This window comes from Aquimarina agarivorans (assembly GCF_000218485.1).
Taxonomy (GTDB): Bacteria; Bacteroidota; Bacteroidia; order Flavobacteriales; family Flavobacteriaceae; genus Aquimarina; species Aquimarina agarivorans.
This window is the reverse complement of sequence record NZ_AFPB01000180.1, coordinates 1-57,671: the sequence shown is the minus strand read 5'-3', so window position 1 is coordinate 57,671 and position 57,671 is coordinate 1. Positions and strand designations below refer to the sequence as shown.

The 57,671-nt window shown below is 32.9% G+C and carries 48 protein-coding genes (1 of these 48 running past the window's edge); 17 read left to right on the top strand and 31 right to left on the bottom strand.

Features of this window, described 5'->3' with window-relative positions; genetic code table 11:
- A protein-coding gene (locus tag GMC_RS0117690) for a glutaredoxin family protein (RefSeq protein ID WP_010523397.1) crosses the window boundary here: on the top strand, positions 1 to 363 show its 3' portion. Its footprint begins 255 nt before the window's first position; only the last 363 of its 618 coding nucleotides appear in the window; its start codon lies beyond the left edge, outside the window; the stop codon is at positions 361 to 363.
- 74 nt (positions 364 to 437) lie between these two features.
- On the opposite strand, the gene GMC_RS0117685 is transcribed toward GMC_RS0117690, so the two are convergent.
- The 4 genes from GMC_RS0117685 to GMC_RS0117670 form a co-directional block, all read right to left on the bottom strand.
- The gene (locus GMC_RS0117685) at positions 438 to 1,793 is read right to left on the bottom strand and encodes a dihydrolipoamide acetyltransferase family protein (protein ID WP_010523396.1); all 1,356 of its coding nucleotides are present in this window, start codon (positions 1,791 to 1,793) and stop codon (positions 438 to 440) included.
- A gap of 88 nt (positions 1,794 to 1,881) precedes the next feature.
- Positions 1,882 to 3,018, bottom strand: coding sequence for a glycosyltransferase family 2 protein (locus tag GMC_RS0117680; protein WP_010523395.1), 1,137 nt, complete (start codon positions 3,016 to 3,018; stop codon positions 1,882 to 1,884).
- A gap of 3 nt (positions 3,019 to 3,021) precedes the next feature.
- Complete coding sequence (gene recR, locus GMC_RS0117675; protein ID WP_010523394.1) at positions 3,022 to 3,639, bottom strand: recombination mediator RecR; 618 nt, start codon at positions 3,637 to 3,639, stop codon at positions 3,022 to 3,024.
- A gap of 136 nt (positions 3,640 to 3,775) precedes the next feature.
- On the bottom strand, positions 3,776 to 4,597 hold the full coding sequence (locus GMC_RS0117670; protein ID WP_010523393.1) for a dolichyl-phosphate beta-glucosyltransferase: 822 nt from the start codon (positions 4,595 to 4,597) through the stop codon (positions 3,776 to 3,778).
- A 154-nt stretch (positions 4,598 to 4,751) separates the two neighbouring features.
- Here GMC_RS0117670 and GMC_RS0117665 point away from each other — a divergent pair, with 154 nt between their 5' ends.
- The 4 genes from GMC_RS0117665 to GMC_RS22830 are packed head-to-tail and all read left to right on the top strand — an operon-like array spanning position 4,752 to position 10,618.
- A complete protein-coding gene (locus tag GMC_RS0117665) occupies positions 4,752 to 7,841 on the top strand; it encodes a membrane protein (protein ID WP_010523392.1) in 3,090 nt (1,029 codons plus the stop codon).
- A gap of 10 nt (positions 7,842 to 7,851) precedes the next feature.
- Positions 7,852 to 9,078, top strand: a complete 1,227-nt coding sequence (locus GMC_RS0117660) for a hypothetical protein (RefSeq protein WP_238528038.1) — start codon at positions 7,852 to 7,854, stop codon at positions 9,076 to 9,078.
- Entirely contained in the window at positions 9,075 to 10,349 is a 1,275-nt protein-coding gene (locus GMC_RS20265; protein WP_316928989.1) for a cellulase family glycosylhydrolase, read from the top strand. The genes GMC_RS0117660 and GMC_RS20265 overlap by 4 nt, the downstream gene beginning before the upstream one ends.
- Complete coding sequence (locus tag GMC_RS22830; RefSeq protein ID WP_316928988.1) at positions 10,322 to 10,618, top strand: glycoside hydrolase 5 family protein; 297 nt, start codon at positions 10,322 to 10,324, stop codon at positions 10,616 to 10,618. The genes GMC_RS20265 and GMC_RS22830 overlap by 28 nt, the downstream gene beginning before the upstream one ends.
- Before the next feature lie 11 nt (positions 10,619 to 10,629).
- Here GMC_RS22830 and GMC_RS0117650 read toward each other — a convergent pair whose 3' ends face one another.
- Positions 10,630 to 11,832 (bottom strand): glycosyltransferase, encoded by a 1,203-nt coding sequence (locus tag GMC_RS0117650; protein ID WP_010523390.1) that lies wholly within the window; start codon positions 11,830 to 11,832, stop codon positions 10,630 to 10,632.
- A 145-nt stretch (positions 11,833 to 11,977) separates the two neighbouring features.
- Complete coding sequence (locus GMC_RS0117645; RefSeq protein ID WP_010523389.1) at positions 11,978 to 13,204, bottom strand: MATE family efflux transporter; 1,227 nt, start codon at positions 13,202 to 13,204, stop codon at positions 11,978 to 11,980.
- Between the two features lie 161 nt (positions 13,205 to 13,365).
- Here GMC_RS0117645 and GMC_RS0117640 point away from each other — a divergent pair, with 161 nt between their 5' ends.
- Positions 13,366 to 15,366: a tetratricopeptide repeat protein gene (locus tag GMC_RS0117640; protein WP_316928987.1), complete on the top strand. Its 2,001-nt coding sequence runs from the start codon at positions 13,366 to 13,368 to the stop codon at positions 15,364 to 15,366.
- An 87-nt stretch (positions 15,367 to 15,453) separates the two neighbouring features.
- Here the strand turns inward: GMC_RS0117640 and GMC_RS0117635 are convergent, their stop codons facing one another.
- From GMC_RS0117635 to GMC_RS0117600, 8 genes are all read right to left on the bottom strand, one after another.
- Entirely contained in the window at positions 15,454 to 19,470 is a 4,017-nt protein-coding gene (locus GMC_RS0117635) for a DUF6923 family protein (RefSeq protein ID WP_010523387.1), read from the bottom strand.
- A gap of 134 nt (positions 19,471 to 19,604) precedes the next feature.
- Positions 19,605 to 20,324 (bottom strand): LytR/AlgR family response regulator transcription factor, encoded by a 720-nt coding sequence (locus tag GMC_RS0117630; protein ID WP_010523386.1) that lies wholly within the window; start codon positions 20,322 to 20,324, stop codon positions 19,605 to 19,607.
- Between the two features lie 12 nt (positions 20,325 to 20,336).
- Positions 20,337 to 20,657, bottom strand: coding sequence for an Hpt domain-containing protein (locus GMC_RS0117625; RefSeq protein ID WP_010523385.1), 321 nt, complete (start codon positions 20,655 to 20,657; stop codon positions 20,337 to 20,339).
- 4 nt (positions 20,658 to 20,661) lie between these two features.
- Entirely contained in the window at positions 20,662 to 21,708 is a 1,047-nt protein-coding gene (locus GMC_RS0117620; RefSeq protein ID WP_010523384.1) for a sensor histidine kinase, read from the bottom strand.
- Positions 21,709 to 21,710: 2 nt separating this feature from the next.
- On the bottom strand, positions 21,711 to 22,844 hold the full coding sequence (locus GMC_RS0117615; protein ID WP_010523383.1) for an FIST signal transduction protein: 1,134 nt from the start codon (positions 22,842 to 22,844) through the stop codon (positions 21,711 to 21,713).
- Positions 22,845 to 22,847: 3 nt separating this feature from the next.
- Positions 22,848 to 24,065 carry a sensor histidine kinase gene (locus GMC_RS0117610; RefSeq protein WP_010523382.1) on the bottom strand — a complete coding sequence of 406 codons (1,218 nt, stop codon included), beginning with the start codon at positions 24,063 to 24,065 and terminating at the stop codon, positions 22,848 to 22,850.
- Positions 24,065 to 24,604: a heme NO-binding domain-containing protein gene (locus tag GMC_RS0117605; RefSeq protein ID WP_010523381.1), complete on the bottom strand. Its 540-nt coding sequence runs from the start codon at positions 24,602 to 24,604 to the stop codon at positions 24,065 to 24,067. Before GMC_RS0117605 ends, GMC_RS0117610 begins: the two co-directional genes overlap by 1 nt.
- Before the next feature lies 1 nt (position 24,605).
- Complete coding sequence (locus GMC_RS0117600; protein WP_010523380.1) at positions 24,606 to 25,016, bottom strand: response regulator; 411 nt, start codon at positions 25,014 to 25,016, stop codon at positions 24,606 to 24,608.
- Positions 25,017 to 25,374: 358 nt separating this feature from the next.
- Between GMC_RS0117600 and GMC_RS0117595 the strand changes: the two genes are divergently transcribed.
- From GMC_RS0117595 to GMC_RS20990, 3 genes are all read left to right on the top strand, one after another.
- Entirely contained in the window at positions 25,375 to 26,397 is a 1,023-nt protein-coding gene (locus GMC_RS0117595; protein ID WP_010523379.1) for a UDP binding domain-containing protein, read from the top strand.
- Positions 26,398 to 26,547: 150 nt separating this feature from the next.
- The gene (locus GMC_RS0117590; RefSeq protein WP_010523378.1) at positions 26,548 to 27,990 is read left to right on the top strand and encodes a sodium:solute symporter; all 1,443 of its coding nucleotides are present in this window, start codon (positions 26,548 to 26,550) and stop codon (positions 27,988 to 27,990) included.
- A 551-nt stretch (positions 27,991 to 28,541) separates the two neighbouring features.
- A complete protein-coding gene (locus GMC_RS20990) occupies positions 28,542 to 31,919 on the top strand; it encodes a CBM96 family carbohydrate-binding protein (protein WP_010523377.1) in 3,378 nt (1,125 codons plus the stop codon).
- A 697-nt stretch (positions 31,920 to 32,616) separates the two neighbouring features.
- Here GMC_RS20990 and GMC_RS0117580 read toward each other — a convergent pair.
- The 8 genes from GMC_RS0117580 to GMC_RS0117540 form a co-directional block, all read right to left on the bottom strand.
- The gene (locus tag GMC_RS0117580) at positions 32,617 to 33,807 is read right to left on the bottom strand and encodes a hypothetical protein (RefSeq protein WP_010523376.1); all 1,191 of its coding nucleotides are present in this window, start codon (positions 33,805 to 33,807) and stop codon (positions 32,617 to 32,619) included.
- 131 nt (positions 33,808 to 33,938) lie between these two features.
- Positions 33,939 to 34,571: a hypothetical protein gene (locus GMC_RS0117570; RefSeq protein WP_010523374.1), complete on the bottom strand. Its 633-nt coding sequence runs from the start codon at positions 34,569 to 34,571 to the stop codon at positions 33,939 to 33,941.
- On the bottom strand, positions 34,555 to 35,046 hold the full coding sequence (locus GMC_RS0117565; protein ID WP_050813332.1) for an RNA polymerase sigma factor: 492 nt from the start codon (positions 35,044 to 35,046) through the stop codon (positions 34,555 to 34,557). Before GMC_RS0117565 ends, GMC_RS0117570 begins: the two co-directional genes overlap by 17 nt.
- A 260-nt stretch (positions 35,047 to 35,306) precedes the next feature.
- Entirely contained in the window at positions 35,307 to 35,732 is a 426-nt protein-coding gene (locus GMC_RS0117560; RefSeq protein WP_010523372.1) for an organic hydroperoxide resistance protein, read from the bottom strand.
- 14 nt (positions 35,733 to 35,746) lie between these two features.
- Positions 35,747 to 35,974, bottom strand: coding sequence for a DUF8828 family protein (locus tag GMC_RS0117555; protein ID WP_010523371.1), 228 nt, complete (start codon positions 35,972 to 35,974; stop codon positions 35,747 to 35,749).
- A 235-nt stretch (positions 35,975 to 36,209) separates the two neighbouring features.
- Positions 36,210 to 38,675, bottom strand: a complete 2,466-nt coding sequence (locus GMC_RS0117550; protein WP_238528037.1) for a TonB-dependent receptor plug domain-containing protein — start codon at positions 38,673 to 38,675, stop codon at positions 36,210 to 36,212.
- Between the two features lie 70 nt (positions 38,676 to 38,745).
- Positions 38,746 to 39,681, bottom strand: a complete 936-nt coding sequence (locus GMC_RS0117545) for a FecR family protein (RefSeq protein ID WP_010523369.1) — start codon at positions 39,679 to 39,681, stop codon at positions 38,746 to 38,748.
- A 122-nt stretch (positions 39,682 to 39,803) separates the two neighbouring features.
- Complete coding sequence (locus tag GMC_RS0117540; RefSeq protein WP_010523368.1) at positions 39,804 to 40,331, bottom strand: RNA polymerase sigma factor; 528 nt, start codon at positions 40,329 to 40,331, stop codon at positions 39,804 to 39,806.
- A 219-nt stretch (positions 40,332 to 40,550) separates the two neighbouring features.
- Between GMC_RS0117540 and GMC_RS0117535 the strand changes: the two genes are divergently transcribed.
- Together GMC_RS0117535 and GMC_RS0117530 are read left to right on the top strand one after the other, a co-directional pair.
- Positions 40,551 to 41,759 carry a hypothetical protein gene (locus GMC_RS0117535; protein ID WP_138940676.1) on the top strand — a complete coding sequence of 403 codons (1,209 nt, stop codon included), beginning with the start codon at positions 40,551 to 40,553 and terminating at the stop codon, positions 41,757 to 41,759.
- A 292-nt stretch (positions 41,760 to 42,051) separates the two neighbouring features.
- Complete coding sequence (locus GMC_RS0117530; protein ID WP_010523366.1) at positions 42,052 to 43,566, top strand: hypothetical protein; 1,515 nt, start codon at positions 42,052 to 42,054, stop codon at positions 43,564 to 43,566.
- A gap of 122 nt (positions 43,567 to 43,688) precedes the next feature.
- Here the strand turns inward: GMC_RS0117530 and GMC_RS0117525 are convergent, their stop codons facing one another.
- The 5 genes from GMC_RS0117525 to GMC_RS0117500 form a co-directional block, all read right to left on the bottom strand.
- Complete coding sequence (locus tag GMC_RS0117525) at positions 43,689 to 44,072, bottom strand: CoA-binding protein (RefSeq protein ID WP_010523365.1); 384 nt, start codon at positions 44,070 to 44,072, stop codon at positions 43,689 to 43,691.
- A 696-nt stretch (positions 44,073 to 44,768) separates the two neighbouring features.
- Positions 44,769 to 45,785, bottom strand: a complete 1,017-nt coding sequence (locus tag GMC_RS0117520; protein ID WP_010523364.1) for a 3-oxoacyl-ACP synthase III family protein — start codon at positions 45,783 to 45,785, stop codon at positions 44,769 to 44,771.
- Between the two features lie 141 nt (positions 45,786 to 45,926).
- Positions 45,927 to 46,391 carry a hypothetical protein gene (locus GMC_RS0117515; protein ID WP_238528036.1) on the bottom strand — a complete coding sequence of 155 codons (465 nt, stop codon included), beginning with the start codon at positions 46,389 to 46,391 and terminating at the stop codon, positions 45,927 to 45,929.
- A 387-nt stretch (positions 46,392 to 46,778) separates the two neighbouring features.
- Positions 46,779 to 47,591: a TlpA family protein disulfide reductase gene (locus GMC_RS0117505; RefSeq protein ID WP_094766319.1), complete on the bottom strand. Its 813-nt coding sequence runs from the start codon at positions 47,589 to 47,591 to the stop codon at positions 46,779 to 46,781.
- A gap of 196 nt (positions 47,592 to 47,787) precedes the next feature.
- Positions 47,788 to 48,303: a hypothetical protein gene (locus tag GMC_RS0117500; RefSeq protein ID WP_010523361.1), complete on the bottom strand. Its 516-nt coding sequence runs from the start codon at positions 48,301 to 48,303 to the stop codon at positions 47,788 to 47,790.
- Positions 48,304 to 48,471: 168 nt separating this feature from the next.
- On the opposite strand from GMC_RS0117500, the gene rpmH reads away from it, so the two are divergent.
- The 5 genes from rpmH to GMC_RS0117475 all read left to right on the top strand — a co-directional run bounded on the left by rpmH (position 48,472) and on the right by GMC_RS0117475 (position 54,021).
- Entirely contained in the window at positions 48,472 to 48,633 is a 162-nt protein-coding gene (gene rpmH, locus GMC_RS0117495; RefSeq protein ID WP_010181082.1) for a 50S ribosomal protein L34, read from the top strand.
- A 99-nt stretch (positions 48,634 to 48,732) separates the two neighbouring features.
- Positions 48,733 to 51,585 carry a carbamoyl-phosphate synthase large subunit gene (carB, locus tag GMC_RS0117490; protein ID WP_010523360.1) on the top strand — a complete coding sequence of 951 codons (2,853 nt, stop codon included), beginning with the start codon at positions 48,733 to 48,735 and terminating at the stop codon, positions 51,583 to 51,585.
- 134 nt (positions 51,586 to 51,719) lie between these two features.
- Positions 51,720 to 52,019: an ankyrin repeat domain-containing protein gene (locus GMC_RS20255; protein WP_010523359.1), complete on the top strand. Its 300-nt coding sequence runs from the start codon at positions 51,720 to 51,722 to the stop codon at positions 52,017 to 52,019.
- Between the two features lie 282 nt (positions 52,020 to 52,301).
- Positions 52,302 to 53,441 (top strand): eCIS core domain-containing protein, encoded by a 1,140-nt coding sequence (locus GMC_RS0117480; protein ID WP_010523358.1) that lies wholly within the window; start codon positions 52,302 to 52,304, stop codon positions 53,439 to 53,441.
- A 1-nt stretch (position 53,442) separates the two neighbouring features.
- On the top strand, positions 53,443 to 54,021 hold the full coding sequence (locus tag GMC_RS0117475) for a DUF6714 family protein (RefSeq protein ID WP_010523357.1): 579 nt from the start codon (positions 53,443 to 53,445) through the stop codon (positions 54,019 to 54,021).
- A 34-nt stretch (positions 54,022 to 54,055) separates the two neighbouring features.
- Here GMC_RS0117475 and GMC_RS0117470 read toward each other — a convergent pair whose 3' ends face one another.
- The 4 genes from GMC_RS0117470 to GMC_RS0117455 all read right to left on the bottom strand — a co-directional run bounded on the left by GMC_RS0117470 (position 54,056) and on the right by GMC_RS0117455 (position 56,382).
- Positions 54,056 to 54,682 carry an RICIN domain-containing protein gene (locus tag GMC_RS0117470; protein WP_010523356.1) on the bottom strand — a complete coding sequence of 209 codons (627 nt, stop codon included), beginning with the start codon at positions 54,680 to 54,682 and terminating at the stop codon, positions 54,056 to 54,058.
- A 255-nt stretch (positions 54,683 to 54,937) separates the two neighbouring features.
- On the bottom strand, positions 54,938 to 55,270 hold the full coding sequence (locus tag GMC_RS0117465; RefSeq protein WP_029489891.1) for a hypothetical protein: 333 nt from the start codon (positions 55,268 to 55,270) through the stop codon (positions 54,938 to 54,940).
- Positions 55,270 to 55,665: a hypothetical protein gene (locus GMC_RS0117460; RefSeq protein ID WP_029489890.1), complete on the bottom strand. Its 396-nt coding sequence runs from the start codon at positions 55,663 to 55,665 to the stop codon at positions 55,270 to 55,272. The genes GMC_RS0117465 and GMC_RS0117460 overlap by 1 nt, the downstream gene beginning before the upstream one ends.
- Before the next feature lie 9 nt (positions 55,666 to 55,674).
- Positions 55,675 to 56,382, bottom strand: coding sequence for a hypothetical protein (locus tag GMC_RS0117455; protein WP_029489888.1), 708 nt, complete (start codon positions 56,380 to 56,382; stop codon positions 55,675 to 55,677).
- A gap of 204 nt (positions 56,383 to 56,586) precedes the next feature.
- Here GMC_RS0117455 and GMC_RS0117445 point away from each other — a divergent pair, with 204 nt between their 5' ends.
- Positions 56,587 to 57,648 carry an IS630 family transposase gene (locus tag GMC_RS0117445; protein WP_010523355.1) on the top strand — a complete coding sequence of 354 codons (1,062 nt, stop codon included), beginning with the start codon at positions 56,587 to 56,589 and terminating at the stop codon, positions 57,646 to 57,648.
- The last annotated feature ends 23 nt before the right edge of the window (positions 57,649 to 57,671 follow it).

Here is a 57,671-nt window from a genome sequence, read left to right as displayed (position 1 = left end):
AATGTGACATCAAGTTATACTTACATTTTTGTTGCTAACAAAACATTTGAAAATATCAATTTAAAAGGAAAAAATGAAAGTAATGCTGATGTTGCTCAATTAATAAAACAAGAAATTGTAGTTTTTACAAACAACTCATGCCCCAAATGTGAACGCTTAACTGAACTACTAAATAGTAAACACATTACCTACCGTACTATTAATATTGACAAACAAGAACGCTTTTATAAATACACATGGCAACTACTTAAAGAAAAGGGCTACCACACTGACACACTCAAACTCCCTTTAGCCAGTGTAAAAGGAAAAATTATTCATCCTATTAAAAACTTGTCTGAATTTGTCGCTAAAAATGTTGAATAACTAACATTTTAAATAAAAAAAACTCTTTTAAATAATACAATTAACTAGAATATCTTTTACGACTATAAAACTACTTACACTAATCGATTTACATCCCAAGCTTCAAGCAATTGTTTGACACGTTGCACAAATTGACCACCAAGAGCTCCGTTAACCACTCGATGATCATACGAATGGGACAAAAACATGCGCTGTCGGATGCCAATAAAATCCCCGTCGGGTGTTTCAATAACCGCAGGTACTTTACGTATAGCCCCCAAAGCCAATATACCCACTTGGGGCTGATTTATAATTGGTGTTCCCATAATGGTACCAAAACTTCCGATATTGGTTACGGTGTAGGTGCCATTCTGAATATCATCGGGATTAAGTTGGTTTTTACGGGCACGGTTCGCTAAATCATTTACAGTTTTAGCCATGCCCACCATGTTTAACTGATCCGCATTTTTAATTACCGGAACTATTAAATTTCCATCTGGTAACGCTGCCGCCATACCAATATTGATATGCTTCATTTTTATGATTTTATCGCCATCAACGGCAATATTCATCATTGGAAATTCTTTTAACGCTTGCGCTATTACTTCCATAAAAATGGGAGTGAATGTCATTTTTTCACCCTCGCGAGCTAAAAATTCATCTTTTACTTTTGCGCGCCATTTCCATATATTAGTCACATCAGCTTCAATAAAAGATTGCACATGGGCTGATGTTTCCAGTGATTTTATCATGTGCTGAGAAATCAATTTTCCCATACGCGACATTTCAATCACCTCATCTTGACCTTTAATTATTTTTACAGGCGTCTCTTTTTCCTCCGTTGATTTTTGAGGCTCTGACTTTATCGAACTTTGAGCCCCCTTATCAATTTCCAATGGAATAACTGGCGTTCTGGTAGCAGTTGCTTTTCCTGTCCTCCGATTAGATATAAAGGTCAAAATATCATTTTTTGTAACCCGCTCCCCTATTCCTGTTCCTTGAATACTATCCAATTCCGCATCTGTTAGCCCTTCTTCATTGGCTATATTACGCACTAAGGGGGTGTAAAATCTGCCCGAAGCATTGGTTACAGGCGTACTAATTTGATTAGTTGCTACCACTTGCTCAATTTGCTGTTCAATAGCAACTGCACTTTTATTTACTTCATTTACTGCCGTTTCCATTTCTGGAGAAGTTTGTTCTGCGGCAGCTTCCGTATCAATAATAGCTATGGTTTGTCCCACTTTAACTACCTCATCTACCTCAAAAAGTTTTTCGCGCAACACGCCTTCGATTTCACAAGGCACCTCAGTATCTACTTTATCCGTAGCAATCTCTAGTACAATATCATCTGCCTCAATGGTATCTCCTACTTCTTTTAACCAAGTCGTTATTGTTGCTTCTGCAACACTTTCTCCCATTTTCGGTAGTTTCAATTCGTACTTTGCCATTTGCTTTTTATGTTATTTCGCGAATTTAATGATTCTTACTATGTTTTAAGCTTTGTCTATACATATTTATAGATGTTTTAACCCATTTTTAGTCCTGAAACTGCAAAACTTCACCACGACCAGTGCTTGTATCACTCCCTGCTGCAAATTGTGTGTGTTTTGGAATAAATCGAAAATACAAATTGGTATCACTATATTGTTTCAAGAGCTGAATGGCATCCGAATATGATAGTTTACACATATCCAAATAAAAACAAGTGGCCTGCGTCTTATTTAAATATAGTGCTATATCATTTGTGCTTTGAATATACTTTAATGTTCCTCTTTCCTTTTTTAGCTGATTATAGAGCTGGGAATTTTCACTCACTAAAACATGGCTTACAAAGTCCACTTTTGATTGTTGTTTTTTAGCAGTTTGTACTAACGCAGAAAATTTGATTCCACTGTAAATAAATAAATTTACAAACGCAAATGACTTAAAATGCTTTTTATAAAAAAGTGTCATTGCACCAAAAAAACGCTTGCGATAGGTAGCGTCTTTCAGGGTACTTTCACCTTTAAAATGAACTACTGCCTGAGTCCCTAAATAATAGTTTTTGAAACCTGCTTTCTGAACTTTATAGGATAAATCGATATCTTCGCCATACATAAAGTACTCTTCATCAAAACCGCCTACTTTATCGTAAACTGATTTTTTGCAACACATGAATGCTCCTACTAAAATAGAAATTTCCCCTTTGCCATCAGGCAAAATACCAGTAGCATAATACGGTGCTACGGATGAAAATCGAGGCCCCACAATTTTAAAAAATGATACTTTTGGCGTAGGTAAATTGCGTTTACTCTCTGGCAAAAATCTTCCTTTTCCATCAATTAATTGCACCCCTAAAAGTCCTAAATTAGTAAACTGCGTTGCTTTTTCAAGTACTGTTGTAAATGTATTTTCAGCAACTACGGTATCTGGATTCAAAATACACACATACTCCCCTTTTGCTATAGCTACAGCCTGATTATTTGCCTTTGCAAATCCTACATTCTCTTTATTTTCAATCAATTTAAAGTTAGGGAAGCGCTGTTTAACCATAGCGCAACTATCATCAGGCGAATTGTTATCCACCACAATAACTTCTGCCGAAAGGCTTGCAATTGCTTGCGCCACACTTTGCAAACACAATTCTAAAAAATAACGTACATTGTAATTTAGTACAATAACTGATAATTGCATAAGCTATAATTTCAAGGAATTTTCTAATGGAATACGGTTCATGATACTTCGTCCTAAGGTAATTTCATCAGCAAATTCAATTTCATCATTTACACCAATCCCCCTGGCAATGGTCGACATTTGAATTTTAGTGTTTTTGAGCTGTTTGTAGATATAAAAATTTGTTGTATCACCCTCCATGGAAGCACTGAGAGCAAAAATTAATTCTTCAATTTCTCCTTTTGCTACGCGATGGACTAGCTGAGTTATTTTTAAATCATGCGGACCAATACCGTCCATTGGACTAATTTTACCCCCCAATACATGATATAAGCCTTTGAACTGACTGGTGTTTTCGATAGCCATAACATCTCTAACATCCTCGACTACACAAACAATTTTACGGTTACGATTATGGCTTGCGCAAATTTCACATAATTCAACATCGCTGATATTATAACATTCTTTGCAATGCTTAATTTTTGATCGCATTTGGTGCAGTGCCTTTGCCAAATGTTCGGTTTGGCTTTCGGGCTGTCGCAACAAATGCATTACCAAACGCAATGCGGTACGTTTTCCTATTCCTGGTAATTGAGACATTTCAGCAACTGCTCTTTCCAATAATTTTGAAGAAAATTCCATTGGTACAAATATAAGGAGGAGAATTGCTTTATTAGAATACTATTTATTCTAATACATAAATTAATTCTCCTTTGTAAACCACAACTTTTCAAAAAGTAAAATTTGTTCCTTTTAACCTGAATCATGTAATTCGAGTTTAAGCTGCCATTAAATTTTCTGGCACATCAATAATATGCATTTGAGGTTCTAAATAATTTTCTGTTGTTGACTCAAATAATGAATCGGTAAGCGTATAATTAAACCATATGGATAACAATCGAAATGGAATTTCAACACTATCTTTTACTCCAAGTTTTGAGTCATCCATATGCACCCACCTGTGTAAAGGCTGCTCTAAAATCATTTGCATTGTTTTTTGCTTTCCAAAATATCTTTTTATTCGAATAAACATTTCAACATCAAATAACCATTTTGTTTTAAATTTTCTTCCAAAAAGTAGCGGTACCAAGTTTATTTCAAATACTTTAGCACCACATTGCGTATCAGCAATTGACAAGCCTAAAATAAATACAATTAAAATATTTATCATTTTTGAAATTATCGCCCTTACTCCATCTTTTTTTATTCCCTCGGAAGCATTTTTAGCACGTGATCCAAATACAAAACTCAATGAATTACTAGTACTTAAGGTATTTACTAAATTTTCAAAATCTTTAAAATCTGTAGAAAGATCCGCGTCCATAAACCCAATATACTTAACAGTACTTTTGGCATAAAAATATTTAGCCCCTGCTCTTACTGCTGCAGCTTTACCACCATTTACTTTCACATCAACAATACTTACTTTATTTGGATTCGTTTTTTGAATACCTTTTAACACATCAATCGTATTGTCCTTACTTCCGTCATTTACAAAACATAAATGATAAGCATTGTTAGTACTGATAAAGTTTTTAAATGCAGTAACATCTAATCTATTTTCTTCATTATAACAAGGTATGATTATTCCAGTTTTCATAATAGTTTGGGTTTTAATTATACCCAAATGTACCTTTGAACACCTGTCTAAATAGGGATATTTCGATGAGTAGAAGTTTGCTATAGTCGAATGGTTTCAATTAAAAGTCAAACAGTTACCACAAAACAAAGCCTTTGTTGTATATTTATTTTAGATGCCAATTAAAACCAATAAATATTTAATTAGTGCCCTAATATTAGGGATCACCTTACATGGGGTCAGTTTATTTTTCACCTTGGAAACCACTTATGATGCACTTATACATTTATGCTTTGCCGAGCATTATGCCAGTCATTGGTTTGAACCCTGGAACTATAAATGGTATACTGGTTTTACCGTAACAGGCTATCCGCCTCTGGTACATCAAAGTATTGCGCTGTTTTCCTTAATTGGAGGTTTAAAATTTGGCTTATTTGCTGTAGCCTTTATTGCCATACTTTTATTTATTACGGGCGTTTATCGGTTTTCATTACTATTTACAGGGGACAGAAAAGTGGCGGGTTATGCCGCAATTGCAGCCGTATTTTCTTCTTCATTTGTCGAAACTTTACATGTTTTTGGGCAACTACCTAGTATTATTGGCATTTCGGTACTTATGCATTGTCTGCCCGAAATTTATTTATGGATTATAACTAAGAAATACAAGCACCTGTTAGCGGCTCTTAGTTTACTTGCTGTTACCATTACATCGCATCATGTGACTCCTATTTTTGGAATGGTATTCTTTATTTTCCCTTTACTGGGAATGGTGCTTATGGACATTGCCCGAGAAAATGTAGGTTCTTATAAAAAAGTACGTTTTACTTTGTTTTTAAAAACTTTTTTTAAACACTTTAAACGCATTTTAAGTTTTGGAATAAATGCTTTAGCATTAATCATATTTTGTATCCTTCCCTATTGGATAAACACTAAAAACAATCCCATTACTCAAGTTCCCATACCTCATGGGTCACGAGATAATTTTATAGAGGTCACCTCATCGGGCTTAGTCTTTTTTATTATTCCTTGGGGTATATTACTCTTTGTATTTCCCTATTTATTTTATCGATCTTATAGCAAACGTTACTTGTTTTTCGGCTTATCCTTTAGTTTCTTAACACTTTTAGGTACTGGAGGCACTACGCCCATTCCTAAATTAATATTAGGTGAAAATGCATTTAACATCCTTACCCTTGATCGATTTACTCTTTGGGCTTCCATTATGGCATTGCCTTTATTTGGCGAATTCCTTTTTCGTTTTATTGAAGGAGATTTAAAAGAAGCTTTACAACGCAAATTTGGAAGTGTTTTCCATCGTTTATTGGGTGGCTTTTTGGTTAGTGGTATTATAGGACTGTTTATTTTTTCGGTCAACCTTAGCTATTTTAAACCTTCGCAACCGCAAAAAATTAACATGCTTCCTATTCTTAATTTTTTAAATCAAGATCAGCATGACCATTGGCGATTTTTACCCTTAGGTTTCGGCGATCAAATGGCATGGCTATCAGCGCAAACTAATGCCATGACGGTCGATGGAAATTACCACTCCGCTCGCAGGTTACCCGAATTAACAACCAGAGCTGTAGAGCGTTTAGAAAATTCGAAATTTAGAGGAATCGAAGGCCTTGGATCCTTACAACAATTCCTTAGCGTACCCGAAAAATATCATTTAAAGTATGTATTTTCTAACGATAAATTTTATGATCCCATCCTTTACTTTTGTGGTTGGCAACGCTTGCGCCAGTTAGAAAACGGCATCATGGTTTGGGAAAAACTAAATGTCAAACCATTAGCCAGTATTTTACCTAAAGATGATATTCCGCTTTTTCAAAAATTACTTTGGGGCATTGTTCCCGTAAGTACGCTAATTATTGTTTTTTTATTACATTTTAAACGCCTTTGGAATCGAGTCCTTAAAATAAGCCCTTTGCCAAAAGCTAACTATCTCAACTTTTCTATTTCGTACATAAAATTTAATCCACAGATTATTTCTTTTTCTTTGGGTTGGATTATGCTCTGCTTATTTTTTTTAGGTTTAGGAAGCTATAAATTTTATATAGTCAACGCTACACAGATTAGTCCTAAAAATGCAATTGCCGCTTATTATGATGCCTTGGATTTTAAAGAATTTGAACGTGCTTATTCCTATTTAAATCCTAAAAGCCATAAAACCAAAGACCAATATATGCTTGAAATTGCGGTAAATGATGGTCTTTTGAGCTCTTATGCCAAACTTGATGCTATTAAAACCAAGCTTATTTCACAAAACGATAGTATTGCAAAAGTAACGGTAAACACTTTTTGGATTACTCCTTTGGAACGTATTGAAAAGGAATACTACCATGAATTATATAAGCTAAATAACAAATGGTTTATTACGCCATCGGATTATGATTTAGACTTACCACCAGATCAATTATTTTCAGTAAACACCACTAAATTTTACAATCACGGACGACGTCGAATTACCTCAGAACAAACACATCACGAAGATGTTTTAAAACAGCCTGTATTAGAAGTACTTTCTTCCAAACTTATTCAATTCAATAATCAATATAGTATTATTGGTCAGTTACAGAATGTAGATGATGTTCCTGCCGATGTTGTTGTTAATGCTTCCTTATACAACCACTCCAATAACAAATTAGCTTCCTATAATGTAATGCATCAAATGAAACATAAACTACTACCTAAAGAAATCACAAGCTTTCGCATAAATTTTGAAGGGATTGCTTGGCAAAAAAATACGGACAAAGGTCCTAAAACTTTTAACCCAAAGGAATTTACACCAGCTTCAATAAAAGAAATACCGGCTACTTTTGATTTACAGTGCGCGGGAAATGTTGCCAATGTAGACCTTTATAAAAGTGTCGCACTCCAAGATGTAACAACAACTAATGAAACCATCAATGGAATAGTATTTAATGCCGGCTTGCAGGAGGTAACTATACCTCAATTACTAGTATCATATTACAATGAAAACAAACAATTAATTTGGGTAACGCATCACTTTTTACCCGAAGGAATTAGACAACAACGCAAACAGTTTTTTTCATTTGAACTGCCAAATATTATTGGCTTAAACGTACTTAAAGATACTACCGAAAACACCTTTGTAAATGGATTACCCAATAAAGCTTTACTTGAAAAAATAGATGTAGGCACAAAGTATAAAAGCAAAAATGATGATTTAATTCCTGTAAAAGGAAAAGGCTTTTCATACCTAAAAATAGCATTGAATAATTACGTAGGAGCACCAAATTAAATATGAAGAATTGAAGTTAAATAATCAACATAATAGCCTTTTAATATCCTTATGCCTTATATGCCTAAGTTGCTATTCGTATGCATTCGTCCAACAGGAAATAACCGCCAAATTAACTACCACACAAACGGTTTTTGAAGCTGGGGAACACATTACTTTGGAATTTGAGTTGAGCGCCCCTTCTGTAGTAAATTTAATATGCCATAGTGCCTACGGGACTACAATTGTTAACCCAAATTATGGCTTAGCCAATGTTTCATTTACACTTCCTGAAAATATAAGTACTAAAAAAGGAATCCTTGATTTTAAATTGGTTTTAAAAGGGACTTCCTTGTATAATGGAAGCATTAGCATTATTGCAAATACCAAAAACAAAACAGTTTTAGAATCCTATATTGGTCCCCCAAGTATTTCAGCAGGAACGCATGATTATACGATGCTGGTTGTTGTACCAACCGATAGCTATGACAACCCTATAGCTAATCATACTCCTGTAAGCATTAAACATCAATTTTTAGATGATCAAAAAGAAGCTTCGATTAAGACCACCGACCTGATCGCCTGGAAAACGATACATTCGGATACCAAATCAGGACGGATATTAGTTTCATCAACACTAAATGATGTTAGTTCAAAAGAATTTTCTATTGAGGTTTTTCCGGCACAACCCACAAATTTTACTATTGATTATCAACGTGAACACATTTATGCCGATGGGAATCAAATCACCACTTTTACCACTTCGGTAATAAGAGATACTTATGGAAATACGATTAGCGATGGTACTTTAGTGAATTTTATAATTAAAAACCAAAACAACAGTTCATTAAAAACACAAGGCATGAGTATTAATGGGGTGGTAACAGCTTATATGCTACATCCCGATCATAAAGCCACTTGGGAAGTTACTTCACAAATAAATGGCATGGCCACTAGTAATACGATTCACATTAACTACAAAGGCGTAACCGAAAAACTACCTGTACGTTTTACCAATGCTAATAGAAGAATTAGCATTGGCCCTTTGCAAAGCTTTATGGAACAATTGATTCCCGATGGGGCTATTGTAAAATTAACAATAACCAAAAATGAACAAATTTTAGAAACAAAACTAAAAACTACCGCTAATGGAATGGTTTCTTTTGATTTAGAAAAAGGCTTTTATTCTCCTGGCACCTATTCTTTTATTATAGAAGCCTTGGGACTTACATCAATTCATTCGAATATTAAATTATGAAGCATCGTAAAAACACATATCGTGCTTTGCTACTTAGCTTATTTATTGGTGTCAATATGCTTATTCTGTTTGGGGTTGGTCAACTGTTTTCTTATTTGAATACAGGAGCAGATCGTTCTTCAATACTTCATGTTACATTACCAGATGCCAATGTGTATTTACCTAAAGTAATTTGGAACAACACGGATAATCCAGGTAGACCTATAGAAAAACAAAGCCTAGCCAGGATACAATCGGATTACCTAAAAGCTTGGCATGTAAAAAACATAGCGTATAAGAACAATGACCTTTATGGAGTTGATGATTATTACACTCAGCATGCTCGTAAAAATATAGTAAACCACATATCGGATCAAAAACAAAAAAATATCAGTATTGAAGCTACCACATTAAACCATAATTTATCCTTAGATTTTTATAGTCTCGACGGCCAATTGGCCGTACTTACTGATAAAAACAGTCGACAATATCAGCGCCTATTTAAACAAGACAGTCTATTGTTAGAAACCCAAACTATTGCTAGCTATAAAGTAGTTTTATTGTTGGAAGATGGTTTTTGGAAAATTCGTCATATAGTAAAACAATCTAATGAGCCCTTAGTTGAAACTACAAAACCTACTCCAATTAGTTCCGTTAAAAACGGGCAAGTATTTTTTGAAAATAGTCCTTTTCAAATCAAAGGCATCAACTACTACCCACAAGCCACTCCATGGGATATGTTTGGAAAGGATTTTAATACCACTATTATTGCTAAAGATTTTAATATCATTAAAAAAGCCCATTTAAACACAATTCGAATATTTGTGAGGTATGCTGATTTTGGCAAAGCCGAAGTGATCCCTGAAAAACTAAACAAACTAGAGCAAGTATTAGACCTAGCTCGGGTAAAAGACCTAAAAGTAATTGTTACACTTTTTGATTTTTATGGAAACTATGATGTGCTTGATTGGACATTGACCCACAGGCATGCCGAACAAGTCATAAGTCGATTTAAAAACCATAAAGCTGTACTGGCCTGGGATATTAAAAATGAACCTGACTTGGATTTTAAAACGCGTAATAAAACCAATGTGTTGGCTTGGTTAAAAGAAATGGCAACACAAATTAAAACATATGATCCTAATCATTTAGTAACCATAGGCTGGTCAACTACTAAAGTAGCCCATTTATTACAGGAAAATGTTGATGTTGTTTCCTTTCATTATTATGAAGATATAAGCAGGTTTGAAAAAAATACACTGATTTGCAGTCTAAAACATCAAAACCTTTAGTGCTACAAGAATTTGGCTTATCATCAAACAAAGGGCTATGGAGTCCTTTTGGTCCTTCCGAAAAAACACAAGCTGAATATTACACTACATTCAAAGAAATTTTAGATCGGCAAAATGTACACTATTTACCCTGGACTTTATATGATTTTACTCAAATTCCGACTTCGGTGGTTGGTAAACTCCCTTGGCGAAAACACAAGCAAAAACATTTTGGTTTTATTGATGCTAATGGGAATCCCAAAAAAGCATTTCAGTTTTTTGAGAAATGATCTATTCTAATTTATACAACATCAAGCACGCCACTAACTTTACGATCTATAATTTCATTAAATTCATCCATATACATGTCTACAATTTTAGACATGGGCAATGCGGTAGCTGCGTTGTAATTTGCTTTTCCTAAAGAAATACGATAAGCGTCGTTTTCCAAAATATTTTGAATGGCTGTAGCTAAACTGTCAACACTTTCGGGAGTAAAAAATTCGCCTCGGTAGCCTTCTTCTTTTACTAAAATACTAAGATCACCTAAATCGGGCATTACCACGGCTTTTCCATAACTTCCTGCTTGGTGTAATACACCCGAGCTTCCGGTAGTTGAGGTATACGGAAAAACTACTACGGCGCTTTCTTCAAACAATCCCGCTACATCCTCCTCTGCCACATAACCTGTAAATGTTAATTGTGGTACATTTTTATAGGTTTCTTGTACCGATTTTAAATACCCAGGCACATTAGGATTATCTGTTCCTGCTACTACAATCTCAATAGCTCTATTTGTTGTTGCTCTTATTTTTTCAATAGCTTCTATTAAAATTTCAACTTTTTTATAGGTACCAAACTTTCCAAAAGTCATTACTTTTAAAGGTCCTCCTGGGACATTATAATTTGGTGTTTTGGGGATTTCAAATGTACCATGCGGAATTAACTTTACATTTGTTGCCTTATACTTTTCATTTAACACCTCAACATATTTACTAATAGTTACCGCTACTGTATCCGATGCCAAAATAAAGCGTGTTAATGTTGTTCCTATAAAATTATAAGCTTTCTGCATTAGTTTATTAGACGTAAAACCGGCACTTTTTAAATCTACTTGCTCTAAAATATTATGTAACAATGTAATGGTAGGTATTCCTTTTAATTTACAAACTCCGGGTAATAACAAGCCTAAAGCTGCTGGTATTTTTTTATCGCCAAACTTCATGAATTGTAAATTAAACAATACCGCATCTGGCTTTACTTGATTAATAGTCTTCATTACCGAAAACAAATTAGTGTAACTATTAAAATCCCAACAATGTCTTACGCTGATTTTACAAGCTTCTTCTTCAAAATGAATATCAGCTTCTTCAGGGCATACATCGGTAAGTAAAATCAATTCACTTACATCTTGGTGTTTTCTAAAGTGCTTTACTAAATAATAAGCATATTCATTTAAAGTCACTTTACTAGGCGGATAGGCAGTTACAATGGCAAGTTTCATACTATAAATTTTTAAGTTATAGTATAAATATGCCTCTATATACGCGCTTTAAAGACTCATTTTAGGCGAGTTACAAATTACTGTCGGCGAGTGGTTTTTGTGTATCGATATTCGAAAAACAAAAAAAGTAAACTACCTCGGAGCATTATATCCTTTGGCGGTGCCAATAAACTAGCTGTACTACTAATAAAACTACCATAGCATAAATTTGCATAAGTACTACATCTAATAATGTATCATGAAAGAGAATAATTAATAACACCTGCGTAATGCCTAGTAAAGCAGATAATATTACTGGTATATAAGTGTCCAAAGATAAAAAGTAATAGGCAAAAATATTAGAGATAGCAAATAATGACGTGGCCACAGCATATTTCCACAACAATGGAGCAATACTCACATAGGCCTTACCAAATAACAATTGTACTACAAAAGTTGGAAATAGATAACAGCTTAAAATAATTCCAAATGATAATATGCCAATATACAATACGTATTTTAACAATACTGGTGCTGTAGGTTTTCCTTCCTTATGTAATTGCACTACTTTGGGTAATAAAAGCATTACAAACATCCAAGCTACAAAATAAACCACCCGCCCTATTAAAGCTAATGAGGCATACAAACCTGCATCGTAAGCTTCAAAATAATGTTTCACTAACAGAATATCGCTGTTATTAATAATAATCTGACTCAGTTCGTAAAAGGCCGTCAGTAAAAAAAACTTTTTGATGCGACTGCTATGTTCCGTGGTTAAAGCCTTGCTTTTTTTTAAAGGAATCTTTTCTTCCGCAAAGGGAAACAATCCAAATATCAATGAAGTTATAATACCAATAGCTACTAAAATAGCGGTTGCTGTGTTTAGTAAAAAAAGCAAACTTATAGTTAAAAATAATCTGCTCAACATTTCGGTTTGGTAAGTGATTGCCAATTTTCCGAAACGTTCTTTCCCTTGTAATACCCCTCGATTTACACTCATTATAAAATATAATGGCACTCCGATACCAAAAAGAACAAACATATAGTGGGTTTGCGTATGAAATATTTCTTGCAAAAATTTAGCTGCTACTACAATTCCAATTCCTAAAACAACCCCTGTCCATAAAGCATACTTATATACTTTACTTAAAAAATTAATGAAGTTTTGATTTTCAAAAAGTACCGAAAATTTAGCGGTAGCTAACTGAAAGGTCATGGCAATAAACGAGAGTACTAATAAAAAAGTGATTAAAATAGCGGCATCGGCAAACTGTTGAGGTCCTAAAATGCGCCCTAAAATTAAATTATAAGCATAATTCCCTGCATTTACAAAAAGTGCACTCAGCATAAACCATTGTTCCAAGGATATTTTTTTGAGTATAGGTATATTCATTCATTATTTTTAACTCATTTAAAATAAGGTATTTATCCCAATATACAAAAGATATGTTTAACTTAGTAACACATTAAAATGTTACTCCATTGCCTATGCTAAAAAAAATACTATTCCTGATTGCGTTTTTTTTTAATCTTTCCTTTTTGTTTGCTCAACAAATGCAAAAAGGCTTTACCTATTTAGAAACTGGAAAGTATGAAAAAGCTGTTCTTTTTTTTGAAGACATCCTTAAAGCCTATCCAACCAATAAAACGGCTCAACTTTGTTATGGTCGTGCTATAGGCTTATCGGGAAACTCCAAAAAAGCAGTGACTATTTTTACTGATTTAAAACAAAACTATCCTTCGGATTTTGAAATTAAATTGAATTATGCCGAATCCTTATTATGGGATAAACAATACGCTAAAGCAGAAGGTTTTTATAAAACACTGATTAAGGAAGATAACACAAGTTTTCCTGCTATATTAGGCTATGCCAACACGCTATCAAACTTAAAAAAGTATGAACAGGCATTAGCACACGTAAACACAGCCTTACAACTTCAAAACGGGAATAAAAACGCCCTAGTTTCTCGAAAATATATACGCCTGGGCTATGCGAATCAATTATCTCAAAATAAAGAATATGAGAAAGCTCTAGACTTATTATCCTTAAACTTAAAAGATTTCCCTAATGATAAAGACACCAAACTTAATCAAGCGACTTTTTACTTGATTACAAATGATCTCTTAAATGCAGAAAAGACATATACTTCATTAGCCACTTCCCCCATTGATAGTATTGTTTCGCTTAATGGTTTGGCTTTAGTAGCGCATAAGGCTTTTAAAGAAAAAAAGGCGCTACAAATTAGTACTGAAGCTGTAGCTAAAGTTGAAAATCACCAATCAAACACTAAGATATACTTATCTACAAAAGAGCGCTATATACAAGCTTTATTATGGAATAGAAAATTTAATTTGGCTGCTGCCGAAATTAAGAAACTAGAAAAACAATATCCCAATAATACCCGAGTACAAAGCTTGCAAGCCACTCATGGAATGTACACAAGTAACTTTAAAAAAAGTATACAAAACTATACCACCATACTCAAAAAGCAACCCAAATCATTTGATGGGAATTTAGGCATTGCTAATGCCTACAGAGCTACCGGGAATGACTTAAAGAGCTACGAATATATTTTTAAAACATTGGATTACTACAAACAACAACCTGATGCCGAAAAATTACTAAAAACCTTAAAACAATCACACACTCCATGGGTACAACAGAAAACCGCCTTTACTTTTGATAATGGAAATAATGAAAGTATAAGTGCCGAATTGCTTACAAAAATCCCACTATCCACTAAAACGACCATTAGTGCTAGCTATATACATCGAACTACCGAAAACACCACCTCTAATGTAAAAGCAGCTACAAATGAACTCACTACTGGTTTTGCATATAAATTTAATGGAATGTTCACTTTAGCTTCTAAAATTGGTGCGAGTAAATCCAATGCCATTACTAATGAGTATACACAATGGACTGGAGAAATAAAACTTAAAACCAAGCCCTATAAACTACAAAATTTGGAAGCTGGATACCAACGCGCCTTACAAAACTTTAATGCCGACCTTATCGACAGAGAAATTGTAATGAACAATTATTTTTTGAATTACAATTTAAACACCAATTTTAATTTAGGTTGGTATACACAATACATGTTTACCAATCAAACAGATAATAACATACGTAACCTGTTATTCACTTCGCTTTACTATAAACTATTCCATAGACCTATTGTAAAAGCAGGTATTAATTATCAAACTATTGCCTTTAAAAATCAAGTGCCTAATATTTATTTTAGTCCAAAAAAGTTCCATGTTGTAGAAGTTTTTACAAATCTTATTAGCAAACAAACTGGTAAGCTCTCCTATGGCACCAATGCTGCTGCAGGTTTTCAGTTTATAGAAAATGATCCCGCCTCAGAAACTTTTCGCTTGGAAGGGAAATTAGGATATCAATTCACAGATCGTTTTTCCGCAAACACCTATATCAAACACAGTAATATTGCTTCTGCCACAGCTGCTGGATTTCAATTTACCGAATTTGGTTTATTACTTAAATGGTATTTTATGAAACGCCCTCTTTTTGATAGGAAGATAATGAGGTTGTGATAATAGTAAAACATACTCGATTAATAAACAAAAAAAGCAGAAATACCGAAGCATTTCCACCTTTCACGGGGTTGGGGGACTAACTATTTATTGTTGAATAACAAAACTTCCTTTAAATATCTTCCCTTGAATATCAGTGATAATGTATATGTAATATCCAGCACTTAAATTTTTTGCTTCAAAATTAAAGTCATTAGTGATGTTTGCGATTAAAGCTTCGGTTCTTACTATTTTACCATACATATCAACAACATGCATGCTATTTGCTACTATCCCATCAGGTAATTGTATGGTGGTTTGATTTATAAACGGATTAGGATAGTTACTTAATTTTTTGATTTTTTGTGAGGCTGGAAAATTAGGTGTAATAGTTAGTGTTTCCGATGTAATACTACTTTCGGGATCTTTTGTTTCAACCTCAGCTACTACTATTTCAGCATCCATAGTATTTACTATTTTTAAACTAGTTACAGCTACATCAAATTCTTTAAACGTGGTATAATCCCCTTGTATTGAAAACACCACACTTCTTATATTTTCTAAATCGGCTGATTTACCCGAAGCATCTACAAAACTTTCAAATGGAATACGGTAGCTTTTAGTTCCTCCAGTTGGCCCAATAGTGTAACGCAATCTATTATTCCAATTGGCTAATACTTTGGGCACCAGAATTACTTCTACAGCAGTGTTGGCATTCATACTAAATTGAATACCTCCGGTACTATCAACATCCAAACTTAGGTCTCCAGCTAATACATTTCGAAATATATTCACCGTTCCTTTAACTTCTCCTTGTAATGACACACTACGTTCCACTGAATGATTTTCTAAAGTTTCAAAATCATTTTGTTCATTAATTTTAAATACATCTATTTTTACTTCTGCCGATTGATAATCAATACCCCAAGGACCATCGGCAAGATATAAGGCATCTGATCGTTCAGATCCTTCCGTTGATATCGAAAAGCCTATGTCAAATAAATGACCTGTAGCTACTGTAATGTCTTCTTCATAAGCTCCCGATAAATTTAAAATTTCAGTTTTTGATTCTTCAATACTTAATTCAGTTCTACGAAGGTTACTTTTAAATGTGGTCTCTCTTATACCTTTTTTATTGGTGATTTTCAATTCCAGCATACCTCCTTTATAACTCCCTTTTTGAACAAAAACAGTTGGAATTTGATCCGTTACTGGGGTACTTGTTAAAGTTTTGGTTTCTTTTAATTTATCTACAATAGTATTTGCAATGGTAGCTACTTGTCCTACAGAAGCTCCCCAAATTTGAAAATTTAAATAATCCCCTGTTGGGTATTGATCAATATTCCAAAAACTATACAACTCATTACTAACTTCGCCTAATTTTACCGAAAAAGACAGGGTTTGCTCAATTTCGCCATTGGCTCTTTTAATTTTTGTGTTTATTAGCCTATGATTTCTGATAGAAAGTGTACGTACATCCAATAGACTTGATCCATTTAATCGGTCACAAATAATTTTAGAATGATCGTAAATACTTCCTGTTGTTGCCGTAGCAAATGCCGCTGCAACTCGTGACTCATTTTGATAATAATCTATAGCAAAAACTTCTTTGGCATTTGTAATTTCTATTAAATCATCTGGACTCGAAATAAATGTAGTTTCGGTACCATACATCCCTGTTGCTGGGAAATATCGATTTAATGAATTCAAGGATTTCCCCGAATGCATCCCTGCAATGAATCTAGATTGTATCGATTTTTGATTATGAAATGTATTTTTCTTTACTCTATTAAAGTTACGCTTTGCAATTAATTTGGCTAAATCGCCATTACTCTCTAATCCCCCGTCGTTAGCCGAAGTAACATTCGTAGCACTTTCAATAGTAGCATAATTCACATTTTTTATAGCACTGTATGGGCTTGCAGTAATATAAAATAATGCATCATTAAAATCTTGATCGCATGAGGCATAATCCCTTCTTATATCTTCAAACCCAAGAATGATTCTTTCATTATCGGGATCTGACAATAACACATTATGATATTGTAAAGTAGGATTACTTTCGGGATTAAAATCTGGGTTAGAAAATAATGACCAATTCCCAGCTCCAACACATCCATCTGACCAAGCATTGGCTAATAACACCCATCCAATTCCAGTATTTGGTGGAAAACTACCAATTTTTACTTTGTTTCCTGCCACTAAACTACCTCCACTATCCTGAGCAGATACATTAGGAAAAATAATGGTTATATCCTCTGGATTCGGAGTAGTGGTTATTGGATTATTGCTATCATAAGTATAAAACCCTAAAGTATTTTTGTATCCCGCACCTTCACTAATAAAAGTGACCCATATTTCAGCTTGATCTTGTACCACTACATCAGTATCATAACCCGAAGAAATATAATGCGGATTAAAATCCGGTACTGGATAGCTCTCAGGCAATGCATTTGTTACCATATCCATGGTTGCTTGAGAAATAACATCATTTTCATCCAAATACAAAGGAGTGCCATCCGCCGAAAAATCCCCTAAATACGTATATCGATCACATAAAGCTGGTATGGGGAAACTAGCTGGAGTTTGCCCTCCATTATCTGGAGAAAAGCTACTTTTCATTAGATCAAAACTATCATCTAAACCATCTGCATCTCCATCGTTTCCCGAAATAATTGTTTCGGCTATCCCATCTCCATCACTATCATAAGCTGTCACACTATCTGATATTCCATCATTATTTGAATCCAAGTCCAAATAATCAAAGGCATCTCTAGTATCCGAATTTACAGTTCCATTAGCTACTCCTCCAAAACTGCTATCAAAAGCATCATCCATTCCATCTTGATCATCATCTTTATATGATAAAGGTTGATATGCTGTACTTTCTTGTCCTTCGATAAGATCAACAATACCATCATTATCCGAATCGGTATCATATGTATTATAAATGCCATCATTATCTGTATCCAGTAAAACTAGTTCTCCTCCATTATCCGTATCAAAAATATCTGCTAAACCATCATTATCCGTATCTGTATAATTCATATCCTTAGTATTAAATACACCATCCATATTGGTATCTAAATAGCCATAACCCGCTTCAACAATATCATAAATTCCATCATTGTCCGAATCTTGATCAAAAAAATCGGGCACTCCATCTGCATCTCTATCATAAGCACGTTGGACCACACTATCACCATTACCACTAGTGTCATTATCTAAATAATTATAAGTATCATCACCATCATCATCACCATAAGGATTAGCGCTATTAGACTCCATACTATTGGGTATTCCATCACCATCCGTATCTTGATCCATAGTATCTAAAATTCCATCTTGGTCTTTATCAATTGGAGAAATTCCATTGGCACATTTAAATCCATCATTTGAATTTGTGATCTCGGTTAAGTTTAATAATGTAGCCACTGGTTGATCACTATCATAATTATCTACCACATACAAACCACCATTATTATCCGATAAATACAATCGATTATTGGTATCGGTATACGCAGCTCCAAAAGTACTTTTAGGTAAATTAGCTACTGTTTTGCTTGAAAATATAGGCGACCCCGTAGACAGGTCCCATTTATAAAGTTTTCCTCGGCTTCCACCATAAAAGGCATTATTTATATAGGTAATATCGGCACAGGTACTAGGCGAAGCTACATTTACATTGATCACTTCAAAAACAGGCGATGATCCTTCAGTATATGACGCTAGGTTCGTTATTTTATGAAAACTATTTTTTGTGTTATTTTGATATACCCAAAGGTTGCCTTCGGCATCCACATCTGCGGCATAGCCCCCTCCAAAAACAACTGTTCCTTGTGCTGCCACAGCGCCTAAATCAATAATACTATCCATTCCTATTCGTAAAAGGTGTTTATCTTTTCCTTTTATGGCATATAAAAAATTATCTTTTGGATTATAGCCCCCTGCATTATATGCTGAGTAGGTATGTAGTGCTTTTGAGTAGGCTCCTAAAATTGGATCATAGGATTTTAAAGCTCCGGAAATTACTTGGTAAAATTTGCTGTCATTACAGTCAAATGCTTGTTGAGAAAAAGCTTGAAAACTAAAGAAAAAGATAAATAAAAGTGCCTGTTTTTTCATGACAGTAGTGATTTTAGTTTTATATATACATCAAAACTAAATCTTAACTAATTGTATTTTAAGGATATTCGGTGGGTGGTAATTTGATGCCGGTAAATGGTTTATTCGAAAGGGTTAAAATTATACTCGTTACCTTACAACAAGTTAAGCCGTTTCATTAATTCTGGTCTATTGGAACGACTTACCGGAATCACATCTTTGCCAATCAGCACACTGTTATCTTCGATATCAATAATTTTTTTAGTGTTTATTATATAAGAACGATGCACTTTTAAAAAAAGGTGGTCAGGCAGCTTTTCCTGAATTTTTTTAAGCGTAGAGTGTACCGTATAATTTTTAGTATCCGTTTTTATTTGAATATAATCGCCTTTGGCTTCAATTATAGCAATGCTTAAAAAATTGATTTTTATTAATCTACGATCAATATTTACGTACAAATCAGTATCGCTAATGGTATTTTCTGATGCTGTTATTTCTCTTTGTTTAACTACAGGCTTTGTATTTACGAAAACTTTTACTTTTTCAATACTTTTTGTAAATCGAGTTAACGTAATCGGTTTTACTACATAATCCACAATACAATCATATTCAAAAGCTTCAAGTGCAAAATTTTTATCGGAAGTGGTTAGTATTATTTTGGGCGGATTTTTTAAGGTTTGAATAAAATCAAAACCTGTAAAATCGGGCATATGTATATCTAAAAAAATAAGATCAATATCGTTTTTATTTAAGAATTTAATAGCTTGTATTGCATTTGGAAACGATTCAATAACATATAAATTTTCAACCTGATCACATAATTGTTCAATAATTACTCTTGCTGTTTCTTCATCGTCAATAATAATACAATTCATTCTATATCAATATTATAAATTCATAATAAAATCTTCCATCTGATTTAAAAGTACTATAAATTCAGGATATAAAATAGTTTTTTCTGCTTTCAAATCATTTTCAAAATCAATAGCTAATTGGTATCCTTTTTCCAATCCCAACATGCCTATTTTGTTCTTTAGTTTGTGTACATTTTCAGCAGCAGCTATATAGTTTTTAAACTTGTAATTTTTTATAAATTCTATTTGCTCTTCGGGGAATTCTCTTTTTACAATGGCAATTAATTTTTCTTCAAAAGCTGTATTTCCATTCGCCAATTGTTTAATGTAAGTATTATTTGGAACCTCATGCATACTATTATTTTTTTATGGTAAAATGAAATGTAGTTCCTACTCCCACTTTAGATGTTACCCAGACACTCCCTTTATAAAACTCAATTATTTTTTTAACAATAGAAAGCCCTATACCGGTAGAAGTTCCTTTAGCTTCTAATGATTGAAAAATTTCAAAAATCTTTTCATGATATTTCTCTGCTATGCCTTTTCCATCATCCTCAACAATAAACTCCCAGGTTGTTAAATGTTCTTTAGCCCCAATATGAATAGTTCCCTTAGGTTTATCAATACTTGCAATAGCATTTTCAATTAAATTTTGAAACACTTGCCTTAGTTTTATCTTGTCCATATAAAGATTAGGCAATGTTCCTATGGTAATTTTAATATGCTTTGGAATGGTACTCATATCAATAATCTCATTCACTAATTGTTGTACATTGATACGTACATCTCGGGTAGGCTTTTTATCTATTAATGAATATTCCAAAATATCATTAATAAGATGATCCATTTTTTGGATATTTTGATCAATTAAATTGAAATTATGCTGTGTATCAATCGATAAACCTGTTACATTATCTTCTTTAATCCAATTCATTAATGTATTAATGGTTCGTAACGGAGATTTTAAATCATGAGAAACCACATGTGCGTATTCACTTAGTTGTTGATTACTTTTTTCAAGGTCTTCTAATATTTTTTGACGCTGTTCTTCTATTTCAGAAATCTGTTTGGCTTGTTTTTCTATTAGTTTTGCCAACTCTATACCCGTCAAAGATTGCTCCTTTTCTCCTACTTTATTTTTAACCGAAATCCGCTCCAATACTTTAGTAGCTTCCTGTAAACTCGCTATTACTTTTTGTTGTTGTTTTGCTTCTTCTTTTAATTTAGTATTGGCGTCAAATAATTCTTCCGAACTTATAGACATCGCCCGTTGGAGCATACTAAATTGATCTTCATAATTTTCGTATGATCTTTCTATGGCTTTAAAAAATAAGCTTAACCTAGGATCTTTTTTTAGATCATCATCAAGTAGTTTCCGTAGTTGTCTAGCCAATAAAGAATTCATATTTATTCACTAAATAAAGTTAACGTCATGGTCTGATTATGCAACTCACACGACTTGTTTCCGTAAAAAGGAGCCAACTCACCATAGGAATAAAAACCTCCAACAACAGCCTGCTCACCGATTATTTCAATGACCTCTTCTATTTCCTCTTCCACCCGTTGATCCATAACCAATTTTCGGCCCACACAACTTACTAAAAGGGCCAACTCGGGTTTATTTTTTCTGTTTTTCATTCCTATATCGGCAGCATGTAAAGCCCCTTCGGCAATGTTATCAATATTTGCCATCATTAATTGAACCGTCGATCCCATGGGTACATCCCCAGCCAAGGTCATTGTATTTTTTTCTTCATTTATGGAAAGAATTGTACGAACTATCGGTTCCTTTTTACCTTTTTGCATTACACTTAGTGGGTATAATAAAGCTGATTGAGGTAATTGAGCCGCCTTGTCTCCCAAATATTTTTTATACAAATCCAAAGCCGGTAAATTATCCAATTCAAAAAGCACATTCCCTTCGGATTTTGTTATTATTCGTTCGGGGCCAAAGGGCGTCCAACCTCCATACTGAGCAAAACTAATTTCTAAGCTTTCACCATAAAAACCAATGGCAACTATTTCACCTTCTTTAGGTTTTTCATTATAACCTACCACTGTTTTTTCAAAGCGAGCATCATCCCCACACAAACCTCCGGTAATTGCAGTATTTGTATTTTTAGACTCTAGCCCATTTATTAAAGCAGATCCATTCACAAAACTCCCTTCCGAAACGATAAACATATGTTTCAAATTTTCACTTGGTAGTTGTGCTGCCAAATGTTTTCCAATAGCTACTGCGTCCTTATCAAAATCCAAAATATTGGCTCGTTCCACCTTAAAACTACTTTTTTCAAACTCAATGGCAGTAATCGTAATGGAATCTTCGTATACTTTTTCTAGCATAATTTCCCCTGCCGTCGAACCTAATACAATTTCACCATCGGGAAATATATTTTTCACATCCTCATAAACAGCAGCTTCTTCTAACAAAAAGCGATTTCCAAAAACCAACACAAGCGGTTTTTTTAATTGTATTTTAGTTGAAGAAACTAATATCCAATCCGTATTTGTTTGTTTTTCGTATTGCTGAAATTTCATTTTCTATTTTTTTAATGTAAAGAAAAAACTAGTGCCTACTTTAGGTACACTCTCTAACCAAATTTCACCGTCATAGATTTCTATAATTTTTTTAACTATAGAAAGTCCTATGCCTGTTGAATTTTTATTATTCCCTAGGGACTGAAAAATCTTGAATATTTTATCAAAATATTCTTTCTCTATTCCTATGCCGTTATCTTTAATTTCAAACAAATAATGTGTTTTTTTATCTTCAAAACTTATTTGAATAATCCCAATTTCTTTATCAATATAATTTACCGCATTACTAATTATGTTTTGAAAAAGTTGTTGCAGCCTCGTTTTATCTCCATTTATTACTGGTAAATTTTGCTTTTTTATAATTTTAATATGCTTAGGAATAAAAATGGTGTTTTCAATTTCTTTAATTATGCTATTTATATCAACAGCTTCATGCTTTAATACAGCTATATTATTCACGCTCGAATAATTTAAAATACCATTAATTAAATGCTCCATTTTTTCCAGAGTCTGTTCAATAAGCCGCATATTTTCTAACCCAGCATCATCCAAAATACTTTTATAATCTTCGCGTAACCAATTTACCAACGCATTAATGCTCCTAAGCGGAGATTTTAAATCGTGTGATACAATATGTGCGTATTCGGCTAACTCCTCATTACTTTTTTCTAAATCCTGAACTAGTTTGTTATTCTGCTGCTCAATGGCTCTTTGATCCGTAATATCCTTAACAATCCCCTGTGCCCCGATAGGTTTGTTCTTACTATTTTTAATAATACTTGCATTAATATGCACCCACCGTACCCCTTTATTTTTGGTATAAACACGAGCAATATAATCACTAAAAGACCCTGTTTCAATTAACAAATTAAAAGACAGCATAGCATAATTAAAGTCTTCTTTATAAATTAAACGAACTACATTAACCGCTTCCTTTGGCACATCGTATCCAAATAACTCCTTTGCTGCCTCATTCAATTTTATAATATTTCCACCTAAATCCATTAACACATAGGCATCCACTAGATTATCAAATACACCTTGCAGTTCGGTGGTTTTTTCGGTTAATCCAGACTGTAATTTTTCATTCGCTTCCTTTAATTGTTGTGTAATGGAATACAACTCTCTAGACTTCTCTTCCAAGATATTTTCCGCTGCTTTTCGGGCTTTTCTCTCACGCAATAATGCCCTTTGTAATATTTCGAGATCAGTTGTACTCATTAATTTTGGGTAATACTAAATTTAACCTCTGTACCGTCTACTTTAATTTTATCTAATAAAATCGTTGCATTGGCATTGTAATGTGCAAATGCTTTATACATTAAACCCAATCCAAACTTAGACATTGCTCTACTGGATTTATAAATCATAATCAATGCTTGCTCTGTTTTTTCAACAATTTCAAAAGTTGGTAACTCTGCATCTGGATATATTTTTCGAACCTCTACATGTATGTGATTTTCTATTGATGAAAGTAACTCAATCGGTTCTTTATACTTTTCAATAAGCTGAGGATAACTTCGTGCTAAAACACTAAAAAAATGTTCTCCATAAACCAATAATAAATCATCTATAGCAATACTAGTCTGTTCACTTAAATGCGTTAATAAACTTAGCATTTCAGCAAAATCATACGTTCCAATGGCCGTGTACGCACCTCCACTTGGTAAATTGGAATCTGTTATAATTTTATCCACCATCGCCAAACCAAACTTCTCTTCAACTAATTCTAAAAACTCTGTAAATACAATCCCTTTCATTTTACACTTTTATAAATTCATTACAAGACCAATACACTACTAAATTTTTAATTTTTAGGCTATAATCTTCATATTTCAATGGTTTCAATAGATAGCCTGCTATACCTATTTTGTAACATTCCAAAATATCTTTTTGGTTATTTGATGTTGAAAGTATTATGGCAGGTATGTATTTTAATACCCTATCATCCTTTAAAATTTTTAAAAATTCGATTCCATTCATTTTAGGCATATTCAGATCCAATAAAATTACATCGGGCACCTCATCCGTATTTTTCAAAAATTCCAAAGCTTCCTCCCCATTTTCAACCCGGTTTACCGAATGTTTAATCTTTAAAGTATCTAAAACTCGATTAAACTTTAGTGTTTCAATTAAATCATCTTCAATAAGTAAAAAGGAAATCGGCTTCATTAGTTCTAAGTTATATAACTGATAATTAATATCCTACAAAATAATTGAATATTAAAAAAATCGTAAGTCAACTTCGGCAAAGTTTCTTTTTCCTTCGGCGGATAACCATTATGTGTCGACGAATGGAATTATAAACAAATGAATTTAATTTGGGCGTTACCCAAGGGTCGGGCTATACGCTACAATCTTTTTGTTCGTCCCTCCCAAAAAGGATTTCCACTACTATCCCTAACGCAAAAACCATTCGTCTACAGTAAATTACCAATTAACTACAGTAAAAATCCCCTTAATCTAAAAACAAAAAAAGCAAGAATGCTATCCTATAATTTAGCTGATATAACCTTTTAAATCTACTATTATGGGAACGTTAAACATACATACAAAAACACCACTAACCGACACCTTGATTGATCAACTATATAACAAAGAAGCTAAAATAGCTGTAGTAGGTTTAGGTAATGAAGGACTTGAAACAGCCTTACATTTAGCTACTAAATATAGAGTTATCGGATATGATATTAATAAAGATGTGACTACTTTGGTTCAGCAAAAAATAGATCCAAATAAAAAAATAACCTCAACAGATTTTATTGGCAAAGACTTTTTTGCTACTAACATTACTAATTTACTCGAAATCCCAGCACTATACATTATAATCAACACCAACACTAACAATCACTTAGCCTTAAATAGAGCCACTGCAACAGTAGCCCGACATTTAAAAGTAGGCGATGTTGTCGTATTTCAAAATACCAATAACCAAAAACAAGAAGTTAAGTTTTATATTAGTCTGTTAGAACGTATATCTGGTTTACAACATCATATTGACTTTAAAACAGCCTATACCACAAATATCATTTCGACCATTACTTTAAATACTCATCAAAAAACAATTAAAAGTGACGATGTTACAACTCGTGATTTAGTACAAACCATATTTGAAAACGTAACTGCTTTAAAAATTATAAAAACAAAACAACAACTAAATCCCAATACAATTGCCAATAAAATTGAAAAGGCATTAAAACAACAACACCCAACAAAAACAGCATTTAATGTTTTACTTAAAGGCATTACCAGTGAAAAAAATACAAACAACATAAAAAACTCCAAAGCAGTAGCCTTATATATGGCTTTATACCGAAAAGGAATTAATGTAAAGGTACAGGACAATCATATCCTTCCTTCCAAAGTAAAAGCCGCTTGTGGTATAGAATTAACCACTAGCACTACCCAATGTTTTGATGCCATAGTTACCAGTGTAACACACGATAATTATAAAACGATTACACCAACTAATTATAGCAAAAACAGTACTAAGCAAACTCTCTTTTTTGATCTACTAGGAAATAGAAAGGAGGTGGTCTCTAATTTAAGCTAATTATTTAGTGCAAAATAATAGTTATTCTGTGGTCTGTTGCATTATTGAATTTGATTCTAAAATAGAAAACTCTAAATTGTTCATCGAAAATGATCTTAATTGAAGTATAAGATATCTATATCTTATACTTCTCAACCATAAAACACCTCAATGCAACCCATACATATTCTGTTTTTAATTATTGCTTATTTTGGAGTACTTATAAGCATTTCATACCTAACCAGTAAAAATGCAACCAATACAAGTTTTTTTTTAGCGGATAATAAATCGCCCTGGTATTTAGTTGCTTTTGGTATGATTGGTGCTTCACTCTCTGGCGTAACTTTTATTTCAGTACCAGGCGCAGTAGAAACTAAACAATTTGGCTATTTGCAAGTGGTGCTGGGTTATTTTTTTGGTTATTTGGTTATTGCATACGTGTTATTGCCACTTTATTACAGGCTAAATCTTACCTCCATTTACTTCTATTTAAAGGATCGGTTTGGCAACACTAGTTATAAAACGGGTGCTTTTGCATTTTTAATTTCCCGCACTATAGGTGCTGCATTCCGATTATTTTTAGTTGCTAAAGTGTTACAATTATTAGTTTTTGACCCATTCGGTTTGCCCTTTCCTGTTGCTGTTGTAGTAACTATTGCTTTAATTTGGCTTTATACATTTAAAGGCGGAATAAAAACCATTATTATCACTGATACCTTACAAACGTTATTTATGTTGATTTCGGTAGTAGTTACTGTTGTATTTTTAGCTTCGGCGTTGGAACTGAATTCTATAAGTGCCATTTATAACAATGTTATAGAAAGCCCTATGAGCAAAACATTTTTTTTTAATGACCGTAATGATGCTCAATTTTTTTTAAAAAGTTTTTTAGCAGGTATGTTCATTACCATAACAATGACTGGCTTAGACCAAGATATGATGCAAAAAAACTTGACTTGTAAAAATATTAAAGAAGCTCAAAAAAATATGCTTTCTTTTAGTGTAGTTTTAATTTTCGTAAATATACTATTCCTTGTTTTAGGATTGCTACTTACCCAATATGCACAGCAAAACAATATTGAGGCCAGCAAAGATCAGTTGTTTCCAACTATTGCTATGCTTCCTGAAATTGGTATTACTACTTCTGCTTTTTTTATACTAGGATTAATTGCAGCTGCTTATTCTAGTGCAGACTCTGCTTTAACCTCTTTAACCACATCCTATTGTATTGATATTATTAATATATCTGGAAAATCAAGCAAAAAACAGGAAACATTGCGCAAAAAAACGCATGTAGGATTTAGCCTACTGCTTACCATAGTTATTATTTTATTCGACACTCTTTTTACGGATGTTTCTGTCATTTGGGAATTATTTAAAGCCGCAGGCTACACCTACGGCCCGATCCTTGGGTTGTTTGCTTTTGGAATTTATACCAAAAAAAATATTCATGATCGTTGGGTATGGGTTATTGCTATTTTGGCACCAATGGTATCTTATTTTTTAAATATGTATTCTGTAGAATTATTTAATGGATATAAAATTGGATTTGAAATACTAATTATAAACGGTATACTTACTTTTATTGGATTACTAATAATTAAAAAACAGTAATACCTCATGCGATAAACTTTTCCCCAAAACCATCGATTATTTGCAAAAAAATAGTCTCTTTTTTTTTCATTTCCTGACCAATAATTCAATATTTTGAAAAAAAAATGTTACGACAACAAAATTCTGTAAAACAACATTTTATCTTTATTTTTCTTTCTCAAAAAAACCACATATACCTAGATAAATAGATTTTAACAAAATATTAATTTTTTTCATTATTTCATTTAATTTAAAAAACACTGGTAATTGGTAATTTCACAGAGGATAACTTAAGGTTTGTTTAATTTTGAGCATTAATATTCAATTAAAATAAATTTTCAGGCTAACACAAAAATTAATTTGTGTAATATTTTTCTTTCTTTTTTGTATCAAATACTCCCGATCCATTCTTTAAAAAACATTATAAGAAAGATTAAATTCTTACAAAAGACACTATAAAAATAAGTAGTACGGTTCAGCTTTTTTTGACAGTTGTATGGGCTAAATAAATACCCTAAAATTGTAGTTATAATTACAGCTAATTAAAAAAATACTTAATCAATTCACCTATCATGAAAAAAAAATTGAAATTATTTTCAAGCCTACTTTGCGCCACGATTTGCTGCTCGGCAATCAAAGCTCAACGTCCTACTTTCAACAAAAGCAAGGACGTTTTAATTGCCCAGTTTGACAGTAAGCCTGATCCAGATGACATTCATGCACAAGCTGCGCTTGGATCTATGTTAGCGCATAATGACTTTAACGGAGTTAATGCCTACGGTGTTGCTGGAGCTATAGGCAAACAAGGAGGAAAATTTATTGACTCTGACCAATTATTTAATCTTGTTTTTGGACCCAATAATTGGACTGATGCGGACGCTAACTGGAACGCTTCAGTAACTAAAATTGTAAACAAAGTACTTCCTATACTCAACAATGGAGGAAAGGTATGGGTTCAAGAAGCTGGTCAATCTGATATTACTGCGGATTGGGTAGCCCGAATTATACCAACTGTAGGTGCTAATACCGTAAAAAGAAATGTAATTGTAGTACAGCATAGTAAGTGGAATCAAGATCAAACAACTAGTTCAGATCTTAATTATGTGAGAAATAGAACCAATTATTTTTACATTGATGACGGAAATGCTGATTTTAATGAGAGTTGGGGAGACCACGGTCCATACCAAACTCCTAGATATCGTGCAAGAGAAAGTAAATGGATTACACAAGCAAAAAATTCAGCTAACGGCAAAGCCAAAGCTTTGTGGCGCGAAGCTGATCGTATTGTTGATCGTGAATACCCAAATGGAGTACCATACGATTGGTCTTGGATGAAAAATGATGGTGTAGATTTTTCTGATTGTACTGAAAATTGGTGGATATTTAACATCGGAAACAAAGCTGATAATATCTCTAAATTTTGGAGTAGATACGTAACTAATACTACTGGATCTAACCAAAACCCTATTGCAGCTCCAACACCACCACCTGCCCCTCAACCAACTCAGCCGGTGACTAACCCTAATGATGGAAACAACTGTAAAGAAAAAATATTTGAAGAAACTAATGGTGTTATTGCCGTTGAAGCCGAGGACTATTTTGAACAAACAAAAGTTGACAAAAGAGAATGGTTTGTTTTAGACAAAAACACAAATAATACTCCTAAACCTGATCCTGATGGAAACCATGCTGATACAGCTAGTAATGGCAAATACCTTGAACTATTACCTGACACAAGGGTTAGGCATGCTGATCCTTTAGTTAATGGTGTTAGTTTTTCAAATACTCCAGGGCAGGCTGCCATTGTTAGTTACCGTGTAAACTTTAAATCCGCAGGTAAGTATTTTGTTTGGGTACGTGCTTTTTCTACAGGAAGCGAAGACAATGGAATACACGTTGGGCTGGATGGAAAATGGCCTGCTTCAGGAGCTAGAATGCAATGGTGTGCTGGTAAAAACCAATGGACTTGGGAAAGCAAGCAACGTACTGGAGCTAACCATTGTGGCGAGGCACGTAAAATTTTCTTAAATGTACCTAACGCTGGTTTGCATACTGTTTCATTTTCAATGAGAGAAGATGGTTTTGAAATCGATAAATTTGTATTATCAAAAGAATACAAAAAACCATCAGGTCAAGGTGTTGCAGCAGTTGCTCAAAATTGTAACTCAAATCCTGCACCAACTAACCCAACCACTCCTGCCCCAGCACCACAAAATCCTGTAAATGGAGCATGTAGCAACACCACATTAGTGGCATTAAGTAATTTTAATAACTTAAGAATTAATGGTTTTTCTCCAGCATATAAGGACAACCAAAGAAGAGCTATTGCTATTAATGCAGCTCAACACAAGGATAAGTTTGCTGCTGCAGAAGCTAATTTTTCAGGAAATACTGGTACTTACAATATTAAATTAAACACCCTTGCAGAATTGGATGGCGAAAGTACCTACCGTTTAAAAATAAACGGAAAACAAGTTGGTACTTACACAAATCCAGAAACTAATACGGATTACTCACCTGCCGGGACTACATTTAACAATGTAAGCGTGAAAAAAGGAGATAAAATTAGAGTAGAATTTAGTTCTCACACAAATGGAAAAATTCCTGAAAATGGAGGAACTGCTTTTTCCAGAGGACGCTGGACTGGACTGGACTTTATATGTACTGCTACAGTAGCTCCTGTGACACCACCAGTTGTAGCTCCTACTCCTGTAAATCCTCCTGTAGTTAGACCAAACCCTACTCCTGCACAAACAACACCTGATGCAATTGGAGCATACAGTCCAATACACGATGCCTATTTAGATGGGAGTAGAAATTTCAACATCAACATAGTACGTATCGAAGGCGGAAAACGTACTGCTTACTTATTATTTGATTTGTCTAAAGTTTCTGGAACTGTTAATAAAGCCAATTTAGAATTTACAGTAAATGGCGATGGCGGAAACGGTACAATTAAAGTTTATAAAGGTGCTTCTACCAACTGGACTGAAACAAATTTATCTACTAGTAATGCGCCTAGAAAAGGAAAAGAACTAGGTCAAGTTTCAAGAACATTTACTATTGGTAATGTTGTAAATATTCCTTTAACCGCAGCAGACATAAATAAGGGCAAAATTGCGTTACTAATTGAACAAACTAACGGTAATGATTTTGCTTTCGCTTCTAAAGAAAGTGGAAATGCAACTGCTCCGAAACTAATTTTGGATGTCGCTAAGGCTGTTGTAAAATCTGCAAAGTTTAATGCCAACCAAGATGCATTTATGCAGGGTACAAAACATCACAATACCACCGTACTAAGAACAGAAAACGGGACACGTACCACATACATTAAATTTGATTTAAGAAACGTAGCTACTATTAACAATGCTACCCTTGAACTTACTGTTGATGGTGACGCTGGTAATGGTACTATTGATATTTACCAAGGATCTGATAAAGGATGGACGGAACAAAATTTGAATTCAAGTAATGAACCTACTACTTTAAAGAAACTAGGAAGCACCTCAGGCAAATTTGCTATAGGCAATAAAGTCAACATTAAATTAAACGGTATAAATAAGCAAAATTTTGTAACATTAATTATCAAACAAACGAGTGGTAATGATGTAGCCTTTGCTTCCAAAGAAAATGGAAACAAAGGACCTAAATTAGCGCTTAACTATACTGAACGAAATGGTGCTAAAATTGGTACACAAGATTTTGACATCAACGTTGAAATCTACCCTAATCCAACTGTGGATAAAGTAACTGTAAATTCTGAAAGATTATCCGAATTAACAGCTATTAATGTGTATGATTTAAACGGTACGTTACTTGACACTGTAAACACACCGAATGAAGAAGGTTCTGCTTCAATAGACCTTTCTGGATACAGCCAAGGGATTTACTTATTAAGCCTACAAAGTGATACTAATAAATTAAAAATTGTAAAAGTTGTTAAAAAATAACAGCTTATATCACATTTAGTTTAAGTTTCTTTTTAGACTATTTAACAAGACCGCCAAGCCATAAGAGCGGTCTTGTTTTTTTATATAATCATTACAATACTTACCCTTTGGTATGATATCATCGCACCAATTCCGCTTCAAACGTTAAGTCACTTACTTTTCAAATCGCTTTCTGTACTTATATAATATAACCGTTACTGAAATTTAAGAGAAATCGTTTCTAACGCTTAATTTTCCGTGTCAAACGATTTTTTTGCTTGGCACTTCAAAACAAAACAACATTGTAGTTTGGAATGTATTTATTACACCTTTCTTCTCTAAACAAAAACTACCTGATTTTTATTTTAGTAATTTAAATTAAAACTGGTATAACAGAAAAATCAAAATTTTTATTTAAAGTAGTTTACTAGTAGCACCAGTTTATTTGCACCCAACACTTAAGCAACCTAACTACTACTTTATATTCGACATATTGCAAATAGCCGGCGATGTATAAATCAATTCATTTACATGAGTTTTACGTATTCTACTGGAAGATTCCAGCATTACAGTACAATTGGAAAGATAAAGGATTTTTTGTTTAGATAAGAATACTATGATAAATGTAAACGCTACTACAACTAATGAGCGTTGTTTAATTGTATTGAACTAAAAGGGTTTGCAACTATAAGTTTTCATTTGTGTGTAAAACAAATTATTACCTCAAGAAAATCTGGCTATTGGCTACATTCATTTGAATTTCTTTGTCAGTACTACGCGACTGTGAATAACCATTTAGCATTTGGCTATAGTTATCACCTAAAGACGTTAGGTTTAAAGTGTTATTAGGAAACTCTATGCGGCTTCTATTTCCGGTGTAAGCAAAGTTGTACGCTGATTTTGGTAAAGTAATACCAATATCACTGTTTTTTGATATCAAAGAAAATTTAGAAAATCTTTCATTCAATTTTAAAATATTTACTATTCCAAACAAACTTTCAATGGTACCTTTCCCACTTAATGATTCAATTTGTACACGACTTGACTTTGCATACAAATTAATATTTTCGACCTGATTTAATGCTGTTTTTTTTACATAACTCAGGGATAAATTTCCAGCTTCCCATTTATTTACAGACACTGGAGCAAAGGAAACCGCTAAATCTGTATCTACACCCGAAACTTTTTCAGCACTAAAAGGCGTGTATTTCATTTCTGCTTTTGCATTGGTCAATTCATTAATAACACTCACGTTTCCGTAGCGTGTTTTGAATCTTAACTTCGCGTTAAGCGGTACAAAAATTTCAAGTACTTTTTTTGAATTTACTACCACTTCAGAAGTTGTACTCACGGTTTGTTGTGAAAATTGTATAAAATTAGATTGTTCTGCATTAGTTGAATTTATGCCTGAACGATAGTTATTATGCTGTGCATTCGAATGATTTACCTGATGTAATTTAGAGGTAGCATCTTTTGACCATTTGCGCACCTCGATAGCCGATTTGGGATCTAAATTTTTTACTAAATTATGTTCCCATATTTTCAAATACGTATCCCCTAGTTTATTGTATGCATCAAAATTAAATTTCAATTGCGCTAAACTATTTTTTAGCGATTCGGGAATAGGATTATTTTGAACATTTTCAAGTACAGGAGCTACCAAAACTTTCATTAATTGTGCTAAATTTTGTTCAGATACATCACCAGAAATATTATAGGCAGTTGTAGAAATAGTCCTTTTTGGTCGACGAGAGGCATCGGAATTTATAATTAACAATGAATCATTTTCGTTAATTTTAACCTCCCACAATTCAATTTGCTCCTTTAAAATTTCATCATCTTTTTGTTGCCCATTTACATAGGCATTTACAAATACATGATTTTTATCCCAGCTTTTTAAAAACAACATCAGTATACAATGCGTTAAGCTCTATAATTGCTACACGTTGGGCAGCAAATTCTTTTTTTATTTTGGAAACTAAGTTTTGTGCTAAAAAGATTTGTGCACTAAATAGGAAAACAACCGCAACTACTACTTTATTAAGCTTGAAGATTTTTGTATGTTGGGTTGGTGTATTCATGTAGGTTTTCAAGTTTTTCCTTTAATTGCTGTAATAACTCTAATCGCATTTGTAAATTTTGAATTAAAGCTTCGAGCGTTTGGGAATTGGTGCCGTCTTGTCTTAATTCTTTTTGTAGTGTTTTATATTCTTCATCCAATTGACTTAGATGCTCCATAAAGCTATCAACAATGCTTTTATTATCATCATTAACTTTTAATTGTGCTAATTCAATATTAATTGATGTTAAATAATAATCTTCAACTTTTTTAAATTCTGGTGATACATCAGCCAATGTTGGTAAAACCATATCATTAGCAACACTCATATTATATACGCTTAAATCGTTAGACTGTTGCACTTTTGTGTTTGTTTTTAAACCCGTAAGCACATAAGTTCCTAAACCTAAAGTGACAACAACTGACGCAGCAATTGACATATACCACTTATTATTTTTCTTTAATGAAACAACATCATTATTTGGTACAGTTGCTTCAGGAAAGGCTGCATCAAGTTTGTCTAAAAACCGAAGTTCATGACCTTTATTAATAGCAGATGAACTTTGACTTCTAAATTTGTCATTTTGCAATAATTCTCTAATATCCTGTCCCATGTTTCAAGTGCTTTAATTGCTCTTGTAAGCGTTTTTTACCTCTATGCACCAAAGTCCTTGATGATACTGCCGTTATATTTAAAATTTCAGAAATTTCGTTATGGTCATAACCTTCCAATAAAAATAAATGCACTGGGTATCTATATTTTTCTGGTAAGCTTTCAATAGCTTTTTTAACTTCATCAGCAGTAGTTGAAGCTTCTACTTCCCAATTTTCAAATTCATCAGGAGTACCTATAATTTGCTCATTAAGAGCAGTGGTTTCTAACTTTCGCGCCTTTAGCATGTCAATGCTTTTATTAATTACTATGCGCTTTAGCCAGGCACCAAAGGTGACATCACCTGTAAATTGATCTAATTTTGAAAAAGCTTTTATAAATGATTCCTGCATGGCTTCTTCTGCCAAAAAAGAGTCTTTAAAAAAACGATAGGCCACAAAGTACATTCCACGCGAATACTTATTATAAAGCTCCATTTGAGCCTTACGATCCTTCTTGCGGCAGCGTGCTATTAATTTTTTATTATCCACAGTAGCTAGTATATACTTTTAATACGATACAATTTAATGATTGTTGCATAAAAATAAAAATTTCTTCAAATCAATAGCTATTATTATTAGGTATAAAAAACGCCAGAATCCTCAGATTCAGGCGTTTTTTAAATTTTAAATGTTTTAAATAACTCAAATTATGCCGTTTCCGACATTAAATTGCCCATTTAAAATCAGCAGCGGTATTACTCGTCTATTAGCAAATTTAAAGTTACGTCAATATTATCTTCGGTGGCTCTGGAGTAAGGACATACTTCATGCGCTTCATTGATTAACTCCTCTCCCTCTTCTAAAGACACGCCAGGTATATATGTATCTAAAATTACTGCTAATTGAAAATCTCCTTCATCATTTTTCCCTAGCGAAACTTCAGCAGTAACTGTAAAATCTCCTAAATCAACTTTTTTTTGTGCCGCTACGTGTTGTAAGGCACTACCATAGCATGATGAATATCCCATAGCGAATAATTGCTCGGGGTTGGCGCCGTTTCCTCCTTCGCCTCCTAATTCCTTTGGAACACTTAAATCCAATGACAATCCGTCATTATTAACTGTTGCTTTACCCGCTCTACCGCCAGCTGTTGTTGCTGATGTTGTATACAATGTTTTCATTTTAAATAATTTGATTACTTATTATATCTTTCAATTTCTCGATCGTAAAAATTACTTGCTGCTTCAACTATAATTTGGGATTCTTGCAATAACTCTTCTTCATCATTCTTATCAAATTCTTCCAACCACTCCACTTCATCATCAACTAAATTAATGATACATCGCGGAAATTCAGTATGAATTACGAAAATTGCATTCGGATAATCTGTATTATCGCCTAACAAAAACTTTGGAAATTCCATTTATTATTTAGTAGTTAATTAAAGATACTAATTAAATATTTTTTTCTAAATTTTTTTACTGATATAGATAAATTAATTTTTGATAAGACTCAAAAAATACCATTCTAGCTTTTTGTTGACCCTGATAGTTTTTTACCGCAAAAGCTCCATTGATTTTTATTTACAATGGACCTTAAACTTATAATGATCCTGTCTATAAAAAAATTAAATGCAAGGGTATAGCAGCATTGCTTGTTTACCAAAAGAATCGCATACTAACATTTGGTGTTATTCCCAATGCTTCAAAATCTAAGGTAAAAAAATCTTTTGATATTCCGGGAGCGGGTCTAAATTCTCTATTAATAATGCTTTTTCTATTGTACGCATTTAAAACAGATACCCCTAATTGACATTTCAACTTTTTAGAAAATTTGAAATTATACAAACCTGAGACGTCTAATTTATGATAAATAGGTAAGTTTTGTTCATTTAAATTTCTTGCTTCACCACCATTAGCTATTAATGAAACTGAATGAGAATCCGTGGTTGTTTTACCTGTATGCCATAACCAACTTAACGAAAATTGAAAATTTTTAAACTTATAAAAATGCAACCATTTAAAAGTATGATCAATATTTAAATTACTTGTAAAAAATTGATTATTATTGATTTCTTCAAATTTATTTTTTTGTTGGGTATAACTGTAACTTGCCCAAGTGGCATAGTCTTTAAACTTCTTTTTTACAAATAATTCTACCCCTTCGATACTGCTTAAACCAGCATCTAGCGCTTGAGTACCTGGCGCAAGCAAGCCTGTAGCTAAGGAAGTTATGTTATTAGTACGTTTCATGTAACTATCCAATTCAATAAACCAATCATTGGTTTTGTAGGTTGCACCTATGGATACTTGCCTGGTATTTAAAACATCTAAATCGTTGTCGGTTATCTGCCATAATTGATTTTCAAGAGACAAACTACTAATAACTGATTCTTGAATTTGCGTAATTGCCTGACTACGTAGCGAAAATGAAGTGTTTATATGCACATTTGACAACACAGGAATTTGAAAATAAATTCGAGGTTCTACAAATAATTTATCAGATACGGAATATGAATTTCCTCTTATTCCTAACTGCACCAATAAATTATCACTCCCTTTTAATTCGTACTGAGAAAAGATACTATGAGAATCTAATTCGTTTTTTTCTTCATCTAAAATTATTGAAATATTAGGGTTTCTACTTTCTAATGCAAATCTGATGTTTGTTTTTGAGTATTCATACCCAAATTGCAAACTTGAACGTTTGCCTAATTTTAGCTCACCAAAAGTTTGTGCTCCTATATCATTAATGTAGTTCTGTTTGATATCTTTTTCATTCAAAGATGCATCTTGGCTTTCGTTTCTACTAAAAGAATAATCTAATATGTAATTCGATAAATTTAAACGTGTGTTTTGAGAAAAGTTAGCACTATATTTACGCTGCCACAGCAAACTATACCCTTCATTTTCTGTTATTAAATCATCGGAAAAAGTACTTGTCACTACATTATTATCAAAACTTAATTCATTCTTAGCATAAATAGTATTTAATTGAATTTCATCTTTATCTGATAATTTACCCTGAATACTGAAGCTATAATCTACAAAATAAAAGTTACTATCAGTACTAGAGGATGTTTTATTAATTTTTGTATTCTGAAAAACGCGTTCTGCCATTTGCATAAAAGTTAGCGATTCCCAAAGGTCATTGTAAGAACGGCGGCCAGCTACCTCTATTGAAAGTCTGTCCTTAATTATCGGGATTCTAGTAAAGGCATCCGCATGAATTAAATTAGCCCCAAAGCCACCTTCAAATTTATCAACAACCTGTTGTGATGATTTTAAATTAACCACACCCGCAACACGGTCACCAAATTGAGCATTTACACCTTTGTTATAAAAATCAACCTCTTTAATCAGATATGGATTAAACGAAGATATTAAACCGAAAAAATGGCCTTGGTTGTAGCTTTTTATGCCATTCCATAAAACTAAATTTTGATCAGGAGTTCCGCCACGTACATATAATTTAGATGATGTTTCAAACGGATTTTGCACACCAGGTATATGTTGTAAACTTTGCATTACATCTGGCTCTGTCAAACCAGCCAGTACCGAAAATTCTTTTGGCTTAAAAACAGATTTTTGACCAATTTTGTCAACTCCTTTAGTTAGGTATTGTAACAAATTAACCTCTTCCAACTCTAAATGATACACGCTTAACAGTATCTCAGGACAATCCTTTTTTACAAGCTGTTCAACCGCTATTTTATCAAGAATAACATTATTTAAACTAAAAATAAGCGAACTTCCATATGGAACCTCTATTTCAAAATAACCGCTTATGCTGCTCGCTATTTCTTTTAAACTAAATACTGATTGTATTTTTACATTAGAGTTTAATTTGTTATCAACCTTAGTAAATCCACAAATTTTAACCAAATCATTGTTAGCATAAGGTCTTATTACAATATTTTTAGCATCAACAAAATCAAAACGAAGACTTGTTTGTTTTTCTAAAAAGCTAATTAATTCATTTAGCTCAGTGAGTTGATCAGAAGGTTTTTCTATTTTTTTAGATACATAAAAATCTAAATAACTGAATTTTATATCAAATTCGGTTTCTAAAGTTTGGATATAATCTTTAAGTAAGATTTGCTTTGCATAATTATTTTGAGCCACAGCATTTATCACACAAAAAAAATATGTGCATATGCACAAAAGTCCAAACTTAATTTGTTGCATTAATTATTTATTCAATTGGATGTAAAATACGAATTTCTTTGTCAGAAACAAATTCATATTTTACGCCTAAGGTACTAAATACTGTATACAACGCTTTTTCCATATTTTTATTTGAAAAACTACCTGAAAAAATTAAATTTTTGTTAATATTTTCTGCATTTGAAATTTTAATATCAAACTGTCTTTTTAAAGAAGTTAAAACATGACCAATAGGCATGCTATTAAACCTTGATTCGTTATCAGTAGCTATCCAGCTTGGTTGACTTTGTTCAAAATTCCATTCAGTAATAGTATTCTCAAAAACTTGAAAAGCCATACCCTTAGTCAAAATAACTTCTTTAATAGGTGTTTTAACTTGCACCTTACCCTCAAAACACTTGACTACCAATAGATTATTATTAATGGTATTTACAGTGAATTGTGTACCTAATACCTGTACTGTTCCAACAGCGGTTTCTACACTAAATTTATTCCCTTTTTTTACTTTAAAAAAAGCTTCTCCTTCAAGCTCAACTAATCTGCTTGTTTTCCAATTAAATGTATTAACTTCAGCTACTGCTTTCGAATTAAGCATTACTGTTGATCCATCTGGCAACACTACATTACGTTTTTCAGCTAAATTACTTTCATAAATATTACTAGAAAAACTAAACACATAGACTCCAACACAAATAAGCATACATGCTGCAACAGCGCCTACCCATTTGTATAATGAAATAACTTTAGTGTTAGATGTGTGCTTCCCGTTGTTAATTTTAGTTTTTAAATTTAAATAAGCATGATCAACATCATAATCGGTGAGCGACATATTTAATGCAGCATCATTTATTTTAACATATTGATTATAATGTGGATGCTGTTTAAATTCCTCAAGTTGATCAGGCGTTAATTCACCCGACAACCATTTCGCTAAATAAACATCATTCAAATTATTATTTCCCATAATTTCTTAACTCTACATAATTTAAACGCTTTGAGGTTAATTTACCCTACCCCTTTTATCAAAAATTTTGTTTCTTTTAACAAAAACAACAAATAAAAACAATTGAGCCTTTTTTTTAATACCTATTTAACCCCATCAGTTACTGCTCTAATTTTTAATAAAGCCTTATGCATTAATTTTTCAACAGCTTTTACCGATATATCTAAAAGCACTGCAATCTCTTTGTACGTTTTTTTTTCTATTCTACTTAATAGAAAAACTTCTCGTTGTCTGTCAGGTAATAATGAAATAGCTTTTTTTATTTTCTCTTTAAATTCAACCTCCTCCATCAAAAATTGAGGAGTTTCATTTTCAATATGTGCAGGCTGACTGGCAATTATATTTTGGTATTTATACTTAACCTGATCATGTCTTTTTGAACTTATGCCTAAGTTAACAGCAATTTTGTACAAATATGATTTAGCAGTTGAACCACCAACTTTATTACAGTTTTCCCAAAGTTTTATAAAAGCTTCTTGCACTAAATCCTTGGATAAATCAGAATCTCCAAATTTAACTAATAAAAAACTATACAAAGCCTTGGCTTGCTCTTTAAAAAAAGATTCATACCTCTTATCATTGCATAATGAGCTGTTATCTGAATCTTTCATTAACTTTTTTACCCAAAAGTAATTTTTTATTTTTAAACCAATAACCAAACAATAACAAATATTACAAAAAAGAAAATTATAACATTTGAGTTGTTATTTTTGATTAATTTCCCTGTAAATAAATACGAATTCTTACAACACAGCGTTTAGCGATATAAGTATAATTATAACACTTAGTTTATCTCAAAAAAAATTTACTATTAATCATAGACTCAAATTTTGAAAAAAAGTTATTATTTCTTTTTTATTTTTATTCTAATACTCCACTCCTGTATTAAAGAAAAAGATGTGTTTGAAAATGAAATAAAAAAATCAACCAACTCTAATCAGGTTGTTTTAATGTTGGACTATATTGCTAACAACCCAGCAAGATGTTTTGAGCTTAATTATCCCATTCAATTTTCAAGTAATAATGAAAATAATATAACTTACCTAAATAACGAAGCGATACAAGAAGCCTTACCTTTATTTGATAATAATTTTTTTATAAATGCAGTACTATTTCCTTTTAAGGTTACATTAAATGAAAATAATGAAACAATAATTATCAATAACAATAGTGAACTTTCATCGCTTTTGTCGGAATGTACCTTATCGCCATTTATAGCACGAGTATTGTTAGAAAACACTTGTATCAACTATCGATATCCTATTCTACTTAATGAAAGTAATAACACAACAACAATAATAAATAGTATTGATGAATTCCTAACATTACTTCCAAATATTGATATTACAAATGCTTTTATCAATTACCCTATAACAACCAACAGCGGCTTAATAATTAATAATGAATTTGAACATTTAGCACTTTTAAACATTTGCGAAAATAACACAGATCCAACAAATCCAAATGAAAATGAATGTTCTACCGAAAATATAAACTTATTAACCAATAACTCAACTACAACTTCCTATACATTTACATTGGAAAATTTAGGAAACATTACTTTTGAAGATATTCAATGGAGTGTAAACAACATGATTATTGAAAATCAAAATGATTTATTTTTAAATTACAGGATAGTTAGAAATGGTATTTATGAAATTTGTGCCGAAATAACCCCCTTAAATTGCGAAAATTCTTTACAAATATGTACTACTTCCGTTGTTGATGATATTATTGAAGCTTGTAGCCCTAATGTAGAATTACTTATTGACAAAAACGAGTCAATTCCAGGGAATTATGTATTTACTGCAATTTATACTTCTGTAGATATTGAATCAGTAAGGTACACTTGGAATGTTGACAATTTACCGGATGGTGTAAGTATTGATGATCCATCCGACACATTTTCATTTACTTTCACTGAGGCTAGGGATTACACCATATGCTTAAATATAAATGACATTAACTGTCCAGCGACTAGCTTTTTTCTGTTTGATTGCGAGAGTTTGACTGTTACTCCCGAGGATTTAGCCCCATAAATAGAATTATAATAATGACATGTATTTAATTTCCGAAACAGCAAAACCACAATGTAATTAATAGTATTAGGTTTTGTAATAATATTACTCATCAAACCATTTAATATGAGTTCAATTAAAAGAAAATAATATCCAAAATTATGATTTTATACTATTTTTTTACTCAAGGGGGGTAGGGTAAAACTATAGTTATTCGTTTAATAATAGTCGCAAAAGTGTATTTGCACATAATCGAGGTTACTATTTTGCACACTTGTGAGTGGTAATAATGTTTAATATCTTGCAACAAAAATTGAAATACTTACGCAGCATATTTGTTTTATTTTATTGCTTGGTCACTAGTTGTGTTACCGAGGAAGATGCCTTTGATAAAGATATTTCCAACCCTGAAAAAACTTCCTTTGTTTTATCCGTTTTTGATTATTATCAAGTAAATGACAACAACCCTTCTAAATGTTTTGAATTTATATACCCCTTTTCAGTAGCAAGCAATAAAAATAATAGAATTAATTTTTCTGCCAAACAAGGTATGAATGATTTTTTTAATCTTCAAAATAGTAAATTTTTTGCCAATTCTGTGGTATTTCCTTTTAATGTTGTACTGTTAGATGGCACCTTATTAACTGTTGAAAACAGAAAAGACTTTGAAGAATTATTAAGCACTTGCGAAATTCCATCATTTACTACCCGTACATTTACAGAAACTGATTGTGTACAATTTGAATACCCTGTAGAGGTTATTTCTGAAACAAATTCCGATCAAAAGGTTACCATAACTGACAGTGAAACTTTAGCTTCCTTTGCTTCCAATCCTACCTTGGAATTCCCTGTAATTAGCTATCCTGTAAATACAAATTTTGGCACTACAATTAATAGTGAATTTGAGCATCTTACCCTTTTAAATGATTGCCAAACAGCCATCGAAAACAGCGTATGTCCTGAATTTGAAATAGAAGTTGTCGATTTTGGTGATGCTTTTGAAATTTTAAACTTTTTGATTGAAACAGAAAATGATAAAATACCTACTGAAACGATTTGGACAGTAAATGGCGAAGTAATTGACGGCGAATCAAGACCATTTTTACAATTTGATTTTACTGATTTGAATAACAGATCAAGATTTGGCGAATTGAGATATGACGTTTGCGCCAAAGCCTTTTTTGAAGATTGCCTTATTGAAAGGGAAGTTTGTGTAGTTGCCAATTTTGAAAGTGAGGTGAATGAAAATTGCTTGAAAGATATTGACTTCCTTATTACAACCACAGATGTTCCTGGCTTGCTAAATTTTGAAGCATTATTTGAACCTGAAGATGAAGATAACACCTCATATGTCTGGACCGTTGGCGGTGAACCTATAGGTGAGATATTCAAAAAAGTTTCGTTTCAATTTGACAATCCTGGCATTTATTTCCTATGTCTTTCCGCCAGAGAAATAGGTTTGGACTGTAATAGTAACCAAGGCAATAATTTTCCTACTAAATGTATAAGAATAGGCATAGATGAAAATTTGGCACCTATAACCTGCCAAACCCTAGTATTTATATTACCTACAATATCAAATAGTGAAGAAGGAAGGTATAATTATGAGGCGGACTACAGTGCACTAGATCAAAGCGAAATTGTTTATACTTGGAGTTTAGATAATAGAATTGTTCCTGATGTTACCACAAACAAAGTCTCGTTTAATTTTAATAATCCGCAAACTTATGAAATTTGTGTTGCAGTAAGCAATCCAAACTGCCCAGAGGACACAGAAATACGCAGATGTGTAACTACAGTAGTACGACCCGAAGACATTGCCCCATAGAACATATTTTCCAGAAAAATTAACAAAAAGTATGTTCATAGCGAATTTGCTATGTGATGTCACACTTGATCAGCATAAGTTTAAAGCCTTTGACATACACCAAACCTTTTCAGCATGTTCAATTATTTTGATTGTTCAGTATTTACATACTGATTTGTAGCCAAAAGCACAAGTGTGCAAGAAGTTTCAAAAGGGATAGACGACTTTTCAAGCAAATTAAAAAACTCAGAATTTTCTGTACCAGGATTAAAAATAACACGACGTGGTTTTAATCCTATAATATAATTATAATATTCAGGCTGGCGCTTAGGATTGATATACAAACTTACAGTATGTATATCTTCAAAAGCTGGCTTACCTCTTTTAATAGCAACATCCAAAACCAACCCCTCCCTTAAACCAATCGCATTTACTGGATGTTTAAAATCTCTTAATTTTTTTATTGCTTTATTTGAATAACGCGCCTCTTTTAATGAGGCACCAATAATTAAAGTTTTTACAGACATGTTATTTGTTTTGTACTGAATGACTTGTGTTTACTACTCTTTTTTACTTTTAAAATCAACCTCAACTAAATACTATCTAACTTTCATAGTTAAGGTAAAAATCATCACTATCATTGAAAGCAAATTTAATACCATTTCCTTTATGAATTTACCTTTAAGAAAAATGATGGATTTAGGAATTATATAAATCAGGAAAAATAAACATAGTATGTGTTACGGTTCTTTTTTATGTTGACGTAGAATTTCTAAAGGCGCATTTTAATTCAATAAATTCATATAGGTAATGATACTAGTTTCCAAAGTATGGAATAAATCTAATTGAAAAATTAAATGAAAAGCGTGTTATTCAATTTTTACTGTTTCCAACATTGAATTTTCTATTTAAAATGCACGTTTGAAAAACTCTTTTTAGAATAGCTAAACCGTTAATTTACAGCAAAAAGAAGAATTTTCCTACTAATAAACACGACATAAAAATGTTAAAAAAGCATTTTATCTGTAATTATTTTGAACCTTCTACGTCTATTTATATAGATATTAGAATAGTTAGTTGGTTAGTTAATTTTTACCCTTTTGTTTTTCATTGATTTAAATGATTGATTAGTAGTTAGTGTTAGTATGATAATTCCAGAAGGGTAAAATAAAGCCGCAGAGAGTAGTTAACTCTGCGGCTTTTACTTTTTACAGATTTAGAAACTACCATTTAATAACTGCACTTGCCCAAGTAAAACCACTTCCAAACGCAGCAAGCACTACAGTATCTCCTTCTTTTATTTTACCTGCCTCCCAAGCTTCGGTTAAAGCAATTGGAATTGATGCTGCAGTAGTATTTCCATATTTTTGAATGTTATTAAATACTTGATCATTTGATAATCCAAACTTTTTTTGCACAAATTGTGAGATTCGTAAATTAGCTTGATGAGGAATTAACATATCAATATCGGTTGGCATTAATTTATTTTTCTCCAAACCTTCCATAATTACTTCCGAAAAACGAACCACTGCATTTTTAAACACAAATTGTCCGTTCATATAAGGGTAATAGGTAATATCCTCGTCTGTTGCCGTGGTACTTTCTTCAATAATTTGAGGCACCCAATATTCAGTACTTGGTCCAATCATCGCCAATTCTTTGGCATGTTGTCCTTCGCTATGCATATGAGTTGATAGTATTCCTTTGGTATCGTCATTACTTCTGCTTAATACCGCAGCACCAGCCCCATCACCAAAAATAACCGAAACCGATCTTCCTCTAGTGGTCATATCTAACCCCCCGCTATGGTTTTCACTACCAATAACCAACACATGCTTATACATTCCTGTTTTAATGTACTGATCCGCTATAGACAAAGCATACACAAAACCACTACATTGGTTACGAACATCTAAGGCCGGTACGGTTGGCAACCCCAGCAAATCCTGAACCTGAACACCACAACCCGGGAAATAATAATCAGGACTTAGCGTAGCAAAAACAATTAGCTCTATAGCATCTTTATCTATTTTAGCTCTTTCAATGGCTATTTTTGCCGCTTTTACCCCCATGGAAGCTGTAGAATTTCCATCTCCCTTTTTTATATGACGTCGTTCTTTTATTCCCGTACGTTCCTGAATCCACTCATCATTTGTATCCATTACTTTTGAAAGATCATCATTAGTAACAACATTTTCAGGAACATACATTCCTAAGCCAGTAATTTTAGAGCTATACATATTATCAATAAATTTTCTATATAAATAAAATAAAGCTCACAAGTTACCTATTTAAGTACATAATGAAAAGTAATGTGTTTACTTAATATATGCAAGCATAATAATCCATTGATTTACAGTAAAAATCTTAATGAGCAATTATCATTTTTTAGTATAGTCACATCCTATAAAATCAAATTCTTTCCACTTGACTTGTACGGTACCTTCTCGGCTTTCTCCGGAAAGATCAGTACATTCTTTGTTTGATCGCATTACTTCAATTCTATTTTTATTAATATCTATTCCCTTAAAAATCACTTTATCAATACTAGCATCAATTGAATTTTGTATTTGCTGTAACGTGCCTGTAATCTCTCCTTCATCAGTAGCAATTGTAGTCAATTTGAACGAATACCCCTCTCCTTCATCTTTAGTAATAAATAAATTCCATGCAGGCTCACTACCTCCTGCAACTAATTTAGAAAAATTATTATTCGCTTTTTTAGCAATTACTACTTCAGAATCATTTCTTTTTTCAATTTGTTCTACTTTTTTTATTTCATCCACCTTCTTTTTACAAGAAAACATCAAAAAATAGAACACGAATACAATTATATACTTTGTCATTATCAAAAAATTACTTTTTAAAATATTTAAACCTAATAAATATAGATGGAATTAATCTAAAAACGAGTAAAAAATTTTAATAATTACCCGGTGCGCATTTGGAGCAAAATTCTGTTAATAGTAGTGATTTTTGGAATAAAATGGAGAAAAATCATATCGAAAATAAGAATTTCGACTTAGAAATAGTTCTCGATACACTTTTTCGTGTCTCAAAAGCACTCGAACTGACATTTTCAAAATTTAAGTTTCTAGATACACAACGAGTAATTAATTCATAAAATGTAATCTGAAAAGAATGTGATATTTTTTTTAACCCAATAATTAATACAAAAAACATTTTATTGAGCATTTGGTACAAAGAAATGCAAAATGTAGATTATGAACAATCTACATTTTAGATATCATAGAACTGATATCCTCCACCATATCATCAAAATATTCAGTGTAGGATTTTACAAAATGATCTTTGGAATCTTTGGAATTAAACTCACCAAATCGCGTCCTTTCATCATACTGAAATGCGGTAAATTCAGGTGCAATTCCTTTTTTTACGTTAAGAATGGTGCGTTTTCGATCCATCAAAAATACCGATGGCAAACCTAACGAATGCTTCACCCTACGCACAATATCTGAACTAAAATTATCTTGTTCATCAACATATACCACAGACACATTGGAATCGTAATACTGTACTTTATCTAATACCTTTTCTTTAGGCTCCCAATACAATACCACAAAATCAATTAAATCACCAAATTCATTAGCAATATCATTAAATGCTGCAGCTTCAGATTCATTTGGCTCACACCAAGTAGCAATAGTTTTTAAATAAATAGGCTTTTCAAAAGATTCAAAATAAACCGGATCGCCAGATTTTGCTTTATTTACAATAAAGTTATCAAATTGAGTCCCCTTCAAACAATTTTGCACCAGAGAGTCATATAAAAAACGGGCTCTTTCCAAATCTTTTCGCTCATAAGCTACTTGACTATTTACCTTATATAAATTAATATTGCGATCAATAGCGTCTGAAAAAAAATTATAATCAGCCAAGGATCCAATTAAAGAAGTCTCTTTTTTATTGGCCAAATCTTTATCATACCGATCAACAGGGTCGTAATCTTCTACTTGATTATCATCTTGTGCGTATAAAAACACAAATGAAAATAGAGAAACGATAAGTAAACATTTTATCTTCATAACTAATTTTAGGGCAATTAAAATAAGATATCCTTAATAATAACCTATTTTAGATAACATTTAGTATAAAAAACACACTATTTGTAATAAAATAACCGTCTTAAAACATTAAATATTACAAATTAAACCTTCTAAACTAGTAACAAATTTAAAAAAAATACGCACTTAACCTCGATAAAAGATAATTTTTAAAGGATTAAATACGCTTCAACTGTTGCTTCATCATATCCATTTGCTCCTTAAGCATGCCATGCTTGTCCAATTTTTTTGCTTCGGTTAGTAAACCCTGTGCTTCTCTCTTACGGCGTTTTTGCATGGCAATACCCGCTAAATTCAATTTAGCAACTGCCAAATCCTGATCCATTGATAAGCCTAACTTAATGGCATTTTTAAAAAAACGCTCAGCTTTTGTTAAATTAGTTTGCGAAACAATAATACCCCGTAAATAACTGTAATATCCTTGTTGCTTTCGAGTAAGTGCGGTTTCAGGCGACTTAATTTTGTCTAGTAACTTTCCTGTACCTACCAAATCTTGTTTTCTTAATTTTAAAAAGGACAATAAAATTATTTCGTTTTTAAAATAAAGGAATACAAACATTCCTGCTAAAAGTAATAGTAAAATCCCATTACCTATATAATTATCAATAAACAACCAAATTGCAGCTAATACAGACAATACCGCCAATACTAATTTTATATTTTTATTAAACATGTATTTTTTTAATTTTAAACCGCAAAGGTACTAAAAACAATTGAAAATATTTTAAGGTAAGGCATTGCATAACAAAAAACTCTTTGTATATTTGCACGCAGTTTTGGGGTGAGCTATATCATCTTGAAATATTGATACAGATACTTAAGATTTTTTAAAGATAACAAAATGAGTAAGAGAACATTTCAACCATCTAAAAGAAAGAGAAAAAATAAGCACGGATTCAGAGAGCGTATGGCTTCTGTTAATGGTAGAAAAGTCCTTGCTAGAAGAAGAGCAAAAGGCAGAAAGAAAATTTCTGTTTCTTCAGAAATCAGACACAAACATTAATTTGATTAGTGTTTCAAATACAGGGTGTTGCTTTATTAAAAGTAACGCCTTTTTTTATACCTTATAGCATACAATTTTTAATTTCAATACTATTTCCAAATGCCGAAGAATAGCAATCTTAAATGTGTACTTTTAATAGGTTCAGGTCCTATAATTATTGGTCAAGCTTGTGAATTTGACTACTCTGGATCACAGTCCCTAAGATCGTTACGAGAAGATGGAATCAAAACCGTTCTTATTAATTCGAATCCTGCAACAATTATGACTGATCCCTCAATGGCGGATCACGTGTATTTAAAACCATTAAATACCAAGTCTATTATTGAAATTTTAAAGAATCATCCTGAAATTGATGCCGTACTACCAACCATGGGGGGGCAAACTGCATTAAACTTATGTATTGAAGCCGACGAGAAAGGGATTTGGAAAGATTTTAATGTTGAAATGATTGGAGTTGATATTGATGCAATTAATATCACTGAAGACCGAGAATTATTCAGGGAATTAATGGGCAAAATTGGGGTTGGAATGGCGCCTCAAGCAACCGCTAATTCTTTTTTAAAAGGTAAAGAAATTGCGCAAAAGTTTGGCTTTCCTTTATGTATCCGTTCTTCATTTACGTTAGGAGGAGCTGGTGCTGCCATTGTACATAAGGAAGAAGATTATGATGAATTACTAACACGTGGTTTGGAAGTTTCTCCAATTCACGAAGTAATGATTGATAAAGCCTTACTAGGCTGGAAAGAATATGAATTAGAATTATTACGCGATAAAAATGATAACGTAGTTATTATTTGTACTATTGAAAATATGGACCCTATGGGGATTCATACCGGTGACTCAATTACGGTAGCTCCTGCCATGACACTTTCTGACAAAACCTTCCAACGCATGCGTGATATGGCTATCCATATGATGCGCAGTATTGGCGATTTTGAAGGAGGTTGCAATGTGCAATTTGCCGTAAGCCCAGATGAAAATGAAGAAATTATTGCTATTGAAATCAATCCGCGTGTATCTCGTTCATCAGCTTTAGCTAGTAAAGCCACAGGATATCCTATTGCTAAAGTAGCTACTAAATTGGCTATCGGTTACACCCTAGATGAATTGAGTAATCAAATTACAGGATCTACCTCGGCGTTATTTGAGCCTACGTTGGATTACGTAATCGTAAAAATACCTCGTTGGAATTTTGATAAATTTGAAGGCTCTGATCGTACTTTAGGACTACAAATGAAAGCCGTTGGTGAAGTTATGGGAATAGGTCGTTCTTTTCAAGAAGCGCTACACAAAGCTACGCAATCCTTAGAAATTAAGCGTAACGGTTTAGGTGCTGACGGAAAAGGGTATACCAATTATGACACCATTATTGAAAAATTGACCCACGCAAGTTGGGATCGTGTTTTTGTAATTTACGATGCTATTCAAGCAGGTATTCCGTTGAGTCGAATTTTCGAAATCACTAAAATTGATATGTGGTTCCTTAAACAATATGAGGAGCTATACAGTTTAGAAAAAGAAATCAGCACGCATACTATTGAATCACTTCCTAAAGATTTATTACTGGAAGCTAAACAAAAAGGATTTGCCGACAGACAAATTGCACACATGCTTAAGTGCTATGAAAGTGAAGTGTACAAAAAGCGTGAAGAATTACATATTAACAGGGTATATAAATTAGTAGATACTTGTGCTGCTGAGTTTAAAGCACAAACTCCTTATTATTACTCTACTTTTGAAAGCGAAATTGAAAAAGCCGACGGAACAATTACCGTTCAAAATGAAAGTATTGTTACCGATAAGAAAAAAGTAATTGTTTTAGGATCTGGCCCTAACCGAATTGGTCAAGGAATTGAATTTGATTACTGTTGCGTACATGGTGTGCTTGCTGCCGCAGAATGTGGTTATGAAACCATTATGATCAACTGTAACCCTGAAACAGTATCTACCGACTTTGACATTGCCGACAAATTGTACTTTGAACCTGTTTTTTGGGAACATATTTACGACATTATTCGTCACGAAAAACCCGAAGGTGTTATAGTACAGCTAGGAGGACAAACCGCACTTAAACTTGCTGAAAAATTAGAGCGCTATGGCGTTAAAGTTTTAGGTACTAGTTTTGACGCTTTGGATTTGGCTGAAGACCGCGGAAGCTTTTCTACCTTATTAAAAGAAAACAATATTCCTTACCCTGAGTTTGGTGTAGCTGAAAACGCTGATGAAGCTTTAGCTATTGCTGATCAATTGGACTTTCCCATATTAGTACGCCCATCATACGTATTAGGAGGACAAGGAATGAAAATTGTAATCAACAAAAAAGAGCTTGAAGCCCATGTTGTTGACTTACTACAAAAAATACCTAATAATAAGTTATTATTAGATCATTACCTTGATGGTGCAATTGAAGCTGAAGCTGATGCTATTTGCGATGGCGAAAATGTATATATTATAGGTATCATGGAGCATATTGAACCCTGTGGTGTACACTCAGGAGATTCAAACTCAACATTGCCGCCATTTAACTTAGGTGAATTTGTAATGCAGCAGATCAAAGATTATACTAAAACCATTGCTTTAGCCCTTAAAACTGTTGGTTTAATCAACATCCAATTTGCTATAAAGGATGATAAAGTATATATCATTGAAGCTAATCCACGTGCATCACGTACCGTACCATTTATTGCCAAAGCGTATGGTGAGCCTTACGTAAACTATGCTACAAGAGTAATGCTAGGGCATAATAAAGTGACCGACTTTGATTTTAATCCGCAATTAGAAGGTTACGCTATAAAACAACCTGTATTTTCTTTTAATAAATTCCCTAACGTTAATAAAAAGCTAGGGCCAGAAATGAAAAGTACGGGAGAAAGTATTTTGTTTATTGATAGCTTAAAGGATGATGCTTTTTACGAATTATACTCACGAAGAAAAATGTATTTGAGTAAGTAAACTTACGTCACAAGTAAATATTCCAAAGGTCGTTTATTAAATATAAACGGCCTTTTTTATTACTCTAATCACTAAAAATCAACATCATACAACTATATTAGCCCATATTGTAAGAAATACAAACAAAAACTACTATGTCAGGAGGGAATTGGAAAGCAATGTTTAAAGCCATTCAAGAAAATGATTTAGAGCTAGTAAAGTTTTATCTTAAATCACATATTGATCCAAATTACCAACACCCAGAATTTATGGCGTTGCCTTTAGCGGAAAGTATTCGTTATTCTAATTTAAAAATTACCAAATTATTGCTTTTAAATGGAGCTAATCCTTTAATTAAAGAAATTGAAAGCAACCTCACCCCCCTAGAACTTGCAAAAGAAATGAAAAATCAAAAGGCTATTGATTTATTAACTTTATTTAACCAAAGCATTTAAAAATTTGTAATACTAAACCTTAGAAATCACTTTTCTATTCAAATAATACCACCCCAATTTGAACCCACGCTGGGCACACCTTTAACAAAATTAAATGTTAAAAATTTATAAAAACACTAAACTGGTTACAATACATTTCTTTACTTAACTATATAACTTATTGATTTTTATACATTTGTAATTAAAATTGGATATCCTTAATTTTTTTGTGAAAATTAAATACTTATTCTATTTTTTTATGGGTAATGCTAACTAAAAAAGAACACATGAAAGCTTCTTTTATTGAAAACAATAGCACTTCAAATTATCATTACTCAAACCCATTTTCGGATAGAAACAAAAAAAAGCTTTTTTTCTACTACTCAAAAAACTGGAACACTTTTTTTTAACTCAAACATCATTCAAACAAAACCAATTGTTGGGATGCAGAATAACAGCTATGAGCAGGAAGCTGATTTGATGTATGATAAAACTACTCAAACAATAAAAAAATCAAATAATTTATCACAAATACAACCAAAATATAGTCAATGTGATCATGAGGAAAAGCTACAAAAAAAAGATATTGAACAAATAAATTACCTTCAAACGCCTGTACTTGAAAATAACACCCATTCCTTTGTTCAAACAAAATCTTTTGAAAATCAATTAAATAACTCAAAAGGCAAAGGAGCTCATTTAAGCAAAAATATAAGATCCGAAATGGAACCTGCGTTTGACTCTGAATTTGATACTGTAAAAATTCACACTAACGAAACTGCTATCCAAATGAATCGCAACATTGGAGCAAGGGCTTTTACATATGGTAATGACATTTTTTTTAATAAAGGAGCGTACAACCCTACTTCCCCAAAAGGGAAAAGACTTTTAGCGCACGAATTGACTCACGTTATACAACAAAAGGCAACAAATGTCCAAAAAGCTATGAACTTATCAGCTACTTCTCCCCGCATTCAACGAGATCTTGAACCACCTGGAAATTGTATTCAAGGAATTCATGATGGATTTCAAAGCACGGTAAAAGCATGGTGCGACCATCCTTCGGGACGCGCTTGTGTTGCAGGTGATTCATGTCACAGGTTACAGCAAAAAATTCGCCGAAATCAAATGTGTGCTCAAACCCGCCGACATATAAATAACCAATGCTATGATGGAGGTGATTTGGGTCATCGTATTGCTGAACGAGATGCCCGTCGTGCACAAGGAACCTGTATGGCATTATTCCGCAGACGATGTCGAAATCAACCTCCTCGTGTACCCATACCCGTACCAGATCCTATTCAGTTTCCACAAGTAGATAAAGATTTTATGGAACGTATGGCTGAAATTACTGGCTTAACAGGTACGGCATTAATTTTATACTTAATTATTTCTGAGGGAAGTCGACTTTTCCCTCCCAGAAACTTAGTCCCAATCCCTTAAAATGAAAACAACTCCTGAACTATTAATTCAAAGCATTGCACACGCATTTCAACATAGAAAATTACCAAAAAGTAAGTCCCTATTTATGTCAAATTCTTCAGAAATTGACACTCAAAAAATGGAACAAATAGCTTTTGAAACCGAATGGATTAATTTCCCTAATGACATCTTGCTAAAAAATTCCGAAGCATTAAACTTTATGAATCCCGAAGCTTTTGCCTGGCTACTGCCCGCTTATTTAATATTATCAATTACCTTATATTCCGAAACAGACACCCTTACTGGTACCATTATAAATTGTTTGACACTTCCTGATGACGCAGACGCTAATGAATTTGAATCCCTCACTAAAGAAATGTACGCGCAGGACCCCGAATTTGAGGAAACAAATTTTACTGGATCTCTAGAGGCAGATAAAGAACTACTTGATTTTTTTTACAACCGAGTAACACTATTTAATAAAGACGAAGAAATAGCAATTAGAAATTATCTAATTTACATTAACGAAATGTACGGTAAAGATTTCCCCGTTTATGGACCAAAGAATGCATTGGATCGTTATTGGCTAAAGGCTTATTAGATAATTTAAACGTTTAATTTAACGAAAAAAAGCACTATTTTTCTATAATAAATTTCGTTGTTCTTATGGCACCTGAATCAAACTTTAATGACAATAAATACAATCCATTCGCTAAATCATAAGTGTCTATTGCTACATCTTCCAATAAGTTCGTATTTGATTTGCTTTTAAAACTTATCTTTTTAATTTCCTTACCTGACAGCTCGTAAATTACAATCTCTTTGATTTTTGAACTTGATGCATTTGTATCATTAGTTACATACAATTTATCTGTTGCAGGAACAGGATACACTACTAAATCTCCTGTATCTACTACAAAACCTTTGTTTCCAGTGGCATTTATATCTACTAGTTTCCACATGGTGCAATTACCTGTATAATTTTGAGATACCTGAGTAATTGCTACAGTATCTCCAACTTCATTTGAGCATCCTTTTGATCGCAACCAACCTTGAGTTTGCCTGTTTTCAATTCTGAAATATCCATTCCCAACATCTACAAACTTCCACTGCTCACACCACCCAAAGTCCGTTGATCCTACTTGTACAATTTCAATCGTATCATTAGCTAAAGCACTACAATCTTTAGGTCTATAACGCCTATTGGTTGCTCGATTTTGAATAAAGAAATAACCATCATCCGTGGGTATAAACTCAAACATAGTACAATTCCCCGTGTTACTCGTCGCAGTTTGCACTAATGGGACTGTAGCTGTATTGTCCGAAGAACACCCCTTGGTACGTACCCATTGCCTAGTTGCACGATTTTCTAATCTCCAAAAGTTGTTGAAAATTGTTTCATTGTTATTTTCCCACCAAAGGGCTCCAAAATTTTCAATTTGTGAAAAATTTCTAGGCGTTACCCATGTAGCATAAATAGACCCTTTGATATTTGAAGCATTTGTTGAAGCTATTTTCTAACTATTATAATTTGTGGTTACATCTTCGTAATAAAAAGCGCCTAATATCTGATCAAAACCTAAATCTGAAAAAAACTTTAGACTTCTTGTTCCATTATCTATAATTTTTTGACCTTCCCACCAGGTGGCAAGTGTTACCTTTTTAGGGTCCACTCCTAACCATGATTTATCCAAAGTGTTATTAATTTGATAGTAATTCAGTATGGCATTATGGAAAGGATCAATCATATTGGACCAAAAATACTGTTTGGCATTCGGTGCTACTTCGGACAAATCTTTAAAAGCCCTTTCAATACTATTTGCTAAAGCTTCTCCTGAGGTGCTGAACACTACCACCCACCCATTCTAATTTCAGAGTAATTCAGTAAAAATCCATCAGGTTTAAAATCTGTGTATAGTTTCTCATGAATTTTTCGCATCCTTCTGTAAACGGCAGGATTATTCCACGATGCCGAAATTTGACCATCCGCCGTTGGCAGTGCGTGATACCCGCTTAATCGAAGCACATCTCCTTCTTTAACTTTAGCAGTATTCCTTACATTTATTACTGGCGCTAAATGCTGTGTATCATACGAACCAGGGAAACTCGAATTTCCTAATTTTGGATCTATAATAGGGTCAATATCTGAACCTATAGTAATATTTACACCACTGCTATTTGTTGCCGTTTCCGTTAAATCTGGCCTGTTTAACCAATTTAAAGTAGGTGTATCTAATATTTCCACATCATCCCATCATATTGTTCCATTTTGACCACCAAACACAGCTAGCGCTAAATTTACACTTGTTGCATTTAAACTATTGAACGCAATGCGTACTTCAGTCCAATCTAATGATAAGCTATTAGGTCGATTAAAATATCTACGCCCATCGCCATCAGGCTTTGGAGTGGACAACCGTAAATTAGTTAAATTCCTATCTTTATTATTATCCCTAATGAGCGCTAACACATTTGCAGCTGTTAAATTTTCGGTTTTTATCCAACATTTTAAAGTGTATTGATGAAATGGCTTTACATCAAAAGCTGTCAAAATTCTTGAATTTTGATCGCCTTTAGCTTCCGCTCTAAAGGAAGCATTTCCACTTCTTTTAATTTGATTATCAATAAAAGTTAGGTCACCTGGAGTATCCTGAAACCCCCAATTGGCAGGGACATTATCTGAAAAATTCTCAAATCCACCATTTATAAAATTTGATGAAGTTATAGCCTGTAATTTATTATTTACCACTTTTACCTCCTGATTCCTGATGGGGTACCCCGTAGTCAAATGCACATCCGAACTAAGTAACGATCCGGCAAAGCCTATTGAAATAGAAATAAAATGCAATTTTAATCCACGAGACTTAATCCCTGAAACCAATTCATTAATACGCTTATCCCATCTAGTAGACACCGTACCATTTAATCCATAAATGTTCAATTTAGTGTCCGAAAATAACATTGTATCGGCACCCGAAGCTTTCGCCCTGTCAACCTATATAAATAAATCAGCAGGATCCGTAATTGTTAAATTACCCGAAATGTGCAGCATGTTGTCATCCTTCCCAATTCGATTGGTTTGAATTGCTTGAGCATTTATCAATGTAGCGCTTGAATTTATTAGAACGGATTGAATATTAACATAGCGGTAATATAGTTAGATTAAATGCGATATTATTCGTATCTTTTCCTTATGAAGGATATGGATTTTAGATCAGTAGATTCTGCAAGCAGAAAGGAAATACGCAAACGAGCGATCAAGCAAATTAATTCAGGTGTTCAAAAGAAAAAAGTAGCTATGATGTACGGAGTTAACCCAAACACAATTACTAATTGGGTTAAAAAACATAAAAAAGAAGGGATTAAAGGGTTGACAGATAATAAGCGCGGTGTTAGCTCTGAGGATAAAAAATTACTTAGTAGCACTCAAGAGTTAGAGATCCAACGCATGATTACAGATGTTATGCCAGATCAACTAAAATTGGATTTTGCTTTATGGACACGCAAAGCTGTAAAGGAATTAGTGGAACGTGAATTTGGTGTAAAATTAGCGATAAATACAATGGGGGATTATCTACGCTCTTGGGGATTTAGTCCTCAAAAACCCAAGAAACAAGCTTACGAACAATGTTCTAAAAAAGTGCAATTATGGTTAGATGAACAATATCCAGCCATTAAGAAACGCGCTAAAGAGGAAAATGCAGAAATACAATGGGGTGATGAAACAGGAGTAAGAAACGCTAATCAACATGGTCGTTCTTATGCTCCCAAAGGAAAAACGCCTGTAAAGAAAAGTATGTCTAAACGTTTTTCTGTAAACATGATTTCTACAGTAACTAATCAAGGAAGTGTTCAATTTATGATTTACTCAGGAACTATGAATGCTGATAGATTCATTGAATTTCTAGAACAGCTTATCAAAGATAAAACACAAAAAATATTTTTAATCCTAGATAATTTAAGAGTTCATCACAGTAAAATAGTAAAGAAATGGATTGAAGAAAAACTGGAACATATTGAGTTATTCTTCTTGCCTTCTTATTCTCCAGAGAAAAACCCTGATGAGTATCTAAACTGTGATTTAAAATATGCTTTATCTGAAAAACCTGCTCCTAAAAACGAAAAACAGCTTGAAGAAAATGTCAAGAATCATATGAAAATGCTAACTGAAAATAGCCAAAGAGTAGCTAAATATTTTAACCATAAGGATATAAAATACGCAGCATAAAATCTCTATTTATTGCCGTCGGG

Bases quoted from the DNA above. Each gene is read 5' to 3' on its own strand.
- GMC_RS0117615 (WP_010523383.1), bottom strand. From the start codon at position 22,844: ATGAAATTTCAGCAATACGAAAAACAAACAAATACGGATTGGATATTA.
- GMC_RS0117625 (WP_010523385.1), bottom strand. From the start codon at position 20,657: ATGCATGAGGTTCCAAATAATACTTACATTAAACAATTGGCGAATGGA.
- GMC_RS0117600 (WP_010523380.1), bottom strand. From the start codon at position 25,016: ATGAAGCCGATTTCCTTTTTACTTATTGAAGATGATTTAATTGAAACA.
- GMC_RS0117630 (WP_010523386.1), bottom strand. From the start codon at position 20,324: ATGAATTGTATTATTATTGACGATGAAGAAACAGCAAGAGTAATTATT.
- GMC_RS0117635 (WP_010523387.1), bottom strand. From the start codon at position 19,470: ATGAAAAAACAGGCACTTTTATTTATCTTTTTCTTTAGTTTTCAAGCT.
- GMC_RS0117455 (WP_029489888.1), bottom strand. From the start codon at position 56,382: ATGTTATTTTCGGACACTAAATTGAACATTTATGGATTAAATGGTACG.
- GMC_RS0117505 (WP_094766319.1), bottom strand. From the start codon at position 47,591: ATGAAGATAAAATGTTTACTTATCGTTTCTCTATTTTCATTTGTGTTT.
- GMC_RS0117665 (WP_010523392.1), top strand. From the start codon at position 4,752: ATGCCAATTAAAACCAATAAATATTTAATTAGTGCCCTAATATTAGGG.
- carB (WP_010523360.1), top strand. From the start codon at position 48,733: ATGCCGAAGAATAGCAATCTTAAATGTGTACTTTTAATAGGTTCAGGT.
- GMC_RS0117445 (WP_010523355.1), top strand. From the start codon at position 56,587: ATGCGATATTATTCGTATCTTTTCCTTATGAAGGATATGGATTTTAGA.
- GMC_RS0117515 (WP_238528036.1), bottom strand. From the start codon at position 46,391: ATGACAAAGTATATAATTGTATTCGTGTTCTATTTTTTGATGTTTTCT.
- GMC_RS0117605 (WP_010523381.1), bottom strand. From the start codon at position 24,604: ATGAAAGGGATTGTATTTACAGAGTTTTTAGAATTAGTTGAAGAGAAG.
- GMC_RS0117560 (WP_010523372.1), bottom strand. From the start codon at position 35,732: ATGAAAACATTGTATACAACATCAGCAACAACAGCTGGCGGTAGAGCG.
- GMC_RS0117595 (WP_010523379.1), top strand. From the start codon at position 25,375: ATGGGAACGTTAAACATACATACAAAAACACCACTAACCGACACCTTG.
- GMC_RS0117470 (WP_010523356.1), bottom strand. From the start codon at position 54,682: ATGTTTGAGTTTATACCCACGGATGATGGTTATTTCTTTATTCAAAAT.
- GMC_RS20255 (WP_010523359.1), top strand. From the start codon at position 51,720: ATGTCAGGAGGGAATTGGAAAGCAATGTTTAAAGCCATTCAAGAAAAT.
- GMC_RS0117685 (WP_010523396.1), bottom strand. From the start codon at position 1,793: ATGGCAAAGTACGAATTGAAACTACCGAAAATGGGAGAAAGTGTTGCA.
- GMC_RS0117540 (WP_010523368.1), bottom strand. From the start codon at position 40,331: ATGAAAGATTCAGATAACAGCTCATTATGCAATGATAAGAGGTATGAA.
- GMC_RS0117500 (WP_010523361.1), bottom strand. From the start codon at position 48,303: ATGTTTAATAAAAATATAAAATTAGTATTGGCGGTATTGTCTGTATTA.
- GMC_RS0117525 (WP_010523365.1), bottom strand. From the start codon at position 44,072: ATGTCTGTAAAAACTTTAATTATTGGTGCCTCATTAAAAGAGGCGCGT.
- rpmH (WP_010181082.1), top strand. From the start codon at position 48,472: ATGAGTAAGAGAACATTTCAACCATCTAAAAGAAAGAGAAAAAATAAG.
- GMC_RS0117520 (WP_010523364.1), bottom strand. From the start codon at position 45,785: ATGTATAGCTCTAAAATTACTGGCTTAGGAATGTATGTTCCTGAAAAT.
- GMC_RS0117680 (WP_010523395.1), bottom strand. From the start codon at position 3,018: ATGCAATTATCAGTTATTGTACTAAATTACAATGTACGTTATTTTTTA.
- GMC_RS0117555 (WP_010523371.1), bottom strand. From the start codon at position 35,974: ATGGAATTTCCAAAGTTTTTGTTAGGCGATAATACAGATTATCCGAAT.
- GMC_RS0117475 (WP_010523357.1), top strand. From the start codon at position 53,443: ATGAAAACAACTCCTGAACTATTAATTCAAAGCATTGCACACGCATTT.
- GMC_RS0117590 (WP_010523378.1), top strand. From the start codon at position 26,548: ATGCAACCCATACATATTCTGTTTTTAATTATTGCTTATTTTGGAGTA.
- GMC_RS0117620 (WP_010523384.1), bottom strand. From the start codon at position 21,708: ATGAATTCTTTATTGGCTAGACAACTACGGAAACTACTTGATGATGAT.
- GMC_RS0117565 (WP_050813332.1), bottom strand. From the start codon at position 35,046: ATGGAGCTTTATAATAAGTATTCGCGTGGAATGTACTTTGTGGCCTAT.
- GMC_RS0117640 (WP_316928987.1), top strand. From the start codon at position 13,366: ATGCAAAAAGGCTTTACCTATTTAGAAACTGGAAAGTATGAAAAAGCT.
- GMC_RS0117610 (WP_010523382.1), bottom strand. From the start codon at position 24,065: ATGAGTACAACTGATCTCGAAATATTACAAAGGGCATTATTGCGTGAG.
- GMC_RS20990 (WP_010523377.1), top strand. From the start codon at position 28,542: ATGAAAAAAAAATTGAAATTATTTTCAAGCCTACTTTGCGCCACGATT.
- GMC_RS0117670 (WP_010523393.1), bottom strand. From the start codon at position 4,597: ATGAAAACTGGAATAATCATACCTTGTTATAATGAAGAAAATAGATTA.
- GMC_RS0117650 (WP_010523390.1), bottom strand. From the start codon at position 11,832: ATGAAACTTGCCATTGTAACTGCCTATCCGCCTAGTAAAGTGACTTTA.
- recR (WP_010523394.1), bottom strand. From the start codon at position 3,639: ATGGAATTTTCTTCAAAATTATTGGAAAGAGCAGTTGCTGAAATGTCT.
- GMC_RS0117580 (WP_010523376.1), bottom strand. From the start codon at position 33,807: ATGTTGTTTTTAAAAAGCTGGGATAAAAATCATGTATTTGTAAATGCC.
- GMC_RS0117570 (WP_010523374.1), bottom strand. From the start codon at position 34,571: ATGGGACAGGATATTAGAGAATTATTGCAAAATGACAAATTTAGAAGT.
- GMC_RS20265 (WP_316928989.1), top strand. From the start codon at position 9,075: ATGAAGCATCGTAAAAACACATATCGTGCTTTGCTACTTAGCTTATTT.
- GMC_RS0117545 (WP_010523369.1), bottom strand. From the start codon at position 39,681: ATGGGAAATAATAATTTGAATGATGTTTATTTAGCGAAATGGTTGTCG.
- GMC_RS0117645 (WP_010523389.1), bottom strand. From the start codon at position 13,204: ATGAATATACCTATACTCAAAAAAATATCCTTGGAACAATGGTTTATG.